The following is a 56,441-nucleotide window of genomic DNA, read 5'->3' on the forward strand; positions in this document are numbered from 1 at the left end:
TTGCATGCGGTGTTGATTTACTTTGCGTGCCAGTGGCGCAGGAGCTGGTCCTAAAGTGGTCACACCATTCATTAATAATTGTTCTTTTAGAGTATGTAGAAAATGCAATACTTTAGTAGCCGATTTATCTTGAGCGCGAATGAGCGCCAAAAAATGGTAAGGAGGGAATTCTGCTTGTTTCCTTAAGGTCAGTAAATTTTGCGCAAAAGAATCATAACCTTCTTGAATCAGCAAGTTAAGAAGGGGGTGATGGGGCAAATGAGTTTGAATCACTACTTGACCGGGGTGCTCTGCACGTCCTGCTCGTCCAGAAACCTGCGTTAATAGTTGTCCTAAACGCTCAAGAGCACGAAAATCTTGATTATAAAAACCAGCATCTGTATCAAGAACAACCACCAAGGTTAGCCTCGGAAAATGATGTCCTTTAGCTAACATTTGTGTGCCAACAATTAATTGTGCATCACCTCGGTTAATACTTTCCAAATGATTGGCAAGGGCATTTTTTTTCTGAACTTCATCACGGTCAATGCGCAAAAGCTTTGTATTAGGGAAATATTGGCTTAAATATTCATGAATGCGTTGTGTGCCTGCACCAATAGGTAGTAGTTCTGTATTTTGACAAGCTTTACATCGCGAAGGAATGCTTGTAGTACGGCCACAATGATGACAGATGAGGCGACCTAATTGGCGATGTAATGTAAGATGACTGTCACAGGCTGTACAGTCAGCCATCCAGCCACAATGGTGGCATAGTAGCACCGGCGCAAATCCACGGCGATTTATAAAAACCATCACCTGGTTATTCTGTTGCAGGTGTTCTGCAATAATTTTTAATGTCTGCGGGGCTAAACCCTGCTGTAAGGGCGTATTGCGAATATCAATGATTTGATAGTGCAAAGGAGAGGTTGTTAGTGCTCTTTGATTTAAGCGCAAAAGAGTATATTTGTTCTGTTCGCAGTTGTGCAAACTTTCAAGACTTGGGGTGGCTGAGCCTAAAATGATAGGGATTTTTATCATATGCGCGCGAATTAACGCTGTATCTCTCGCGGAGTAGCGCACTCCCTCCATTTGTTTCAGAGAGGCATCATGTTCTTCATCAATAACAATTAAACCAAGGGCAGGCATGGGAGTGAAGACAGCGGTTCGGGTACCAATCACTAATTTTACCCAATTATCTTTTGCCAATTGCCAGGCAAATTGCCGTTCAGTTTCATTCAGGTTGGAATGAATGACAACCATGGGTTCGGCAAATCGTGCAGTAAAACGAGAAAGTAATTGTGGGGTCAGGCCAATTTCAGGCACTAGTACAAGGACTTGTTTCCCTTGCGCTAAAACTTGTGCGATTACTTGCAGATAAACTTCGGTTTTTCCGCTTCCTGTGATGCCATGTAATAAAAAGCAATGATAGTCATTTAAATGATTCGCTATTGTTTGTACGGCAACTTCTTGTTCATGATTTAAAGCTAAGGGTGAGCTTATTGTTTTATTTTCCCGAGTGGGAAGCTCAATTTCCTGAGTTAGATTGAGAATGTTTAGCGCTAAAAGATTGGATAATTGCGAGTGGCTAAAGCCCTCTTGAGTTAAGATTTTTTTGCTAACAGGTTTGTTCTGTTGTTTGACAAAATCAATTAGAGCACGTTGCTTATGCGCTCTTGCACCAACTAATTGGTAAGCATCATCAACAGACATTATTAGATGGAAATAATCGCTCAGCGGTAATTGACAGGGATTACCTAAGCGATAGTTTTTGGGTAGGGCTAAGGGAATGACTTCTGACAAGGGTGTTTGATAATAGTGAGCTACCCACAGGCATAAATCCAGCATTGTTGACGTTAGTATAGGCTCTTCATCGACAATTGAGGTGATCATTTTAAGCTCATGGTGCATTGGCATCATTTGTTTGCCAATGACAAAGCCTAGTCGCGTTTGTTTGCGAAATGGCACCCATACTCGTGCACCAATGCATGGATGTTGAGAAGAAGTTTGGTAGTCAAAAAAATCACGGTAAGTATTGGGGATGCAAATTTTATAGATAGTATCCATTAGACTCCCACTAACCTGAGAAAATGTCTACTCATTATCGTCGTTGCCACTCATGGCTAGCAGATTGGCCAGGGGCTGAAAACACTTTTACGACCACTTTTTCAATACGGTGCTTGTCCAGCTCCTGCGTGTCTTTAATTAATTCCTGTACAAACCAACGTGACAATTCTTCGACGGTAATATTAGTCAAAGGCATGAGTGTTACATCTTCTTTCAGGAAAGGGATTTTCTTTTTATTAAAAGTAAAATAGTAATATTCATCGTCCTCTGCCATTTGTAGAAAAGGGGAGAATTGCGGCATAAGAAATGTCTGATTTAAATAACGACATAATTTATGAATCCGTTCTTTATAATAACGATAATCAAAGGTCATACCATTTTCTTCAACCCAGGTTGTTAGCGCTAAATAGACAGCATACATGTGGCCATGCAGTGGTTCACGCTCAGTGGCAGAAAAAATGGTAGTGTGGCCTGCGGAAAATTTCATGGATTCTTTTTGCAGTTCCACCGTCGTTAAATATTTTTTCATCATAAACTCGCTCGTTTATCCTGCAATTGAAAGCCAAGTAAGGGTATTTCCATATTCTTGCTTAAGGCAATGACTTTAAACAATTCGCCCATTTCGCTAGGTTGTAGCAGTTGTTTAGCGGCCTGTTGGGCTTTAATGCGAAGTGGTTCGTCATCATCCAGTTCTGCTAACAAGCTTAACAAACCATTCGCTAGCAAAAAAGAGGCTTGGTTGGTATAGCCTGCGATATGAAAGCCCGCATGATGTCCTGCTTCTGCGACATGAGTAAAGTCAACATGCGCAGTAATATCTTGTTCACCTGGATGAATTAAGGGATTCGTGTGGGCGCGGTGCTGATAATGACACATTAAAGTACCTGTGCCCCTGTCGGCATGATAATACTCATGTCTTGGGAAACCATAATCAATTAAAAACATGACCCCTTGTTCAAGCATGTCTGCGCATTGTTTAATCCAATCGTCAATAAACAGATTGGCTTCTGAGAGATAGGGAACAAGATCTTTAGGTAAAATTTCTTGTACATGTTTTAGTAGTCGCGGATTCGTGCAGGGTTTAAATGTTTCTTCTAACTCATTGTCAGAATTTAACGATACATAACTTTCCAGTAATCCTTGCTCTGTCTGCAAAAAACGATGCACGGGCATAGCGTCAAGGACTTCATTCGCAATAATGATTCCTTTAAATGGTTTTTGGGGCCAGCGGTCTAGCCATTTTATACGCGCATTTAGATGGGGAATTTTTTCTTGAATAAAGGCTTGTTGTCGCTGCCTTAGGTTACTGCTGACTTCCAAAATGTAATAAGCTTGGGGAAGACAATCTAGATGTTCAAGCTGCAGTAAGATATCGACACAAAGACGACCTGAACCGGCACCAAATTCAAAGAGAATAGGGGCTTCAATATGGGGCATTAACTGTTGGCACTGATTAGCAAGCGTTTTACCAAATAGGGGTGTTAATTCAGGAGCTGTAATAAAATCGCCATGCATACCGAATTTTTGTAGGCCAGCACTATAATAGCCAAAAAGAGGGTTATATAGGGCTTGTTGCATGAAATCAACGAAAGGCATATCACCTTGTTGTTGAATTTGTTCACGTATCAGAGAGAATAGATCCATAGCCGGCAAATTAATAAAAATGGGGAACATACCTTGAATCAAGCTAACAAACAAGCAGAAAAAGTAGCCTTAGTCACTGGCGCTGCAAGACGAATAGGGGCTGCTATTGTTAACCAACTGCACCAAGCTAATTTTAAAGTAGTTATCCATTGTCATCAATCTTTTATGGATGCAGAAGTACTTGCAAAAACATTAAATGCACAACGAAGAGGCAGTGTTCACATTGTGCGCCAAGACTTAACGAGACCAGAGGCTGCCAATGAGATTATTTCTGCCACGTTAAATTGGGCACAACAGTTAGATTTGTTAGTCAATAATGCCTCTATTTTTACTCGTACTGATTTGAGGATGATTGATGAAGCGGCTTGGGATGCTTTATTCAATATCAATGTTAAACTTCCTTTTTTCTTAAGCTTGGCAGCCCGGCCTTATTTAGCCATGCAGCAAGGTGCTATTATTAATCTTGTTGATATCCATGCCGAGAAGCCGCTAAAGGAATATTCAGCCTATTGCCAAACTAAGGCTGCTCTCGTGATGCAGACTAAGTCATTAGCTAGAGAATTTGCACCAGCAATTCGTGTGAATGCAATAGCTCCTGGAGCTATTGTTTGGCCTGAACATGACAATACTCTAAATTCAGAAATACAACAAAAAATCATTGCTAAAACACCACTAAAGCGTCACGGAAATCCCGGATTTATTGCGCAAGCAGTATTGGCTTTGGTACAAAATCCTTTTATCACTGGTCAAATTTTAAACGTGGATGGCGGGCGCAGCATTCTATGATTGGTAAGTACTTGAGCATTCAATTAGCACGCTTAATTTACACTAGGTTTGACAGCCTATGCACAATTTTATCCACAGATTTTGTGGATAAATAAGTTGGTATAAAATTGATTAATTTGGCTTTAAAGTCAGTTGGGTCAAGGGATGAGAAAATAAAAAAATGAGTGCCTAGAGAATGAGAAAGGGAAGAAGAAAAAATTATCCACAGGGTGTGTTATCGTAAAAAAACCTGTAGGGTCTGACATAATATCTAAATAAATTCTAAAAAAATAGTCTTGACATAACAATTTTTCAAATTAAATTTCATGTATAACGCAGAAGTCTATTGTAAAGTTAATTCCACCTATTTAGATGGATTTAACTTGTATTAGCTAATTTTTCAGCAAGGAGCTAAGTCTAATTTTTTTAAGCTGTGTTCAATATCTGCAAGGTTATCAAGGGCATAAAAAGTTTGTAATTGCCCCTCATTAATTCTGTTTTTAAAATAATAGCGAAACAGTGACTTACTCTGGAGCATTGCTTTGAAATCATTTTCCAGTTTTGCAAGGTCTGTTACATGATGCAAGAAGGTTGCTTTGAGTTTATCGTCCTCCATGTGTATTTCACTATTGCTTAATAGATTTTCATAAAGCCAAGGTTTCCCAGTCCCTGCCCGACTAATCATGTAGCCATCACAACCGGTTATCGCAATCGTTTGCATAAGACTTTGTCTATCACAGATGTCACCATTGGCAATGACAGGGATAGTGACCGCTCGTTTTATGTGCGCAATTTGTTGCAAATCACAGGGTTGGTCATAATCGACTGACCAATGTCTGCCATGCACAACAAGAGCATTAATCCCAGCCTCTTCCAACATCCTTACTAAACTTAGATCCGCATCATGACCGTGAATGCGAATTTTCACTGTGAGTGGAATGCTGATAGCTTGCCGAATGGCTGTAACAATCTTCATGAGACGTTGAGGTTCTTCAAGTAGGGCGCTTCCAGCCCCTTTTTTTCGAATTTTGGTTTTAGGACAGCCACAATTGACATCAATTAAATCAGCGCCAATGCTCTCAAGACGTGCGGCTGCTGTTGCCATGATTTGAGGATCAGCACCGGCTATCTGATAACAGAGAAACTTTTCTTCAGGCGAGCGAAAAAGATAACGTGAATTGTGGGTATGTTTGTATAATACATCGTGAGCAGAGGTCATTTCGCTGACACAGTAGGCAGGTGCGATGTGTTTTATAAATAATTTGCGAAAAGGAGCGCAACTAAAACCCGCTAAAGGACCTTGAATTAAGCGATTGGTTAAACGTAAGGAGCCAATGTTTAAAGGGCTGTTGAGGAAGCTCTGCATGATATGAAATGAATGATGAAACAGGCTTTAAATAGTTTGTTGTATTATACCCCAATATGATAACCATTTGGGAGCCGATAGTTGCTTTTTAACACAACTCGGTAAAACTAATTGAGTGAGTTTAAGAATAATGGATAAAAAAAATCTTTCCCCACTGGAGTTATTAAAAATAGCTACGGAGCATGCTTATTGCGCACAACACTTATTGCATAATAATGCCGAGGTTGCTGGAATGAGACATGAAATTAGTGATGCTTTAGCACCGATTACCTCATTAATGTATACGGCTTTTGAATTAACTTTGAAAGCTTATCTTCTTCATGAACACAAAAAAATAAATCAACCGCTAAGGCTAATGGAGTTAGTTGAACTCAATAGTGATTTAGAGATATCTAATCAAGATAGACAAATGATTAAAACATTAGCGAAGTCCCAAGCCTTTCGTAAAGGACTTGATTATGAGCTTTGGGAGGACAGACAGCATTTTCAAGTTTTTTGTTCTGAGATTCTCGCAGTTTATGAGCGCCTACAGCATTTAATGCCTATCGAATTACATCCTCACTATCAGTAAGTCTATTTATTGTTCACTGTTTTGTCGTCCTATGGGACGACACCTAATGATAATATTTGAGTCATGAGATTGAACTGTTTCTTGAAATTTGCTAGCTTAGCCGGGCGGAATTTTCTGTTAAAATATCAATCCGTAAATACGGTTTATTAATCTACTTAGAGTCAAAAAAAGTAAATATAGAAGTGATTATTGATAAACAGTCTCTAGTCAAGCTTGTAAATCGTGAACCAGGAAATCCTATTTATGTCGTTTAAAAATTATCCAGTATTGATTATTCCTGCTTACAATCCTGATCAAAGACTCATTCAGCTATTAAAAGAACATAAAGAGCTTTTTGGTGAGCAGGAATGTATCATTGTTAATGACGGGTCTCATGCAGAATCATTGACAATTTTTAAACAACTGGAAATGCAGGGCTATAAGGTTTTGCACCATGAGCAAAATCAAGGCAAGGGAGCGGCCCTTAAAACAGCAATGAATTACTACTTAGCTTTTTTTTCTGAGGCAACTCCTGGAGTAATTACTGCCGATGCGGATGGTCAGCATAGTGTACGCGATATTATTCATTTAAGTAAAAAGTTCCATGAGACACCTGAAAAGTTGTATTTGGGAGTTCGTCAAATTGCCAGGGGTGATATTCCTCTACGCAGTAGAGTTGGCAATGTGCTCACAAAATTTCTCTTTAATTTTCTCACTAGAAGTCGTATCAAAGATACACAAACCGGTCTTAGAGGCATTCCTACACAGCTAATAAGAGCGTTAGTCAAGACGTCAACAACGCGATATGAGTTTGAATTTGAAATGTTTTTTGTTGCTAAGAAACAGCATGTTCAGATTGAACAACTTGCAATTGAAACGATTTACATCGATAACAATAAGGGGTCTCATTTTAATCCCCTGCTGGATTCTTTAAGAATTTATTTTATCTTTTTGCGGTTTTGTTCGGTGGCAATTTTTTCTTTTCTGCTTGATTTTAGCTTATTTTCTATTTTCTTTTGGGGATGCAATCAGTTGGCCTTGGCGGTTTTGGGGGCCAGATTAATTTCTGCACCGGTAAATTTTATTCTCAACAAAAAGATATCGTTTAAATCTCAAAAGAAGGTTTTATTGTCTGCAATACAATACTTTATTTTGGTTGCAATAATGGGGATATCTTCTTTTTATGTGATGAACTTGATTCAGTATATCGGTGTTAATATCTATTTCAGTAAAGCGCTGGCTGAGTTGTTAATATTTTTAGCTAACTTTTTTATTCAGTATCTCATTATTTTTACCAAGCGCTCAAATTTTGTAGGCATCAATCCTTCGGCGTGAATTTTTGAGATTTATAGCGTCACCATACAAAAATTAGAGCATGTTTCTGTTAAGTTTTATGCTTGCTAAAACCCTAATGCGCTTCATCCCAATCATGACCGATACCAATTGAAACTTGTAGTGGCACGGATAATTTCACGGCATGTTCCATTAACTCACGGATAGTGTGAGTCGTTGCATCCACGTAATCTTGATGTACCTCAAAAACCAGTTCGTCGTGAACCTGCATGATCATTCTTGAATAGGGTATTTGTTGGGTTGTCTGCCATTTGGCAATGGCTAACATGGCTTTTTTGATAATATCGGCAGCAGTGCCTTGCATAGGAGCATTAATTGCCATTCTTTCCGCTGCTTTTTGGCGAACCATATTGCGTGTATTAATTTCGGGTAAGTGAAGACGACGGCCAAAAAGTGTTTCTACATAACCCTGCTGATGAGCTTGATGACGAGTGCGCTCCATGTATTCAAGAACCCCAGGGTAGCGTTTAAAATAAGAGTCCATATAATTCTGGGCGTCTTGTCGTTCGATTCCCAATTGTTTGGCTAATCCAAAAGCGGACATGCCATAAATCAAACCAAAATTAATCGCTTTGGAGCGACGGCGTTGTTCATGGCTGACCTTGTCTAGTGGAACCTGAAAAATTTCGCTCGCTGTGGCTGCATGAATATCCCATCCCATAGTAAACGCTTTAAGCAAATTTTCATCTTGAGAGAGGTGAGCCATAATACGAAGTTCAATCTGTGAATAATCTGCCGCTAAAAGTACATGTGCTGGTGGAGCAACAAAGGCTTTACGAATTAAACGACCCTCATCGTTGCGGATGGGAATATTTTGTAGATTAGGTTCACTCGAAGATAATCGACCAGTTGCTGCCACGGCTTGGTTATAACTGGTATGTACGCGATGAGTAATTGAATTAATGCATTTAGGTAGGGCATCAATGTAGGTGCTTACCAATTTACTTAAACTGCGGTACTCCAGAATGACTGCGGGTAAGCGATAATCAAAGGCTAACTCTTGTAAAACCGATTCAGCGGTTGACGGTTGGCCTGTAGGTGTTTTGCTAAACACAGGTAATTTTAAGTCATCAAAAAGAATTTCTTGCAGTTGTTTGGGTGAGTTTAAATTAAAAGTCTTCCCAGCTAGTTCAACTGCCTCTCGTTCAAGCTCAATCATTCGCGATTTCAATCGTTCCCCATGTTTTGCAAGCGTTTCTTCATCAATGAGAACTCCTTTAAATTCCATCTCTGCAAGAACAGGGAGCAAGGGCATTTCAATTTCCTGCAATACTTTTCTTACGCCTTCATCAAGCAAGGAGTAAAGTTTGTTATGCAATTTTAAGGAAACGTCGGCAGCCCCTGCTGCATAGGGGGCTGCCTGCTCTACGGTAATTCGGTCAAATGGTAACTGTTTTGCACCCTTACCAGCAATGTCTTCATAACCGATAACTTTATGGCCTAAATATTTTAAAGCGAGTGAATCTCTATCATGCTTGCTGGCATTACTGTTTAGCACATAAGACTCAAGCATAATATCAAAAGCAATTCCTTTTAAATTAATATCATGTTTCTTTAATACATTGTAATCGTATTTTAAATTGTGACCAATTTTGCTGATTTGCGGATTCTCTAGAATTGGTTTTAAAGCCGCCAATACTCCTTCGCGAGATAACTGCATGCTGTTATCCTTATGAGCAAAAGGAATATAAACAGGTTTGTCTTCCTCTATGGCAAGACCAATGCCAATGATTTCTGCATCGAGTGAAGCTCTATTATCCGTTTCAATATTCATGCAAAATGTAGCACAAGAATGCAATTGCGTCAGAAACTCGGTAAATTGGTTTTCTGAATTAATAATAGAAAAATTGCTTGAGGAGAGAAGAGATTGTGGCTGGTTCGCCATATCGTTTTCTTCTTCACCTAATAGTTCTTTTAGCCAGGTTTTAAATTCCATTTCGCGTGTTAAAGCAATAAGTCGTTCGCGGTTTGCTTTCTTGCTAGCTAAATCGGACAGGGTCAGCGGCAAACTCACGTCAGTTTTTATGGTTACCAAGCGTTTGGACAATGGTAAATGAGATAAACTTTCGCGTAAGTACTCGCCAATTTTGCCCCCGATATTGGTGGCATTATTGATTAAATTATCCAGCGTTTGATATTCCTGTAACCACTTGGCAGCAGTTTTAGGACCACATTTAGTGACACCAGGAATGTTATCCACACTGTCACCGACGAGCGTTAGGTAATCAATAATTTGAGCAGGACTTACCCCAAATTTATTCTTCACTCCCTCGACATCAAGCACCTGATTGGTCATGGTATTTACTAAGGTGACATGTTCGTTCACCAGTTGTGCCATGTCCTTGTCACTGGTAGAAATCAATACCGACTGTCCTTGTGTCGTGGCCCAGTGTGCCAGTGTGCCAATGACATCGTCTGCTTCAACACCTTTGATAATCAGGAGAGGTAATCCCATCGCTTCTAATAAAACCATTAATGGCTGAAATTGACAACTTAAGTCATCAGGCATGGGAGCTCGATGAGCTTTATATTCTGGATACCACTCATCTCTAAAGGTTTTTCCTTTAGCATCAAAGATTACCGCAATTTGCGTAGGGTTATAATCTTTGATCAATCGCTTAACCATGTTGGCTACTCCATATACGGCTCCTGTTGGCTGCCCCTTCGAAGTGGTTAGCGGAGGGAGCGCGTGAAAAGCGCGAAAGAAGTAGGAAGAACCATCAATTAGGATCAGCGGTGCGGTCATTAGTCGGTCTCTTGTTGTGCTAAGCGTTGACTGAGTTCGTCAACTTTTTCGCTTAAATTTTTCAAATTTTTACGCATCAAAGGAATACGTGTTACAGATAATTCCTGCTCAATAGCCTTGTCTCTGGGACGAGCAGGGCTACCTAAATAAACGTTACCTTGTTTCAGATGCTTTTTGGGTGGGACGCCAGCACGAGCAGCCAGGATAACTCCATCATCAATGCGAACATGATCACTAACTCCTACATTTGCTGCAAAAATGACGTTATCACCGCTAGTAGTACTTCCGGCAATGCCAGTAAATGCACAAAGAATATTGTGTTTACCCAGCTTTACGGCGTGAGCGATTTGCACCAAATTATCAATTTTTGTACCTTTACCGATTACCGTTGCCCCTAAAGTTGCTCTATCAATTGCAGAATTAGCACCAATTTCCACATCATCTTCAATAATTACATTTCCAACATGGGGAACTTTCAAATGATGATTATCTATAAAAGTATAGCCAAAACCATCTGAACCAATAACTGTTGAGGCATGAATAGAAACGCGCGAACCGATTTGACATTGTTCGTAAATAGTAACGTGAGGATGGATGATTGTATCTGTACCAATGGTGACGTTTTCGCCGATATAAACATGGCTTTTTAGCACGCAGTTATCACCAATCGTGGCTCCTGACTCGATGGTAACATAAGGGCCGATGGCAATGTTGTTACCTAACATAGCATCCTTAGCAATCACTGCAGTAGGATGAATACCCGCGGTGGCTTTTTTGTCTGGATAAAAATAATGCAGCAGTTGAATAAATGCTTTAAAAGGGTGCGTTACTTGGATAATAGGTTTTACTGTGCTCGTAACAGAATCACTTACCAGGATAGCCGCTGCTTGAGAGTTTTCTGCCAATTGCAAATTGTCGTTGCCATCGGCAAAAACTAGAGAGCCGGTAATAATTTTATCAATTGGGGCTAATGAAGAGACTTGAGTTGTTTCATCACCAATTACTACCCCGTTGACTATATTAGCTATCTCATACAGCGAAGCGTTCATTAATGTACCTTATAATCGTGCAAAATAGTGCGATTATAACGCGATGCTGCTTTAGTTGCGAATCTTTATACCCTTCGCAACAATAAAGCGGCATTCGCCCCACCAAAAGCGAAGTGATTGGATAAGGCGATATCAATTTGCTGTTTGCGAGCATGGTTGGCAACATAGTCTAGATCACAAGTAGGGTCAGGTTCATGGAGGTTAATGGTAGGGAGCAAACAGTCATGTTGTAAGCTTAAGGTTGTGGCAATAATTTCCATCGCGCCAGCGGCACCAATGGCATGTCCAGTCATTGCCTTTTGAGCTGTAATAGGTATTTCATAGGCTCGTTTACCAAAGACAGCCTTAATGGTTTCTGTTTCTGTGACATCGTTCAATTGGGTACCAGTACCATGAGCATTAATGTATTGGACATCGCCAATTGCAAGTCTTGCGTCATCTAATGCAGCATGAATGGCTCGAACTTGCCCTTGCATATTAGGGGCCGTGACATGATAGGCATCACAGCTGCCACCAAATCCGATAATTTCGGCATATATTTTAGCTCCGCGAGCTTTTGCATGTTGTAATTCTTCGAGGATTAAAATTCCTGCACCATCGGCCATGACTAGTCCATCGCGATTGATGTCAAAAGGACGGCTTGCCAGATGTGGATTTTCATTTTGTGTGGACATAACCCGTAGCTTACACCAGGCTGCCATAATAGTTTCCCAAAGTAAGGACTCTGTTCCACCACATAAGGCGAGTGGTAGTTGACCAAAAGCAATTTGTTGATAGGCATAACCAATCGCTTCTGCTGATGAAACACAAGCATTGGAAATCGTTGAGTTGGGTCCGCCAAGTCCGAAGGCAATGGCAATATGATTGGCAACGGAGTTGGGCATACCACGAATGACACTCAGAGGAGGTATTTTTTTCCAACTTTGGGTGTAAAAAACATTATAAGCTGCCTCAAGCTCTGGGGTGCCTCCTAAACTGGTGCCAATATAGGTACCCGCCTTACTGCGTTCAGTAGGTGTTAGACCTGACCTTTCAAGGGCATGATGCGCGCAATAAAGTGCATATTGAGCTACACGGGGGTAACGCTTTGATTTATCAAAATCAGGTAAATGAGCAAGGGACAGATTTTTAATTTCGCCGCCAATTTGTGTTGGATAGGGGGTGGGATCATAACTTTGAATACGTTCGATGCCGCATTGACCCTCAACGGCTGCTTCCCAAAAAGCTTCAAGCCCATGTCCGATGGAAGAAACTATTTCCATTCCAGTGATGACAACCCGTTTTTTCATTCCATCCCCTCAGGCTTGTTCCTTTTGCAGTAAAGAGCAAATACTAAATGTCCTTTAGAAAATCTGTCAAGCTGAATTCACATTACTTTGTTTTCCGGCATTATTTTTTCCACAGATAAGCATTTCATCTTCTTTAAGGAGATGGTTATAAAGTTTTAATACCAATTTACGGGAGTGATCATTTTCATGATTAGTAGCGCTATTAAATAAGGCGCTAATAATCATTTGGTTGCAAGGTACATAGATGTAAACAGCGCGATAACCTAAAGTTTCACCTTCATAAAACCAATAATGACCAATCTTTTCATCATAGCCCTGAGAAATACCAAGGCCAAATCCGTAATGGTCATCGGGGTTTGTTATTGGTAATGGCAAACCTGATGAGGTGGAAACTAATTGCTGCATTTTTCCTTGCTGGACTTTGGTCAGTAGTTTGTTCTCAATGAACAAATTCTCTATCCAGTGGACAACATCCTCACTATTGGCTACAACCGCACCGGCAGCTCCTGCCCAACTTAAATTATTCTCCGTGACATCTTGCCCTAACAATTCGGGATTTGCGTAAATATTATAGGAATAACCTCTGACTAACCTTGATAAGACATTGGGAGGGTAGTTCGGAACGGGATAAAACGTATTTTTTAAATTCAGAGGTTTTATAATTTTGTCGACGATTAAATTATGAAAAGACTTGTTATAGGCTTTAGTTAATATTTTATCCATTAACACATAACCCGTATTACTGTAAAAATAGCCGGGTTTACGAGGCGGATTATGCTTTTGGGGATAAACAAGTTTAATTAAATCATCTTGACTCCAGTATTGCTGCAAATTTTTACTAACGAGATAGTTAAAGGTTGGTGAATCAGAATAATTAGGGATGCCAGTGCTCATATTGAGTAATCTAGTAAGCGTTAAATCGCCCCAGTGGGGATAGTTGGATAAATAATTACTTAAAGTATCTGTCAACTTAAGTTTGTCTTCGCTTTCAGCAAGTAGCGTAATCGCTGCAGTAAATGATTTAGTAATGCTGCCTAGATTAAAGAGAGAGTTTTCATCGATGAGAGCACTCCCGGGAGTATTGTCCCTATGGCCAACGACATAGGTGTCTACTTTGTCTTTTGCCTTAATTGAAACCTGAATGGCAGAGATTAATTCCTCTTGGCTGTATTTGTTTAGATGCTCCTGCATGATCTGAGTTATGGCATTTTTTGCATTGTCTTTTGATGGATTAGAAGGTGCGGCAATAGCAATTGATGCAATAGCCCAAAAGGTGAACAGGATTTTTTTCATATCGATAGCCTAAGAATATTAATAATTAATCAATTAATACTCTTAAACTAACATGGGTAAAAGAAGAATCGCAATAAAGCTTGACTTATTAGGGGTTGTCTACATTTCGCTAGCTTTAGGCAAATGTAGACAGCCCCTATAGAGTTAAAATTTATCTACTCTTTTTAGGGGTAGGGGATGAGTCTATAAGCCGCGCGTGCTCGTTCTCTTCCTCTGGTGATTGGATCATTGAAGTCATTTCCTGTGCTCTAGTTGTAAGTGATTTACTGAAAAAGAAGGAGTCGCCTTTGGCAGCGCGAATACCACCTACTAATAACCCTAATCCAGCAAAGAGCACACTGATCATCATGATCACATCCGCTACTAGACGTCGTGTACTGTGGCGATGACTAAATTCATTTTGTGCAGCATCCACTAGTGCCTTAGCCTGTTCTTTTACTGGAGCATCCGATAAACGAATATTTAATGCTTGGTCATAAAAATTATTCACAGAAGTGCTATATTTTTCACCATGGTTGTGGTCTATACCAAGTTGTAATTTTTCATCGTGAAATTTTTTCAACTCAAGTAAGTCAGCGATTAATTCAGTAGTGAAATTTTTCTTATTAGTATGGGCAATAACATCCCAAAGAGCTTTATCGGAGAGCACGGCGTTTCTAAAAGCGGCTTTTAATCCCTCATCAATAGACTGGGGCTCAAGTAGAGTCGCCAATTTATTCAGTGCTTTATTGATATCAGAAATGGGTGTATCGCCTGGCAATATGTTGTTTATATAAAGAGCTGACAAGTCACTATTTATCGCTTTAACTTCTTCATAAAGCGTTATTGACTCTACGCCAAGTTTTGAAAAAGCCTCGCTTACTGTAGAGAAAGCATCAACTTTTGCAGATAGAGTTAACTTCCTATCGTAAATTTCCACTGCTTGGTAAAAATTATTTACTTTGCTTCTTTGCTCAAATGCAGTTTGAAATTCTGTGTTTAGAGTTTTAGGTAATTGACTATAGAAAGTCTGCAAAGTCTTAAACTGCTGTTGATTCTCAGCAAGTTGTGTCGAATGGATGTTATTAACTGCTACATCAAATTGAGCAAGATGAGATTGCCAAACAACCCTCTGAGCTGCAGTGAGCTCTTCCTGGTAATCAATTTGCAAGTTCATAGGTAGGGCACGGTAGGCTGTCTCAAAATTTGAGAAGGCAGAGATTTTGTTTGGAGCCCGCTGAAACTGATCACGTTGCGACTTATAGGTTTCATGACGAGTTTGTAGATCAGAAAATTCTTTTTCTCTTTGTTCAAATGCAGCTTGAGATTGCTTATTAGTTAAGGATTTAGACCATTTTGTATGGAAAGCCTCTAATGTTTTAAACTGCTGTGGCTTTTCAGAAAGTTGTGCTGCATCAAATTGGTCAAGATGGGCTTGCCAAACAAGTTCAAGAGCTGCAATGAATTCGTTTTGATAATCACTTTGCAAATCAAGCGGTAGCGCGTGATAAGCTTGCTCGAAAGTTGAGAAAGCGGGGATTTTATCTTGAGCTTGCTGGAACTTATCATATTGCGATTTATAGGTTTCACGACGCATCTGTAATTCTGAAAATTCTGTTTCAGCTTTTTCCATGTCACTGGCAAGTGCAGCTTTAAATGCCTTGGGTAACATCTCAGCACTTTCCTTAAAGGCTTTCAAGGCTACTTCTTTATCAGCGAAGAGAGGGGCACTTTGAAATGTCACTTGATGATTGCGAACATAAACTATTTGTTCATGCAATTTGGATAACAGGGGGATTTTTTCTAGGTGAGGTTTATCTTCCCGGGCACTGAAAGCACTTTCTTCTTTTGCAAGCGTTTCGACCATACGCCCCCATAAGGTGTTATTACCGATAATTCTAAATAGCAACGCACTTGGCTCTTTATCGGTTAATTCTTCCAGGCAGATAGTAGCTAGTTGAGCGCCAGTCATCTCTTTAAGTTCTTGCTCACTAATCGCATAGAAAAAATTACTTTCAAATTCTACTGGTGCACTTGGATTTGAACTTTGTAGCAAAACAGCTAATTTCTCATTCGCTAGTTTGAATGCCGCAATGGCATCTGCTAATCCAAGTATTAAGGGTTCCATTAGCTCGTTAGATTTAAGTTTGACATCCGTAAGAGCTACTGCCTGCTGTTTTTTTAGGGCTATAAGTTGTGCAATTAAAGTAAGGCCAGCAGTTGAAAGATTTTCTATCGCTGTCCAGAGTGGGGCTGGAGTGTTACTACGATAGGTGGTAACTGCGGTCTCATAGGGTCTAAAACGGTGAGTAATTACCCTACCATATCGATCTATATCCAAGGTAAACAAGCGACGCAAAATGACGCTTTCGCGATATTGGGGAACAAAAGCATGTCCTAACTGGATTTCCTTATCCCCTTTATAATGTGGAACTAGCAAATTATTGTTGGCTACAGGGTGAGGATAGAGTTGCCAAGAATTACTAGCGTCAATTTGATGGGTAATGAGATCGAGGTAATGATTAAATTTCTGGATTAACTCTTGAGGCTCTAAGGTAGTAAAATCAAGCAAATTCACGTTAACTCGAGGGAATTCCACTTCTAGATCTTCAACGAAATCAGGAAATGCGACTTCTTCGTTCACACTCAATGGAATCGCGCTTGTATAGATAGTGCTTTTAAAAAGGGAGCTTTCCTCTTGATGTGGAGCCAATTCTTCTTTAAGCTCCCTGATTTTCTTAAGTCTGTGGTTTAATGTGCCTGCAAAGGTCTGGGCAACCTTGTCATAATTTCCCTCCTCACCAAAAGTAACCTCAGCAAATTCAGGAATGGCAAGATAAGTAGCCAATTTTTTCTTTGTCTCTGTATCCAACAAATCCTTAGGAATTTTGCTTAATGCGTTCTTAACCATCGTAAGCATTAGATCGGCTGCGGTATGTATTGTGTCTTCTTTTTTAGCTACCTCATCCATTTTTTCCGTCAAAGTTATTCCCTTTTTGGCAATTTCTGTAAGTAGACCTACAATATTACGATAATTGGCAATATAGCCTTTTGTCCATTTTTTAATGTTTAAGACGCCCTCATATTCTGCTGGAGAAAGAATATCTTCATTATTACTAGGAGCTGCAAAGTAGCGGAAGGCATCACCCCAGTCGATGCGGGCAAATTGCTGAAGGGCTCGCTCTAAGGGATGAGCATGGGTGGGATTTAAACGCACCATATTGCCACTATGCACGCTATAAGCCCCTAAGAGCAATGAGAACAGCAGTGATATTGATAAACCAAAATATTGCCCACCTTGTGTTAGCAGTGGGTAAGCGTTAGGACCATTGAGCATTTCCCACAAAGGATCACGATCAGAACCATCTTTATAGCCTGTACCAATGATTTTCCATAGTTCGGTTAGAGCAACTTTAGGTTGAATTAAGCCATAAGAGCCATCCTCAAATTGGATAAGATCGGCAAAAATTAGTGACTTAGTGTAGTTTGGGGGAAGCTTGCCTTCCTTGATTAAAGGTTCTAAAAGAAGTTCTTTAAACTCATTTAATAAAAGACCCGCAAATAACTCGGTAAATAATTCTTTTTTATCTTTAGGGGCTTTAATAAAGAATTCTTCTTTGCTTTTTTCTCCCCTATAAAAACCACTTTTATTTTTGCCCCCTGTATCTGCAAATTTATGGAGCTCTTGTCCTTTATATTTAATTGGCATTACTTAACTCAAGATAAAAACTGATAATACTGTTATAATAGTGGACAAAGGTTAAGAGAATATTAAGATAGAAAATTGATTGTAGGCGATTGTTTGAATAACTCTCTTTCTATTATAAATTGCCAAAATAGGTATTGTATAAGCGTACGAAAGTACCGTCTTGGTCTGCAGCTTGAATTTGCTGATTAATCTGCTGAATTAATGCTTTATTTTGTGGCATTGCCATAATAGCCATCCCATCGCCAACTAAGCTTGCTTTCTCGAAGGTTTTAAATTGACCGCCGCCATTTTCCTCCCAATATTGGGCGGTTGACTCATGAATAAATGCTGCGGCAATAGTGTTTGTACTAAGTGCGGTAATCACATCTTCAATATCATTGAAAGCTAAAGTCTGAAATAGGCCAGGATAATTAGCATTTAAGTAAGCATAATAAACGCTACCATCTTGCCCTCCTCGCAAGACGCCAACTGTTTTTCCTGCTAAATCATTAAGGCTAGAGATATTGCTGCTTTGTAAAATTAAAAATTGTCCCTTGCTTAGCATATAGGGTAAGGAAAAAATATAATTTTTTTCTCTCACTGGCGAAATAACAATACCTCCAATGGCTATATCGATCTCACCGTCATCAAGTGCTGGGAATAATTTATTAAAATCCATCGGTACCAAAGTACATGTGGTATTCATTTTTTGACAAAGAAGATTAATAAAATCAATATCAAACCCTTCACTTAAAGACATCACAAATGGGGGGTATAAAAATACAGTTCCAACTTTAATATCAGCATGGGCTGAAAGAATATTAAACGAAAAGAATAAAGAAAATAATACTGCTTTGATTGATTTCATTATCTGTTATCCATATGTAATAAAACAATTTATACAGTGGCACTATTCGTTTAAACCCTACATTTTCTAGTTATAAGTGTAGTTGATGTCTCACAATTTTTTTCAAATTTAATTTTAGTCTACGAGTGTAAAGGGCTTGGCAAGATGTAGTAGCCAAATTAGGACGATTAGGAAAAAGACCTCTGCCAAGATGGGGGTTTGTTTTTTTTTCGTAAAAACACGATAAAGAAATTTTAAAAAGGCATTAAAAATAAACAATAAAACTGCGGTTAAAAATACAGTGACTAGCGCGATGTAGAGGCAGGGTGCATTAAAGTAAAACGGCACAAACTGCATATATAATCCTGCACCTTTACGATAGCAAAGAGAAAAAAAGTAATGTTTATCAAGACAAATTAAAATAATTAAGGCATAAAGTTGTAGGAAATAAGAATTATAAAAAAGTTTATTCATTTAGCGGACCTGTTATGTCGACCCCGTTTAGCTAAATTGCCCAATCATAAACAAGTTTTTGCAAAGGGATTACCCAGTAATCACTGACATTAACGGTTTTAAAACCATTGCGCAGATAAAGATTGAGTGCATTGCGATTTGACGTCTCAACATCAAGTGTGAGCATACTCTTCCCAAAGGCTAACGCTTGGTTAATGCAATGAGCCAACATTTCTCCGCCCCACCCTTGTCGTTGATGCTGGGGTAAAATGGCAATATCAGAAAAAATAGCACTCTTTGGCTGCCAATGTATGTGTGCTTTACCAACAATGATTTCCTTATAAAGTGCAAGTAACAAGATATAGTCGCTATCATTTAACAATAAATCAAAACGTCTAGTCATATTTTCTTGTGGCTCAGCAAAGCAAGCTGCATCAATAGCGCACAAGGTAGGAATATCCTCCAAAACAGCTTTGCGCATAGAAAGTTTTGGAGTAGGAATTAAAATAGGTTCATAGCTTATTCTGTGCATGTGATATTCGCTATTGCGATAAGTAAATCCAAGCTTTGTTAGCCAAGTTTCATTAATTGTGGCGGGATTAGAAAAGATAAGATTTTTCATGTCTTTAGCAATTAAGAGAGGGAGAATATTACGCAGTAACTGCCTGGCAATACCTTGCCTTCGATGGGCAGGAGCCACCAGAACGCTTACTTCACAAGCATCTTCATAGAAAAAATAAACACTTAAAAAACCGATTAATTGCCCTTCTTGAAAGTAAAGCACATTATTATCTGTTGGGCGTTTCTGAACTAATAAATGATCATAGAGGGTTGGAGTGCCGCCATCCTGTTCGCGGCATAACATAGTTAGATCATGTACAGCTTTTAATTGGTTATTATCAAGTTGGTTATTGCAAATGATCATGATTTTTTCTTCTTAAATAAATTAAAGTATTGCATAGATTTGATAAATTTTTTTACATTTTTCAGTTAATTGTTCAATGTCTTTATTGAATAGAGAAAAAGATCATAAATAACAAGCTTAAAATAAATAATAATGGGTTAATCGGTTGGCGCGTAACCAGTTTTAGTAGGGTGTAAAGAATGATGCCCCCACCGATACCATCAGCAATAGAGGAGGTGAAAGGAATTAACATGATGGTGACCATGCAGGGAGCAATTTCCGTAAAGTCAGTTAATTGCAAATCTACTAAATGTTTCATCATGCTGCATGCAACATACAGAAGTGCTGGACCTACCGCATAACTTGGGATCATTTGGGCAAGGGGGAAAAAGAACAACATTAGAATAAAGCCTGCCGCAACGACTAAAGCAGTTAAGCCACTGCGCCCTCCTGCCTCAATGCCTGCGGCTGATTCGATGTAGGGTGAAGTACTCGCAGAACCTAAAAGCCCGGCAAGTGCTGAGGCTGCTGCATCAGCAGTAAGGCTCCTGCTTAATCGCTGCTGATAGTCTTCTGCATCTTTAAAAACAGTGCGATTAAGTAAGCCAATCAGTGTACCGGTAGCATCAAAAACGGCAATTAGAAAAAAAGTAAAGGTCGCTTTAATGGCGGCAAGAGTATTAAGGCCTGAAAAATCAAGTTTAAGAAAAGTGGCATCCATTGACGGAGGGAGGGCGATGATACCACGCCATGGGGTTAATCCTAGCAACAGGCTAAGGATGCTAATAGTTAAAATGCCTAAAATAATGGCGGCGGGGACGCCGTAATAATCTAAAATTAAAATGACTAAAAAACCTAGAATAAATAAACCAATCTGTGGGGTGGCAAGATTGCCTAGTCCCATTAAAGTATAGGGATCACTCACGATTAGTTGATTGGTTTTTAATGCGATTAACGCGATAAGCAAACTGATTCCGATAAGTATGGCAATTTGCAGATTATGAGGAATGGATTCGATTAATAAGCGTCTTAAGCCAGTAAGGCTGAGTGCTAAAAATAAGATGCCGGAAATAAAAACCATGGCAAGTGCATGTTGCCAATTGATACCCATTCCCTGAACTACTCCGTAAGTAAAATAAATATTTAAGGCCATGCCAGGTGCAATACCAATGGGTGTATTAGCGAGTATCCCTGTGAGCGCGCAGGCAAACGCTGTTACTATGCATGTGGCGGTAAACACTGCACCTTGATCCATACCTGCCTGATGCAATAAAGAGGGGTTAACAAAGGCAATATAAGCCATTGTTAAAAAAGTGGTTACACCAGCTAGGATCTCCGTTTTTAAGGAAGATTGGCTCAGAAAACGGGATTGTAAGCGGTTCATAGAGTTGCTCAAAGGCAAAAGTTGATCCTACAAAAGTTAGAGGAAGCTTGCAATCTCTGGATATCCGAATAATTACGCCCCGCGTTTGAACCATCCCTCAAATCTTATTACGTATCCATTATAAATTTAGTAACTTGTATCCTTCTTTTTTCAACTCACTTTCAGCCAATTCAAATGCCTCTTTCCGCGAGATAGAAGGGGCTTGTTTTCGATATTCTCTTGCTTTTTTTGCAAGTGGATGATTAGGGTCACGATTGTATGCAGTATCAAACGCAATATTGGCCTCTCTCTCCTTTGCTCTATAAAATTTAGGGTTATACATATTCTCTCCTAAGTGACTAATAAAATACCATGTCGTTTCATTTACAGGCGACTGGGTCAAATTAATTGCATGCCCTCTCTCATAAATCCTATAATTTTTGTGGTAAAGAGCCACGGATTGAAAGTCTGTTTGAGCGAAAAACATCATATGTTATTTAAGTTGCGAATATTGTCAAACAATTTGCTGCTGAACAATCAGTGATTTATCGCTATCAAGAGCTGCTCTTTCAGTATTTGTGTGAAAAATCCCCAAGGCTTCCGGCATGAAGAATGCTTTATCTCGAACATCCAATCAAAGAGAGAGGATAAAATGGCAAAAAAACTTGAAGGAAAGGTTGCAGTTATCACTGGCGGCAGTAGTGGAATTGGCTTTGCAATTGCAAAGCTATTTGTGGAAGAAGGAGCCTATGTTTTTATCACAGGTCTTGAGAAACTTGAGTTAAAAAAAGCAAAAAAAGTCATTGGTAAACGTGTTTCAGTTATACAAGGTGATGTTATGAATCTTGCTGACATTGACGATTTATATAAAACCGTAATGAAGAAAAAAGGACAGTTAGATATTGTTATTGCTAATGCAGGTTTTGTGGAGCGTTGCCTTACGGAAAATGTAACGCAGGCTCACTTTGATAAAACGTTTAATACTAATGCGCGGGGTGTATTTTTTACTGTGCAAAAGGCAATCCCATGTATGAAAGATGGTGGAACCATTGTGCTTATCTCTTCAGGTTTACATATGAAAGGGGTTCCAGAGCATGCTACATATGCGGCCACTAAAGCTGCAATTCGTTCTTTTGCCAGAACCTGGGCTAATGAATTTAAAGATAAGGGCATTCGTGTAAACACACTAAGTCCTGGACTTATCGACACACCTATTATTTACAGTCAGTTTCCAAATAAGGATGATGCTGAAAATGCAAAAGCCGCTTTTGCCCAAATTACCCCACTTGGGCGCATTGGCCGACCAGAAGAAATTGCAGTGGCTGCTTTATTCTTAGCTTCTGATGACAGTAGTTTTAGTACAGGAATTGATCTCGTTGCAGACGGCGGAGCCACCCAAGTTTGAGTAACTTGCAGTAGCGGTATTTGCATTTTGCAAGATTCACTAATGCTTGGTATGTTTAAATTAGAAATGAATATTCAGCACGGCAAAAATAATTTCTATCGTAATTAATACAATAATAATGATTTCCAAACTATGGGAATGACGAGTTTCCAGGTAGCCATGGAACATGTCAAAGATTTCATTAAGTGTGTCCAAGCGATGATTAATGGCATTAACTCGTCGCTGAATATGTAAATAGCGTTCCATCATCGTATAGTATTCTTCAAGTGTTGGGTGCTGCCAGAAATATTTGGGATGATAAAGGAAATTACTGATCAAATTCATCTCACTCTTGGCGCCTAAAATTTCGCCAATCACCTGGCGTATTTGATTGCGGGTTACAGGCATTTCTCCCTTGTTAGAGAGACTTTGAATCATTGGATTGTACTTTTCGATAAGAGCTTCGATAATTGTTTCGAAATACTGCAATTTTACTGACTGTGAAAATCCATAAGAGAAGCTTAATTTTAATTCATCACTGTCGGCATCTATTGTTAAACAATCGACATCAAAAAAATCGTGTGGTTCTATTGCTATTTTATCGCCAATTTTATAACTGAACTCATCTCGAACTAAAAAAGTTATTAATTTGTCACCAAAAGGGCGAATGATATCGAGATAGGTGCTAATTTGATATCGTTTTATTCCCCAAGAGACCACAGTTCCATTTTTAAAAACAAAAACTAGCGTATTGCTTGCGTCACAATGACTTAATTTTAAGACGTCACGTGAGCGAACAGAACTATAGCCAATCAATGTATTTTTGAAGTGTGTATCAAGACGCGTTAAATCTATTGAGCTGGCAATGCAATAACTTAAGCATTCCATGATTTATAACCTTTGCTGTTTTATCACCCGTGATATTTTGCAAATATCACGAGCATTTATCGTAACTAAGATTATAACCCAACCCTTGCAAGACTACACGCTTTCTGTAGTTTCTCGTCCTGGATAAGCTTTTTTTCTATCCGTTGCGCCACTTAACCAATTGGGACAAACTTCTAGTACCTCTGCTATTTTATCCAGCTGCTCTGGGGATGGTAACAAATGACCAAAAATCATGGCATTTGCCAAATGGCGAGTAACACCGAACACCTTAGCTACAGCTTTAGTTTTCTCTGCCAGTTCTTCTGGGAAGCCCAACAAAGATAACTCCCGATTAAAGCGTTGTGAAAATACTTTACTGTTCACCTTTCACTCCATGAAAAAAAATCCTACTATCAGCAAATTAGCTGACCCCACTACCCGTCAATCCTTGATACAGGTAAATCTGTTATAACTTATTTTTTTATCGCCGCAAAGTATTTTCTATGATTTTAAAAACAATTAGTTACCGTTTGAGAATTTATTGTCTAAAGGTCTTCCATATCCTACTAAGCAAGAAGTATTTAAAGGATTGGAAGAGTTTCAAAAAGTAGGCGAAGAATTTTCTTCGCAACAGAAGAAATGCAAAATAAAAATTAGGAGAGGAAGCGGATTATGCTCCTCTCTTAATTTTCTCCACATGCTAGGCGGTATATTTAAATTCGACAAAAACCTGATTTGCTTTTAGGCGACCGGACCAAGGTGTTGAAGTCGCAAAACCGTCACTATTAGTATAGACGGTAGATGGGCCATTAAATTTACCTCCATCGTAATAACGATAACCGGCATCAACACTCAGATGGCTTTGCGAAGGTCGAAAGTTAAAACCTGCTGACGCTTGCCAGGCAAAACTATTTTTATCAGTTGGGCCGCCAATACTAGTTGTCGAACCAATCGGCACACCGGCAACATTGACTGTACCTACAGTATGAAAGTCTCGCACCTCGTTGTGTGCAAAACCGATACCACCGCCAATAAAAGGATTTAATGAAATACTGGCGAAATTAGCCCAGGCTTGTGCGGGATGCAAAAAACCATTGATTAGCAAAGCACGATTACTTAAGCTGAAAAAACGAGTCCTTTCGCTTCCCGTAAAGCCTGGCGTACCGGAAGTAGCAGGAGGTGAGCTTTGAAATTTTTGATAATCAAAAACCTCATGATTAAGATAACTTAAACTGATATCAATATACTGATGGACTTGCTTACCAAGAGCAAAAGTATAAAACCCCCTGTCACCAAGATCAGCATCATAACCTTGCGAAGAAAAATCCCAGAAGGCGGGATTTGGATTATCGATGCCTGGCTTTTCGGTCCAGGAATAGCCAGTACCAATGGAAGCAAACCAGGGATAAGTCGTAATCACTTCTCCCATTGTTCCTGCATGTAAAGAAAGTGATGAAATATATAAAGCAACTAAACCTAATTTTTTATTCATAATAATCTCCTTTTATGATTCTTACGATTAACAAATAGTTCATTTATCCTCTCGAGGATATTTTATGGAGTCTATCATACAAGTTCTTGTTAAATATTAAATTTTTTTAAATACTCATTCATCACTCTTTCGTTAGCTACTGATCCTGATTGTACCAATTCTTCAACTTTAGATTGAATATCGTTAGCAGGTTGTAAATAAGTTAATAAGAATTTTTCCTTAATCACAGGATGCATCCTATACCCTCGTGATCCGGTTTTAAACTCGTTAGGGTGCTTAAATCAAATAGGTCCCCATATTAGCGGGCTTCCTAAGCATTATTTCATAATACCCAGGATTCATTCCTTTATGCTAGTCGACATAAATTTATCTCGTAATGCTCCTTTTAACGAAGGAATTATGTTAGCAATTACTGTACTTAAGTAAATGCATATCTTTGTTTTTACTGTGATTATTTAATCTAAAGAAATAAATTGATTGGGGATAAAGCCGCTTTGAGTAGCTTTATCCCGGCGATAGCAATTAGCCCTTGTCGCTAAAATAATTCAAATTCAACTCTCGCGCTGCTTTAACATCATCTAAGCGTTTCACAGGTAAATTATGAGGGGCTTCTTTTAGTAAGTCAGGATTATTTTGTACTTCCGTTCGAATAGTTTGCATGGTGCTAATAAAACCATCCAACTCCTCTTTGCATTCAGTTTCAGTAGGTTCAATAAGCAAGCACTCAGGCACCAATAGTGGAAAATAAGTCGTTGGTGCATGAAAACCATAATCCAATAAACGTTTTGCTAAATCCATTGCAGTAATGCCATGGAGTTTTTTCTCCTGACTTAGAGTTAAAATGAATTCATGTGTTGCTCGTCTGTCAGGATAGGCAGCACTAAAACCAATTCGTTGTAGCTCCGCGAGCAAATAGTTTGCGTTTAGCGTAGCAAATTCAGAAACACGTAATAACCCTTCTTTCCCTAAAACACGAATATAGAAATAAGCACGTAATAAAATACCGGCATTACCCATGAAGCAAGACAAACGTCCAATGCTTTGCGGATAATCACTTCGCGTTGCCCAGCGATAATTATTTTCTTCTTTAATGACTGCGGGTAGTGGTAAATAAGGTTGCAAACGTTTGCTAACGGCCACAGGACCAGCTCCGGGACCACCTCCACCATGAGGTGTAGCAAAAGTTTTATGCAAGTTTAAATGCATCACATCAAAACCCATATCTCCGGGACGGACTCTACCTAAGATGGCATTTAAATTGGCACCATCGTAATAAAGTAGTCCTCCTGCTTGATGCACAATTTGAGCAATCTCTTTAATTTGGCGCATGAATAACCCTAAAGTTGATGGGTTTGTTAGCATGATACCGGCTGTTTTAGGGCCTACTTTACTGCGCAATTCTTCCAGATCAATGTCACCATCTTTTGCCGTTGTAAGCTCAATAACCTTAAATCCGCACATGACTGCAGATGCTGGATTCGTACCGTGTGCGGCATCTGGAATTAGCATTTCATCACGCAGCGTATCGCCTCGAGATTGATGATAAGCTTTTATCATCGCTACACCAGCAAACTCACCTTGTGAGCCTGCCATCGGTGTTAAAGAAACACCTGGCATGCCGGTTATCTCTGCTAAATAGCCTTGCAATTCATGAAGAATTTGCAAAAATCCCTGGCTTGCTTTTTCAGGTGCAAGAGGATGGCGTTGGAGGAATCCAGGCTTTGATGCAGCATTATGGATACCCCGTGGATTGTATTTCATAGTGCATGAACCCAAGGGGTAAAAATTAGTATCGATTGAAAAATTAAGCTGCGACAAACCTGTAAAATGACGAATGACTTGGAGTTCCGAACAAGCTGGCAGACGCGCAGCAGCTTTGCGTAAAAATTGAGAAGGAATCGCTAATTGCTCTGCTGCTTCTCCAGGCATCTGTGCGGTGGCTTTTCTGGTTATTTGTGAGCGTTCAAAGATCAACATAATTTGCCTTCCGTTTTTTGAATGAGGTCTTGAAGTTCGGCGCAATGCTTCACTGGCGTGAACTCAATGATCTGAAAGTCAGCAATTTCAGCGAGATAATAAGGATCGCGTTCAAGTACTGATTCCAAGTATGCTCTATCACTGGTAGCTGCTATGATAATACCGCCAGTCCTTGGTTTCATGGGACCAGAAGCTATCAGTAACCCTTGTTTATAGTAGTAATCAAGAAACTCACGATGAGCTTGTAAATATTTATCAACTTCACTTATCGGGGTTTTATAAGTTAACTGTACAATAAACATCAACTGCCTCGCTTAGCCATAATTGGTCTTAATGAGTTTGCGTAATGGTCAATTTCTTGAGCGGTACGCATCTCTGTCGCACAAATAAGAAGTGTATTTGTTAATTGCGGGTAATGAGACTGCACAGCATAGCCACCAATAATTCCTAATTCACGTAATTGTGCCAATACTTCATCAACCGGTTGATTTAGTTTTAACAAGGCCTCATGAAAATAGGGTGCTGAGAAAACAGTTTCCACACCATTAATTTGTGTTAGTTCGGTAACCAGTTTCTGGGTATTCAAATGACAAAGACGTGCGACTTGTTGCAAGCCTTCCGCGCCGAGTAGACTCATGTGAATGGTTGCTGCCGTGACTAAAAGACCTTGATTGGTACAGATATTAGACGTTGCTTTACCTCTCCTAATATGTTGTTCTCGAGCTTGCAAGGTTAATGTAAATCCAGTCTTTCCCTCTTTATCGATTGTACGTCCAATTAAACGACCTGGCATTTGTCGGACATGTTCCATCTTGGCACTAAAAAAGCCAAAATAGGGGCCGCCTGACGCCATTGGAGAGCCTAAGGGTTGTCCTTCTCCACAGGCGATATCAACCCCATGACTACCCCATTGACCAGGTGGTTTAAGAAGACCTAAGGAAATAGGATTCACGTTGGCGATGCTAATCGTATTATTTGCATGAGCCCAGTCGGTAAGTTCATCGACTAATTCCAGACATCCGAAGAAATTGGGTTGAGCTATTACTAAGGCAGTAATGTCTTCACCATGATATTGATTTAATGTTGCAAGAGAAGTAATGCCTAGCTTTTCATCAAAAGGTAAAGTAATAATTTCGATGTGCTGTGTACGGGCAATGGTTTCTAATGTTTCACGATAGAGTGGGTGAACTGTTCCTGCCACTAATACGCGATTACTTTTGCTGCGTTTATTCAACCGTACAGCCATTAATACTGCTTCTGCAAGTGCGGATGCACCATCGTACATTGATGCATTAGCAACATCCAGGCCGGTCAATTCTGCAATCATGGTTTGAAATTCATAGAGTAACTGCAAAGTGCCTTGGCTTGCTTCAGCTTGATAGGGAGTATAGGCAGTTAAAAATTCCCCCCGTGATGTAATATCCCACACAGCCGCTGGGATATGATGTTCATAACTTCCAGCCCCCATGAAGCATGTGCCATTATGGTTTTTGGCTGCTAGAGCGTTTGCTTCGCGCAACATTGCCATTTCTGAGAGACCTTCTGGAATATTCTTAAGCTCGCCATAAAGCAAAGAAGAAGGTATTTCATCAAATAAATCCTGGGTCTTCTTGATACCGATGCGTGTTAACATCGCTTCGATATCTTCTTGGGTGTGTGGAATATAAGGCATTGTTAATGATCCTCTTTAATTTCGTTTTGATATTGCTCAGCATTCAATAAGTCATTGATTTCAGAAGTATTGTGAGCCTTTATTTTTACTAGCCATCCCGCACCATAAGGATCTTTATTAACTAATGCGGGGTTTTCACTGACTTCCTGGTTAATAGCTACAATAACGCCACTAATCGGGGCATAAAAATCAGATGCTGCTTTGACAGATTCAACCACACCAATCTCATCGCCCACTCTGACTTCATCCCCTTCTTCAGGTAACTCAACAAACACCATATCCCCTAATAATTCCTGGGCATGCTCTGTAATCCCCACAGTGAAGTCATTGTCCTCAGCTCGTAACCATTCGTGAGTTTTTGTAAATTTTAAATCGGTCATTTTTATCTCTCTTTTTTATTTTGATTTAAACATTTTGTTAATAAACGGGATCAGATTATTCTAGGATCTTTCCTCGTTTAACAAATCTTGGTTTCACAACTTTTGCGGGGATTAATTTGCCGCGAATGTCAACCAATACTTCCTCGCCTATGGCTGTCGGAACACGAGCCAAGGCAATAGATTCACTACGGGTTGGTGAATAAGAACCACTGGTAATAATTCCTTCACCGTGACCTTCTATAACTACTCGTTGCCCGGTGCGCATAATACCTTTATCTTGTAAGATTAATCCCACTAGTTTTCGTTTGACGCCTTGTTGTTTCTGCGACAGGAGAGCTCCCATCCCAATAAAGTCTCTATCTTCAGGTTGCCATTTCACAGTCCACTCTAATCCTGATTCGAGGGGAGTGGTTGTTTCGTCCATATCTTGACCATAGAGCAACATACCTGCTTCCAAGCGTAAGGTATCCCGTGCCGCTAACCCACAGGGTTTTATTCCCGCTTGTAATAAGGAAGACCAAAAAGAAATAATTTCTTCTTTAGGGAGAATAATTTCAAAGCCGTCCTCACCCGTGTATCCTGTGCGAGCAAAGAACCAATGTTCAACATCGACACACTCAAAATAAGTTAGGGTGGATACTGCATCAATTTGCGCAGGGGTAAGTACTGTCATGGTATTGGGGATTGCTTCTGGGCCCTGTACTGCTAACATGGCGAGATCATTTCTTTCTTGTAAGCCTACAGAAAAACCTTCACTTTTGCTGCGAATCCATGCCAAATCCCGTTGACGAGTCGCTGAATTGAGTACCATACGATAATTATCTGGCGAGCGCTGATAAACAATCAAATCATCAATAATGCCACCATGCTCATTACACATGCAGCTATAGAGTGCTCTGCCGGTATGCTCTAGCTGGTCTACATCATTGGTTAATAGTTTGCGTAAAAATTGCCGTCCTCCTGCACCTAAAATATCAACAACAGTCATATGGGAGACATCAAACATCCCTGCATGTTGGCGCACTTGATTGTGTTCATCAAGTTGCGAGCCGTAATGCAGCGGCATATCCCAGCCATGGAAATCGACCATTTTGGCACCTAGAACTACATGAGTAGCATGTAATGGTGTTTTTGCAAGCATATTAATCCCTCATTTCGCGCGTTGGTTGCAGATGATTATACCGGTATGAGTCGCCGCGACAAGAGCGATGATGAGCTCTTATTTCTGATAAGCTGTTTTCTTTAGAACAACATGCTCTTTTCTCTCTGTGCCAACATCCTTCCCGCCCTAATTGTAAGTATAGAAGTGTAAATGCTAGAAAATACTCAAAGGAAAATTTTTTATGTTTAGCTTTCTTCTACCGATAGTAACTCTACCCACGAAATGCTATATGGTGATATCAACCGAGACATATTGTTGGAAAAGGGTTATCAATTGGCTAGCTGAGGGACCGATTTCTTGCGGGTTATGATGAACTAAATAGAGGGGATAAGTGCGTATATTATCATTATGCTTTAAGAGAATTGGTTTAATGGGCAAGTGACGGTCTACAAGCAATTGTTTTGGAAGCCATGAAAAACCAATACCATGAGCAACACATTGAATTTTCATCTCTAATGAGCTGACTTTCCAATGAAACTCCGAACCTAGCCAGCCTTCATTACGTTTATTTTTAATTCCTGAATCCTGAGCAATGATATAACGTTCGTCATGGAGATCATCAAGAGTCAGCTCTTTTGTATGTAATGGACTATCAATGTGAGCATAAGGCAGGGATTGAATATCTAACAATTTTTCTCCCAGATAGCCTTCCGGAATTTTCGATACAACAGCTAACTCGGCCTCGCCATTGATTAATGATTCGCTAGGGCCTGACAAAAGTCCATGGTTAATGATTAGACGGGTGTGTTTATTGCAAAGGCCAAATTGATGCAATATTTTCATTAGAATTTTGGGAGGAAAGATTTCATCGATTGCCAGGCGCAAGTTTTGTTCATAATTGAGCGTAAGATTATGAGCAGCATTATCAACATTTTTGGCAGCGCGAGTAATTTGACGGGAGAGATTTAAGATCTGTTGACCATGCTCTGTCAAAACTGCTTTTCGTCCGTCAATGTAAAGTAATGTTAAACCTAACATGTCCTGTAATTTAGCAATGGTGTAGCTAATGCTTGATTGGCTTTTATGAAGTTTTATTGCCGCTTTTGCGAAACTCCCTTCATCCACTACCGTCTGTAAAACTCGCCACTGTTCTAACGTTACTTTCGTCATGGGTGACTCGCTGAAATCATCGAAAAAATTGATGGTTTAGTTCAAAAAAATGCGCTTTTTTCTTTGATAAAGCTAATTACAATCAATTTCATTGAACTAAACAGGAGAATAAAATGAAAAGAGTAGCTTTATCAATCCTAGTTTCTGGATTTTTACTAGGAAGTAATGTGAGCTTTGCCAATGAAAGTTCACAGGCACTAAAAAAACAAGCTGTCACGGAGTTTTATCAAAAAGCAATTAATGAAAAAAATTTTACTGCTGCTGAGGGATACTTAGGACCTTGGTATATTCAACATAATCCTTTGGCTCAAGATGGTATCGATGGCTTTAAACAATATATCGATTATTTAAAAACGAACTATCCCCAATCTCATAGCGAGATTAAGCGAGTATTTGCTGAGGGAGACTATGTGATTTTACATGTTCATTCAATCAAAGAGCCTGGTACAAAAGGACAAGCCATTATTGATATTTTTCGCTTGGAAAATAATAAAATAGTGGAGCACTGGGACGTTATTCAAAACATCCCTACTGAATCTGCAAATGGCAATGGTATGTTTTAGAAATGAGTTACTTGCGCAATCTTTAAAGATTGCGCAAGCAATAGCTTTTGTGAAAAACTCCGGGTTTTCACGGATGGTAAAGAGCTAGGTAATCCATTATGCTTCTGCCCGCACTTACCTATTGAGTGTTGATAACAGGAGTAAAAAATGCAGTTTAAAAAAATAAGTCATATTTTAGCGATAAGTGGATTAATTGCGCTTAGTCAAGCTAGTTTTGCGGTGGATACAGCGAATGAAAAAATGGTTTTCAAGAATGAAAAAGGCTCGGTTTTGGAATTAACCAGTTCTAAAGACGGTTCTCTTTCAGGCTATTTTACTACGGCTGTAGCCTCTAAAGAATGCCAACAAGCTGTTGGTCAAAAAAGACCTGTTGTTGGTTTTTTAACCGGGAATGCGTTTACCATTAGCATTGATTATCCTGATTGTGGTTCAGCCTTAAGTATCATTGGAAACTTAAGCCAAGATAATAAATTCTTAGACACCACTTGGATGGTAGTACATCAAGCGCCTGCGTCAAAGAACAAAGATTTAGGTGCGCGTTTTATGGGAAATAATTCCTATAACCGAATTGGTTAAAGTACTCTAATTAATGGCTTTTCATAATGACTTAAGGCTTAGCCATTACATGAGAGATTTAAACTAAGCCTTTAGAAATTGGAATCTGAAGTCTTACTACAGGTCTTGGGAAAAGAAGGCTTGTAGTAAGTTAAATAATGCTATTTATTTTTGTCCAAACCCTTATATGTTTCGCTGGACTCAATATCTTTTTCAATAGTATCGATCGCTTGTTCTCTCTTAGTCTGGGCAAAAAATAAAATATCGCTTGCAGCTATTTTTCTATCGTCTTGGTAAGCTCTAACCGCACCGACTCCCGCTTTTATGCTTATAGCTAATAATCCTATTCCTAATGTTAAAAGACTAAATAGAATGTTGGCTACAATGGGTTTCAATATTTCCCGATGTTCTTTCATTATATTATCTTGACTGTGAAGTAATTTTTTGAAATCAGCTTGAAATCGTTTGATATCTTCAGGGCTTGGCGGTTCTTGTGATATTTGTTTACTAAATTCATCAACTTTCTGTTTTAATTCCTCAGCAAGTTTAGTAACAGCATCCCCTTTTGGTTTATCAACATGGGATAAAGTTTCTCCAAAATCCTGCATAAATTTTATCTTAAGGTATAGATTATTAAAGCTGGCAGGACTTTTAAGATTTTCATGACTCTCTGTTGTTGCTTGTTCTGGGGAAGATTTTGTTGTTTGTTCTGGGGGAGCCTTTGGTTTAAATTCTTTATTTTCTTCTTTTAATGCAATGAATTCATCAACCTTAAAAATAGTTTTAAAAAAGTCTTTTATTTGAGGATCTTTCACCTCTTTATCCAGAAACTCGCCCAGGTCAATAAAAATTTGTCCGCCTGAAAAAACAGCCACATCTTCTCGAATTCCAGCTTTAATTTCATCCTCAGTATGACCAGGAGACTCTTTCCATCCACCAATATCTGAAAGTCCTGATTTTGGCTTAACTGCAAAAGAGAAGACGTCCCATAAAGGGCGTTCTAGATTGCTGGCATCTCCCTCAGGACAAGTAACAGAGAGTACTTTACCGTATGCACCAGATTCAGAAGTTATTGTGATTCCCAGAAGGTGATGTTGGACTTTGAAACTGTCTAAAAACATACCTATATTGTCTGCTTTGAGATGTTCCCTCTCTCTTTTTTGACCATAACTTGCGCTGACAGTCATTTTTCCTGGAATCTTAGCTAAAAGACTTGCCAGATTGAATGCACCAATATGAAAATAGTGACATTTCCCTCCTCCTAAGGCATGCTCGTATTTGTGAATTTCAGTTGTTGATGGTGTAAAAAGGCTGACTTGCAAAAGTGGCCATCCAGTATTGCCATTCCGTGGAGCTAAGGGAATTTTTTCATTTCTACTTTTAGCCTCGTTATGAGTATTCAATATATTTTCTTGCTCGGCTTCTGAAAGAAAGGTAACTGGCATGATAATTCACCTGAATGTGTGTATTGTTTGCAAATATAGCAAACAAAACTTAACGCTAAATGAAGAAGAAATTTAATAGGTGAAGTACGAATTCTTTCCATTGCTTAAAAGTTGCCTGTCTTAGGCATGTTTTTTGCCTCATGAATTCAACATTTCGCAATGGTCTTTACCCCGCTGATTACTAAAGGAGTCGGTAATATGGTAGAGGAAATCGTCACCAAATCCTGGGGAAGTCGGATAAAGGATGCTTTTGTTGGTATTTTAGTCGGCATCGTGTTGATTGGCGGGGCAATCATTTTAGCGTTCTGGAATGAACGGCATGGACTTCATACAACCCAATCTCTTATAGAGGCACAACGTGTGTTGATTTCAGTTCCAAATTCTCCTGTTGATCCCAAAAACAATCTGCATGTTGTCTATTTAAGTGGCGTGGCAACAACAAAGGATATCCTAAAAGATCCACTATTAGGGATTGCTGAGAATGCAATTGGTTTAAATAGAAAAGTGGAAATGTATCAATGGAAACAAAATAAAGAGACACATACCGAATCTCAGATGGGTGGTTCAGAGAAGCAAGTGACTATCTATTCCTATAAAAAAGTTTGGTCAACCAACTTATACGATAGTAGTGGGTTTAAAGAGCAGACAGGACATCAAAATCCAGCAATGATGCCGATTGAGTCAATGCATCAATATGCTCAAACGGTTACCGTAGGTGATTTTTTATTGCCAGAAAGTTTAATCACGCAAATAAGTGAAACACAACCAGTGGATTTAGAAAAAGTTGATAAAGCGGCCTTGCAAAAAAAAATAGATAAACCAATTCGCTACGTCAATAACCAACTTTATGGTGGTCAAGACTATCAAAATCCACAGATTGGGGATATTCGTATCACGGTTGCGGCAACCCTGCCGCAAACAGTCAGTATTATTGGTCAGCAAACTGGGAATACTTTGCAAGAGTATATGGCCAAAGCAGGAGAGCCAGTTTTGTTGTTGACATCTGGTCAGCAATCGCCAGAGCAAATGATTCAGGATGCCCTGACTGAAAACAGGTTTATGACATGGATTTTGCGTGCCATTACTTTATTAATGATGATCTCAGGTTTTTCTTTAATATTAAGGCCAATTGTAGTTTTAGCCGATGTACTACCCATATTGGGTTCGATAGCTGGTTTTGGTACAGGTTTAGTGGCTTTTATTTGTGGTTTTGCTCTATGGGCGCTTATCACGGCGATCGCGTGGTTCGCTATTCGTCCCTGGTGGTCTGTTGGGTTGTTGGCGGTGTGTTTTGCGATTAGCTATTTTGTATATAAGAAAAGAAAGAACAATCAGCAAATGGCTATGAAACCTGAAGTGGGTGAAAACTAACTGGAGCTAAAAAAATGCTATGCCTCTGACAGCATAGCATTTTATCTTGTTTACTGCGTTTTTTGCATATTGGTACTAGACGAGGTGTTTCCTGACGATGCTCCTTTCTTGGGTACAATGGGTGCTTTATTGTTAGCTGGTGCTAATCCTTTAATTGTAATTTCCCCAGTACCTGGTCTTGCGGCGCTATTTGCCTTGCGACAACGTTGAGTATCGCATTTCATCTTACAAACACCATCAACACAGCCATAGCAGCCCCAATTAGCCCAACAGCAGGCCCAATTACCGCCCTCTGAACCGACCCAACGTCCACCTGATAATTCACAAACACCTTTAAGATCCTCACCACTACCACCCGATTGACGTGCTATGGCACTAGGTGCTAGTACATATCCAATTAGCATGACAAAGATAATAAAGAATTTAGACATGATCCTTCCTCCAATGAAGTTTTTTGTAATGTGGTTAAAAAATATCCATTTGCCACTCAAAAGAAGCATAGCTAGTGTTAGGGAACATAGCAAAAATAAATGGGTAAAAGCTGATTAATTTGATGTACTGCATAATTAATTCTTAGCAAGCCTTGTGAGAGTATAAATGTAAGGCCGAAGCTATTCGAAACCCGTTCACGTTATGCTTGGGGTGCCGTTCCAAGTTAAATTTATTTATATGAAGTTATGTGCTAAAGTCCCCCCGCAATTTTCGCGAACCATCTTTTTTGGTTAAGAATAAAACCAAGAAAAATGGCAGGTTAAATTTCTATGGAGATTTTGCAAAGGAATCATGCTCTTTATCTAATTAGGAACTGAGTAAACGATGTCTTATTTTTCTGCAAGTGAGTTGAATTCTTATAAGTTACAGATCCTGCAAAAAGATTTTTTATCTTTACTATCAGAAAAAGAAAACTTTATTTTTATTAAAAACAACTTGTCTGTCTATCAATATGCAAATCAACAATTTCTAGAGCTAATGGGGCTTAATACATTAACAAGTCTCTATAAAAAAACAGATTATGATCTTTGTAGAGATATCAAAAAGGCAAGAATCTACTTACAACATGATGCGGAAGTCCTCGAAACAGAGCAACCCCTGTCAGTCAATGAAGAAGTACTCCCACAAAAAAATAAATTATTAAGAAAACAAATGACTGGAACAATATATCCTATCTTCACTCAGGGAAGTAAACCTAAAGCAATAATGGGAGTTGTAAAATCGAAATACTTACCTTTCAAACTTACCCTGGAAACTGCTATTAGTATGAGCAAAGAGGAAATGGATAATAATTTCATCAGACGCTCATATCCCGTCATTGTTTATGATAAAAAAATCACGCTCTCAAAACGTGAAATTCAATGCATTATTGAACTTCTGAAAGGAAAAAATGCTAAAGAGATAGCCGAAATCTTTGAACTTAAGCAAACGACTATCGAATTTTATCTCGAAAATATAAAAGAGAAATTAGGGGCTATTAGCAAAAGTAGCTTGATAATGACAGTTTTTAACCAAAAAGTTATCCAACAAATTATACTCTGATGTTTAGCATATTTTCTCATTCTGTTCAGCAGGAAGCCGACTCAATTGCGATCATTTTGAGTAACAAGGAAAAGTTAAGTTATGCAAAAGTTAATGAACTGGTCGAACTATGGGCGAAGTATTTTATTTTTGTGGGTGTACAACAAGGAAATAGAGTAGCTGTCCTCACAAAAAATGAAGATCTTCATCCTTTGCTACATCTTGCCTTGGATAAAATTAATGCAACCGTTGTGCCACTGGATACTGATACTCCGTCAGCACAACTAGCAACTGATATAAGAAAACTCAATCTAAACAAAATAGTTATTGATGAAAAACTCTGCCAAGACTATGAGATACCTGAACCAATTAGATTGCATTTATATACTCAAGGCATAGCCCCTAAAAACAGTGATGAATTAACGCCTGTTTGTTTGCCGCCAATTGAACGCAACCCTACTCTTCCTAACTATATCGTTGCTTCATCAGGAGTATCAGATAATAAAAAATGGATTCCTATTAATTCATCAGGACTTACTTATTGGGCAGAGGTGGAGAAATCGTTACTTAAATTATCCAATAAAGATAAGATATTATGCACACGCAGCCCAGCTTACGATGCTAGAATTTCTGAATATGTTCGTAGTTTTGCCGCAGCTAGCACCTTAGTCCTCATGCCACAAGCCGCACGTAGAGATTTTAATGCCGTTATTGAACAATGCGAGCAAGAAAAAATAACTTGTCTGATATTGATTGCATCACAATTAGCGATGCCTAATCAGGATGAGCTCATTCAACGTCTTGCTAAGACGGGTTTAACTCATTTAATGGTTACAGGCGACGCCTGTAGTATGAGCTTAAAGAGACTCTGTGAAAAATACGGTATTAATTTATGGAATTGCTATGGCCCAACCGAAGCAACATTTGGGATGAGCATATTGTGTGTAAATCAGGAGGAAATTCAGGATGAAAACGGACATCATATCGTTCCGATAGGATTTCCCCATGGAGAGGAAGTAAAGTTTCATCTTATTGATGAATGTCTTTATATAGAATCACCTTTTTTGTCGCCTGGATATATTGATAATCCTGAGCTTACCCAAAAAAATTTTCCCACCTTATTTCTCGATCATCGTTGGGTGCGTGTTTTTAATACAGAAAATAAATTTCTAGTCAAAGACAATCGACTTATTTTTAAGGGAAGAATTGATAATGATGCACACATCAAAATATCCGGGGTTAAAGTTGCCCCCTACGCCATTCAACAATGTATTGAAAAGTACAATGATGAAATTGGACAAGATGTATTACAAGTTTATGTAGTAGTTAAGCCATGGCTAAATAACAATAAGCCATTTGCTTATCTGGTGGTACAACACGAATTCTCCAAACCTCATTTCATGGCTTATTTGAAAAAATGGCTGCGTAAAGAAGAATTGCCTATTATTGTCACACTATCTGATTTCCCTCGTTTAATTCCCAGTGAAAAAATAGATCGTCGAGCCCTGATTGCCAGAACTGATCATCCAGATGAGCTTTTCTTTAATGAGGGAAAACAAAATAAAGAGAAGTTCTCTGCAGGTGGCTTGGGATTAGAGCCGTCAGTCTTGAGAGAAATGGATGAGTTTGTTGAGAAAATTAAAAATAATCAAGTTGAGTTCATCACCCCAGAAATCTTCTTCATGCAAATGGATAGATTAGTTCTTGCAGCAAACCATTTGGATCAGACTTTAAACTTAAACGCTTCTAATAAAGAAAAAGTTTTGCAATGGCTAGATGCAGCTTATCAATTAGTCACCAAGTATTTTCCCCAATATCTCGAGCTTTTGGACGAAAATGCAAAGCGGACTATTGTGGAGAGCGCTGCAATTACTCATTTAGCAAGTGTTGCTCAATTATTGCATTATTATGGTAAGGCTTTACGTTATGGCGAAACAAATGAAAAACGAATTAAATTTCTAAAGGCAGCAGTCACCATTGCTTCTTATCTAGAAGAAAGGTCAGAATTAGAGGATCCTCATGCCTTTAGAGGTCGATTATTGACCTACAATCTCGCCTTGATGCTTTGCTTGCGGGATGGCGGTGACGTAAAAGGAGCACTTGAGTTAGCAAACCAACAAGTTGCTTTCGCAATAGAAAAACAAGAGATTTTTCACATTGTGCAATACAAATCCTATATTGCAGGGATGTTACTATCCTTTAAACAACCAGAGGAAGCATTGCAATGTTCTAGTGAAGCTCTTGCCTTATCAAGGCAATTTTACAGGTATCAGGTGGTATTCTGTAACGCAGCGATTGCCTACATCAAGTGCTGTATCCAAAATAAGGAAGAAAATAAAGCTTGTGAGTTAGCCAGAGAAATCCTTGCCGCGTATAAATCCAATCCACTTTGCGGTGTGAAGGCACACCACTTGCAGGAAGCAAGAGAAACATTACAGCGTTATGATCAGTTAGCACATAGCTGGTGTAATGTTCTTGGACTCACTGAAAGTGATGAAGACCAAGAGTTTATTTTTTTAGGGGGAGACTCAACTCAATTAAGTCAATTGGTGTTTCAAATTCAACAAAGAATTGACCCAACCTTTAGTTATCAAAAAATACTTAACTTACCTTCCTTAACACTCAAACACATACGAGAATCCCTACATAACAAGCAACAAATTAAGCAAACTAGTGCTATAGTCCGCAGCCTATTCTCGCCAACTAGCGATAGAGCAAATTACTTCTTTCTCCCCCCTTTGCTAGGTGAGGGTTATTTTACTTATAAAGAATTAGCGCAGATCTTTTCCTCCCATTATCAATTTAATATTTATGGTTTATCAGATCCTAGTATTTATGACCCAACCTTACTGCCTAAAACACTGGAAGAAGCGGCGAGCAGATATGTAGAGGCAATAAAAACAGTCCAACCCCAAGGCCCTTATAACTTATTAGGTTTTTCCTATGGGGGGACTCTGGCTTATTACGTCGCCAAACAATTGTTAGCACAAGGAGATCGTATCAAAGCATTACATCTTGTTGATGGTTTCCCACCTCAAATGTATCAAAAATTATCTGCTAAGGATCATGCGGAATTACTAGAGGAATTGGTTAACTTTGTAATTCAAACGTTAAATAACCGCTTCTATGATGAAAAACTTAAACGCATTAAATTAAGCAATTTTGATAAATTATCACCAGTAAATCAAATCAATAAAAGTTTTAACGAATTAATTATTAAAGTCAAAAAACAAGAATCAAAAGCTTTGTTAATGTTGGCGCGTCAGCATTTATTATTAATGCTCGAAACGAAAGAAATTAATAAATTACCAGTATGGGCAAACCTTTATCTGTCAACGCCTAATCAAACCTATTTGGACGTGATTAATCGTATTCATAAAATTGTGAAAAAATCTGCCCATTGCCAATCTTATTTTTGGAACCATTATTTTGAGGAAGTAAATCTTGCTGGAAAGCGTGTGGGAGTACAACATCTGCAGTTGCTCAAACCTCAAAAAACAAATTTCGGGAATTCTGCACATATTTTTTGGGAAAGAGCACATGACCCGCTCTTTAATCTTCCTTATGATTATTTTGGGCCTAAACCTTTTTTTTATCTAGAAAAGGTTGATGAAATCTCTTCTATCTGCCATCTATATTCGCTTGATTGGCGGCAATTAGCCTTTTTTAAACAACAGTTAGCCCAAACACCACAAGTAACTAACCTACATGCCTATCCTATCTATGACAGAATCGCGGAAAAATATGAGCGGAAAGATAGAATTTATGTTACTAAATATTGTCTTTCATTCAGAATACCCAAAGAGGAAATAGCAAAACTTCAGGATTTTTTTCGTGAGAAACAGATAAGTCATTTTCATCTTAAAGGTGATCGTAAATTGTCCTTACCGTATATAGAGGGTCAACAACCTGATGAGCTCTTTTGTATTAATCTTGATATCCATTGGAATGGACAATATTTAATGAGTCTCTATTTTAATTGTCATGGCAAGTCTCAAATAGTACTTGAGAAAATTTTTGCAGTAATGAAAATGAATATCGATCGATTCTCCGAGCGTAACAATAATCTATATAATTACTCTCATTATACTTATGATATTGACGATCCTTCTATCTTTAATGCAGTGGAGCACATATCTTCTTGGTTAAACTGTTTTATCACCTTATTGCTTCCACATGTAGAACCGCCTATAGAGAATAAGCACCTACAAATGATGAATGCATAATGAAAGGCAGCAAATAGGTGCAGGCAAAATTATACTTTTACCTGCATAATGTTTTTTATTGTAATGTGAAGGATTTATGGGCATTTATAATTTTTTCTGCAGCTTCACGATGGATTGGTTTAGCACCACATTCAATATTCTTATCCATCTCCTCGATAATAGCGGTGGCTATAGATTGGGCTTCGTCTATTTCCTTGGCCGCTTCTAAAATGTTCATCAAGCAAACTCGAGCGTTATAATTTACTAAATTGCTGCTTTCTGGCTTAAGACTCTCTTGAACAGCACATAGCGCATATTGTTTTGCAATATCTAGCCCAACCCCAAAATCATGATGTTTTTTGACATAGATATTGGCTAATTGAATAGAGGCTTGCGCTCGATGAAAAGCACTGGGCAATTCTAATTGAGGTTTAATTAATTCAGCTGCTTTATCGTACTGCTTCATATCTTGTAGGCAATAATTCACTGGCAATTCATAAGTAGCAATGCGATTTTCATAATTATGGGGATCCTCTTTTTCATCACAACTTAAGCTACTCAAAAACTGAGCGATTTTTAAGGCATTTAAAAGTAAAGGCAACCGTTCTTCAGCAGAAATTCCTGCATAACGGCGCGCCTTACCCAAATAATGGAGTAGCTGGGCATGGCTAGATAAGTCTCGTACGCTGTATTTTTCTAAATGCTCATAATCGTAATTTTTATCAAGAGCATACGCCGCCTCAAGATAATTTAACACCAATCTTTCTTTTTCTTTAGGTTCAGGTTTTTCATTAAACCGTTGTTGATCGAGGTGATTAGAAGACAAGGTTAATATGTCGATATAACTTAAGGTGTCCTCAGGAACAAATCTTTTTTCTCTAATTGCAGTCGCTATAGCATCCAGTTTCATTCTTAAAGGCAAAGTAACCCCTTTACCTTCATTAGAAAATTTTTTGAAGCAAGCATCTCCTTGCTCCATGCTGTTATCTTTTCTTGGTTTAAATAATGCTTTATCTAAATAAAGATAAGTCTTCAATAAATCATCAACATCCAATGTAAATTCAATAGATGCATTGGGTTGAAACATTTTTGGTTTATACATTAGTGCCAGACTCCAATTGTTTATAAAAATTGGAGTGTAAAAAAAAAGTATGATTTTGATTACCTGACCGAGTAAGGTAATCAAAATCCTAAAAGTGTGTCTGTAATTTAAAAATCGAAGTGGCAAGAATGATTTTTTTTGTTGAGCAACAAATGATTTATGAAAGCAGGTTGAAATAATTGCTGCAATCTTCCAGTTGCTCTAGGATAGAAGAATAATTTGTGGCAGGAATACCCGTGACTCACTGGACGACATCTTGGCGTTGGTTGCTTGACTTACTTTGGCTACTCTTCTTAATAATTTTATTGTGGCACTTTTGGCGGGAGAGGAAGCGTCTTAAAAAAGCTCAGTCCTGGTTTTTAACCAAGGGACGCATCATGCAATTTATATGGACTCAAGAAGGGGATCGATTATGGCCAAAGATTGAATACAGTTATCATGTTTTGGATGAGGATTTTCAGGGCGAGCGTCTTTTTCTAGATACGTCCCATATTAATCAAAATAGCAAATATGCACGAACGGTAGCCTATCGGGCAGCAGTGGCTTATGAAAAAGATGAGGACATTGATGTTTACTACAACCCCAATAATCCCCATGATGCTGTTCTTGATATCACCATGCCTCGCAAGCTAAACATTATTATTGGCTTGATTTTGGTATTGATTACTTTCCATCTGGTGATTGTGTCTTATCGTTTGTTGTAGTTTGCTCTTCGTCTATTTCTGTCTGACATTGGCAAGGAGGCTGCGTCACTTTTGATTGCAAACTGGCTATTGCAAGACCTCGTACGCCTTGTCCTGCTGGAGCCTGAATGAAATTAATAGTCACAAGTAAATTTTGTTTTTGTTGGTATTGTGGGTTTTTATAGGTAACGAGTAAAGGCATGGTTGCTTCCCATTGTGTTGGGCTAATCGATTTAACTTCAGGAGGCAAGGTGGCTACAGCATTGACGGAATATAAATTTTTCTTCACTGCATCTGGAAGCTTCGACGCATTCAATGCTGTACTGTATGCAGTCCAACCTGCAGCAGTAAAGTATTTAGCGATTTCTTTTTGCCTTGCTAAAAAATTTTTATAATCAAAAGTGTAAGTTGCCACGATGGCTTCATTGGTCCAAACGGCAAGTTGCGTATTGTCAGGTGCTGTAAATCCCGGTGTTGAGAGAAGGATGAGCGTTAATAGGCAATAAAATTTGATTTGACGCATCTGAAGCAGCTCCCTTTGAATTTTAATAAGACGAATGAATCTCGTTTCCGGAGATTATTTTACTAGAAATTAACTTTTATTTCATTTTAAACAGGTTTTGCGAACAAAAAAACCCCGGCATACGCCGGGGAAATTGTTGTGCCCAATACCCGAAGGATGGGCACTGACTTCGCATAAAGAGGGAAAATGCGAAGTTTAGAGCAACTTTAAGCGTTCAATATTTAGACAATATAAAGGTTAAAAAGTTCTCGTCATTTAGGGAAAAATGCTTTTTTTTGCGATATTTAAAAATTAATTGATATTAATCAATAGGTTAAAAATTTATGAAAGCTTGGTATTTATCCTAAAAGACAGCAACATGAAGTTACAGCAACTCAGTGTTGATTAGCACGGTCAAGAAATTTACTAGGATGCTGTCACTGTTATATCGATAAGCCCGTATTTATGGTATTTTATAGGGTTTTGGGGTCTTACTACTCAAACAGGGTGCTTTTAAATCCCCGCCCTTTATACCAATCACGTTGATTGAGTATAAGTTTCAATCGGTTCAATAAAAACAAAAAGGGGAGGGTTGTAGTGCGCAACAGCCGATTTTACTTTGCTAATCGTGAAAATGTCAGCCGTTATATTAATCGCTGGGATCTGTTGCTGCTAATCCTTATTTTTTCCGTTGTTTTTTTTCTTGGTTGGGCTGGCAAACAAATGGCGAGTCCCTATCAGCTTGGTGAACCGCTCCCTATTTCGTTAGATCCTGCCAAACTGCCGTTTTATGCATTGCGTACAGTTTTACGGATGTTCATTGCTTTAGCGTTATCAATTTTATTTACTTTCACAGTAGGAGCTTTGGCAGCCAAACACCGACGAGCTGAGCAGGTCATTATTCCTGCCATTGATATTTTGCAATCCGTCCCTGTTTTAAGTTTCTTATCGATTACCGTGACAGGTTTTATTCACCTGTTCCCGGGAAGTTTATTAGGCCCTGAGTGTGCATCAATTTTTGCGATTTTTACTGCGCAAGTGTGGAATATTACTTTTGGTTTTTACCAGTCATTAAAAACGCTGCCCCATGATCTTAAAGAGGCAGCTGCCATGTTCCAGTTGTCTGCCTGGCAACGTTTCTGGAAAGTTGAAGTGCCTTTTTCTATGTCTGGCTTACTATGGAATATGATGATGTCCATGTCTGCGAGTTGGTTCTTTGTGGTTTTGTCTGAAGCAATTGCTGTTTCTCATCAAGATATTCGTTTACCAGGTGTGGGGTCTTACATTGCCTTAGCCATAGAGAGACATGATTTACATGCAGTAGGCTATGCTATTCTTACTATGGTTATTGTAATTTTCCTCTATGATCAAATTCTATTTAGACCACTCATCGCCTGGTCCGAAAAATTTAAAATGGAGCCATCTCCAGATGAGGAAGAATATCAATCTTGGTTAATTGATTTGATACGGGGTAGCCGCTTAATAAAACGTTTCAGTAACCGCCTAGCGATTTTAAAAGATTGTTTTGTAAATATGCATTGGCTAGGACGAAGGAGTTCGAAATCAATTAAGGAAATCGATTATCGTCACCAAAAGCATATGGATTGGATATGGAACATTTTCGTGCTATTGGCAATCATTGGCGGAGGTTGGCTTTTATTGAATTTTATTCTTGCCCAGCTAAAGGTTAGTGAAGTTGTTCATGTATTTTTCTTAGGCGCCGCAACAGGGGCGCGTGTTATTGTATTGATTATTGTCAGTTCACTCATCTGGATTCCTGTGGGGGTCTGGATTGGATTAAGACCGCGGTTGGCGCAAAAAATTCAACCGGTAATCCAATTTGTCGCGGCGTTTCCGGCAAACTTGTTTTATCCTTTATTTGTAATCGCCATTGTGCGATTCCACTTAAGTGTGGAAATTTGGGTGACACCACTCATGATTCTTGGTACTCAATGGTACATTTTATTTAATATCATCGCGGGAGCTTCAAACATCCCACGCGACCTTTATTTAGCGGCTGATAATTTTGGCGTCAAGGGTTGGCAGTGGTGGAAGCGCTTAGCCTTGCCGGGTATTTTTCCATTTTATATTACAGGCGCAATCACTGCTGCAGGTGGTGCATGGAACGCCAGTATCGTTGCAGAGTGGGTCAGTTGGGGCAATACCACTTTAAGGGCTACGGGTTTAGGGGAATATATTCAGGCGAGTACAATAGCAGGTGATTTCCCTAAAATAGCTTTAGGCACGGCAATGATGTGTAGCTATGTATTAGCATTTAATCATTTAATTTGGCGTCCGCTCTACCGCTTGGCAGAAGAGCGCTTTCATTTCAATTGAGTCAGAGGCATGTATGTCAGAAACAATAATTGCCATTGAAAATTGCCGTAAATCATTTAAGAAGGCTTCGGAACAGGATTTATTGGTACTTGAAGATGTTAATTTTCAATTAAAAGAAGGCGAGATTGTTGCCATGCTGGGAAAATCAGGTTCGGGTAAGTCAACGCTATTGCGAATTATTGCCGGATTGGTACCGCCTTCTGCAGGTAAAGTTAGTTATCGTGGGCAGCTCGTCACGGGACCCGTTCCGGGTATTGCTATGGTTTTCCAATCGTTTGCTTTAATGCCATGGTTGACTGTACTTGAAAATGTTGAGCTGGGCCTCGAGGCTCAGGGAGTGAGTCGTGAGGAGCGTAGGCGTCGGGCTATTGAAGCAATCGATACCATTGGCCTTGATGGTTTTGAGTCAGCTTTCCCTAAAGAGTTATCGGGAGGAATGCGACAGCGCGTAGGATTTGCCCGCGCTTTGGTTATCAATCCTGATGTCTTATTGATGGATGAACCTTTTTCGGCACTCGATGTACTAACCGCTGAAAATTTAAAGTCAGACTTGTTGGAGCTATGGAAAGAAAAGAAAACAAATACAAATGGCATTTTATTGGTAACCCACAATATTGAGGAAGCCGCAACACTTGCCGATCGCATCGTAATTTTTGGTAGTGATCCAGGTTACATTCGTGCGGAATTACAAGTAGCACTTCCCCAACCACGTAACCCAGAGACCCCTGAATTTCGTGATTTGGTAGACAAAATCTATAAGTTAATGACTACCGGGCCTAAGGAGAAAGCAAAACGTGCCCAGCGCGAGCGACAAATAGGTTTAGGATATCGCTTGCCTGATGTTGAGCCCTCAGAGTTATCAGGTTTAATTGAAACAATGAAATCTTTTGAAGAACGTATTGATTTACCAGAATTGGCTGATGAGCTCATGATGAATATCGATGACTTATTCCCCATTCTTGAGACATTGGAAATTTTAGGGTTTGCTAAAGTTTCTGATGGTGATATTCAGCTTAGCGATTTAGGCAAGCAGTTTTCTGAAGCTGATTTGCAAGCGCGTAAGCAAGTATTTGCTCGATGCTTATTGGAGAAAGTTCCTTTAGCGCGTTATATCCGGCGTGTCTTGGATGAAAAAATTGGTCATCGCGTTTCAGAGGAGCGCTTCTTAAGTAAACTTGAAGATTATTTGAGTGAAAAAGAGGCGGATCGTGTTTTACGAACGATGATCGATTGGGGCCGCTATGCAGAAATTTTTGCCTATGATTTTAATACAGGTATTCTAAGTTTAGAGAATCCCGGCATTTCCGACTTCAATCATGAGTAAATATTTTTATAAGAGAATACCTACCCCTCTTGTAAGAAGGGGTAGGTAAGTCAGAAGAGTTAGCCTTTACTAGCCTTATTGACTAGGAAATCAAGAATTTGAAAAAAGCGTTCCTGGTTTTGTGCCATTTGCAAATCTGTTTTATATTGATTGTTAACAATAACAGCAGGAACGCCGTTGACGTGGAAATTCGACATCATCGCTGCGCCCTGTGCTATCTGTACATCAATCATCGTTGAGTTTTCAAAAGCGCTTTTTGCAGTAGCGTTATCGACACCTTCAGCGATAAAGAAATTCACCATTGCTTCATTGTTTGCTAGGGGGCGCTTTTCAGTTTGAATCGCTTTAAATAAAGCGGGATTCATTTTGGCTTCTAAGCCTAGAAGATGCGCAGTGTAATAAGCTTTGGCATAAAATTTCCAATCTTTATTAAAAATGACAGGTACTCGTGAAAATTGAACTTTATTGCCTTGTTGCTGTACCCAGGTCATTAGGGCGGGTTCAATGCGGTAACACCAAGGACAACCATAGCTGAAAAACTCAGTAACGATCACTTTATTAGAGTCTTGGGCTGTGGTCGGTGTTCCTGTAACAATCTCATAGTCCTTACCGGCAATAAAATCATTGGCAAAAGCAAGCGCTGGCACAAATAATACAATCAATAGCAAACGTTTTAACATTTCTTGTCTCTCTAAAATTAATGTAATCCCTGCATATAATAGGCGACCGCTTCCATATCTTCCTGACTCATCCGTGAGCTTATATCCCTCATGATAGAATTTAAATCATTCGAACGTTTTTTGTCCTTAAAGGCTTGTAGTTGCTGTATAGTATAAGGTGCGTGTTGCCCTGACAATACCGGAAACCCTGCCTGACTATTTCCTGTCCCTTTTGGACCATGGCAGGCAATGCAAGCGGTTATGTGTTTATCAAAATCACCGCCGCGGTAGAGTTGCTCACCTCGTTTTAAGTATTTCTCAGGAGTTATCCCTTCAGGCAGAGGTTGCTTGGAATAAAAAGCCGCTAAATCAGCCATATCAGTTTCGTTTAAACTAGCAACAATCGCGGTCATCTCTGGGGCGTTGCGAGTAGTGCCTTTTTTATAATCCTGCAATTGCTTAAGGAGATAGCTTGCATGTTGGCCGGCAAGGTTGGGCCATATAGGATTTAAGCTAACGCCTTTCTGACCATGACAAGCAGCACAAACGCCAGCTTTCTCAAGCGATGCATTAGGCTGTTCTGCGCCATTGCTCGTAAAGGTGCAGAACACGATAAGAGCAAATACGATTTTTTTCATTCTTTTTCCGAGGGTTCTATCTTTTTTAATGGTACACTGCTTAGCCAAAATCCCAAAATGAAATTGAAGATAATGTTAATGAATCCTTATGCACGCGCAAGCTTTTTAAAAAGCGCGGCACGTGTGAATCAATTACCCGATGATCAAGGGGTGGAAGTGGCTTTTGCTGGGCGTTCGAATGCTGGTAAATCGAGTGCTTTAAATTGTTTAACGGGCATTAGACAACTCGCTCGCACAAGTAAGACGCCAGGCCGCACTCAATTAATTAATTTATTTAGTCTTGATGAGTCTCGTCGCTTGGTTGATTTGCCGGGCTACGGTTATGCCAAAGTAGCTCAGGAGATTAAACAAGAGTGGCAGCAACATTTAGCGCATTATTTAGAAGTGCGTCAATGCTTACGGGGTTTAGTATTATTAATGGATAGTCGTCATCCTCTCAAAGAGCTTGATCAGATGATGGTTGAATGGTCGTTGTCGCGGCAGTTACCCGTACATATTCTATTGACTAAAGCTGACAAATTAAGTCGAAGTGACGTTAAAAATGCTGTGTCAAAAGTACGGAAACATTATCAAGCTGTATCTGATTTAATCAGCGTACAAGCATTTTCTTCCCTTAAAAAAGAAGGTTTAGATGAGTTGATTTTAAAGTTAAATGAATGGTTTGGTTGGTAAAGTGCCAACCAACTGCAGCTCGCCTCCTGTCACAAATTTTCGCAACAGATTAAAGATTAGCCTCGCCTCGCGAAGCTCATAATAGTCTTGGAAGAAAAATTAGAATCTTATTCTGTTTGCAGGAATGATAGCTTCTTTTTCATCCTGCCTACAATCAATGTAGCCGAAATGCAAAATTTTGATCACATTACCTAAGACAAAAGAAATATTCCCATTGTCTCTCTTTATTAAAGAGGTAATAGGACTTTGGTAACCATCCAATTTTCGGATGCACTTTCCGGTATTTATATTCCAAAGTCGCATTGTTTTATCATTTGAACTACTAATAATGAGGTTTTCTCCAAGCTCAATTATTGCATTAATTGAGTTCTTGTGCCTTTTAAGTACTTTAATACATGTCCTGCTTGCAATGTCCCAAATACGAATGGTTGCATCATCAGCCCCAGTAATCAAACGCTTGTCATCAAATGCAGTTATGACGCGAATTGCTTTTGTATGACCATGGGCTAGAGTATGTGTATTAGAGTCCTTATCAAAAAAGCAGAGCGAACCATTTCGCCCACCACTTACAATAAGACCGCTTTTAAGTACAGCTAAAGAGCTAACCCCAGTTTGGTTCCAATCAAATTGTTTTTCGCTTTTACCGGAAGTTTTGTCCCAAATATGGATATCCCCACGAATAGAAGCACTAATAACGCTTTTTTGATCAAGTTCATGTATCGCACTAATGGCGCCATAATGGCCGGTAAAAGTTAGTTTACATTGTTCGGAGTTCGCATCAAAAACACGAATAGTTCGGTCTTCGGCTCCGCTAATAATGTCACCACTTGAGTGCTCAATAATAGCTCTTATGGGATTTGTTATTTCACCATATGCCTTGGTATTAAGCCCTAAAAGTGAAAGTTGCGCTAAAATTGTAGTGCGAGTGTTAATCCGCTCTAAATGAGCTGTTAATGTTTGTTTGTATTCACCAGAAACTGCATCTAATACATAAATTTTACCATTATTCAATCCACAGACGAGATTGTTGTTCTTCAATTTTAAAAGGAAAGTCATTTGAACTTCGCTCTTAAAGAATTCTTGTGTGAAATACTGAGAATAATCAGGTAATGGAAAAGGTGCATTTTTTATTAAATGGGTATTTTCTTTAATTAATTTATTAAATAATGAGCAAACCATGGTCAGATAGATAAGATCAAGTTTATCTAAGATATTCAGACTAAATATGAACACCCAAATTTCATTAGGTAGTAATATATTTGACTTTTTAACTGAAACTTGCATAGTTACTTCCTTCAAAAACCAAATTCGTTTACATACAACTTGTGATTAAAACGAGTTTGAAAAAAAACAAAGGAGTATATCACAGGGTCACAGTGATTAATATTTTGTCAAAAATAAATAAAAGCAGCTGGCGATTTGAGATAGCATTTTTTAGCTGTAACGATCACTAATTTTCCTTTTTTGGAGCGTGAATCAGCAAGAAAAACAGATTTTCCGAATACTTCAACAGCCATGAAATATTTTGTGTTGTTTAGGGATAGCCCCTTCATAAGCGATGCTCAACATAAATATATTAATTTTTTGTTTCTCACAATACCAAATTGTCCTATCTAAAGTGAGGTATATTTTTGGGTGTCTGAAAAAATAATCGAAAGATAACTGAACAATCTCTGTGCAATTGCGTAAGGTTTACTTAATAATTGGCTGTTATGATGCGCGGTTTTTACTTTGAAGGTTGATAGGTATGCCTAAAAGAAAAACCGCTAAAACTAGCTCTAATACAGCAAAAAAATCCTACTTTGTGGATGCAGAGGCTGCGAATAATTTTCTGTTATCCAATGGCGTAAACATAGAAGATGTTGATTTAAATTTATTAAATGACATGGCTCATGAACTCAAGATTCATTCTCTCAAACAATCGGTTGATGCCTATTTAGCATTAAATAAACAAGCTAAGAAAGTAAAAATTGAATCTATAGTTGCCGAGATTAATCAGTGTTATGAGGGTTTGCAAAAATTCTTGTTGGAAGTCCTCGATGAAAAAGACTCTATCACTCGAAGCCACCGGGGCTACATTCTCTATGCTTTTATAACGGAATTAAACAATACTTATCAAAAATTTTATGGCAGTGATGTTGATGTGATTGCCATATTAACCAAGGATCCTGGTAGTTCCTTGTTATTTCCAACATTCCAACAAGCTAAAATGATATTTTTAGGGATTCTTGGCACACGACTCTATTTATTGAATTTTCTTGATTTAGTTATGGAAGATGGTTTGCCGAATCCTGTCTTTGGTGAAGACTTTAATGGCTTGCTAGCCGAATTGAATCTTAAAGATAAAACCCGGTTTAGTGTTCATCAGGCAGCCCTTATTGATGGTACGCTAAGTGGTTTTTTATCTATCCCTAAAAAATTTATAGCTCCGGATGATATCGATTATTTTAATGACAAGTTATATAAGTACATAGGTTATGCGGCTGGCAATAAAAGGATCTATCCTAAATTATATCTGGTTTATTCGCTGCTCTCTTTTGGCAACGTGGATAGTCTCGATAAGATTAAAAAACATGACTATTCATCCTTATTAAAATTATTTATTTTTAGAGATTACCCCGAAAAATTTCCTCCTGATACAGATTGGGAAAAGCTTGTTATTTCGGCAATAACTGACTTATATGGTTTTTATGACAGTAATTTTCTCTTTACAAGAATAGTGTCTGCACAAGCCTTGGAAATCTGTTTTAATTTACTAGCTAAACGGACGCCAACGAGTCATTTAGTTAGCAGCTTAAACCAATGCTTGGAGCGTTTTTCCCAATTGTTCACAGCAGAAGATATAGACAAATACAAGGCAGTATTAGCTACTGCTGCTCAGGCGCTAGAAGCCAACAAACCTGTCAAAGAGGAGCTTGATGAAAATCAATTAGATAACAAAAATGAAGCTCCAAAGCATAAAAAAGCTACAAAAACTAAGATTGACAAGCCCAAACCTCAAAAGGTGGAAAAACAAGAGGTAAAGCCCAAAAAAGCTGACCAGAAAAAAGTGGTAGCTCATGAAGAGCCCAAGTCGCTAAGTGAGCAAAGTATAGAAATTTATGGATTCGATATTGAGAATTGGAGTTCTCTACTAAATAAAGAAAAAACATTTGTACACGCTTACAAAAAATATAACCTTGCGTTAACTATCGCCAAAAATAACAAAAACCCTCTGCATCAAATTACGATTTGCCTCGCTTTAATTGAAATGATTGAGCATCATGGCAAGATATCTGATTATCAGCATAAGTTAATTGATTTAACCACATTGGCTTGGCTCTTGAGTCAGGAGCACAACTCTGATGAAGCAATAGTTAGATTTACCGGATTTTTAAAAGATTATGTACAAATTTATGCTCCGAGGCTGTTGCGTGCGGATCTGCCCCCCGATACTTCTTCTCAATTAAAGTCTCATAAAGGGAAAAAAGAGTCTGATACTCAAGTAGCTGTGCAAGCGGATAAAAAGTCAGAGGCCAACCAAGAGGATGCGCAAAATCCAGATGGAAAAAAGAAGAAAAAGAAGACGCATGATAGAAGGTCAATGCAAGCGCCGGCGCAAAATAATCCATATCCATCCTTGGTGACGCAGCAAATATCGGTTACATTGCCAAAAACAGCCAGCGTTATTTATGATCTTTTGCAAAAAAATGGGGCAAAGATTTCCATTTTTGGCGGTTTTGTGAGGGATAATCTACTCGGCATTTCTTATGACGATATTGATTTTAAAGTTGCCTGGGATCCTGCTTATCTTATTAAGTTCTTCAGTGAAAATAATTATTTTTCTGAGTTAGCTAACAAAGACAATTATCCTTTTGTTCGTGTTTACATTGAAGATACTTATTTTGACATTTCAACTTATAGAAAAAAAATCGCGGACGACAAAGCTTTTCGTCACTATGATAAAAATGGTTTGTTGTTAAGAGACATGGCCTATTGTGATCCACGTGATGAGCAGATAGCTTTAATGTGTCATGATGCAACCACCCTAGATTTGACTCAAAATAGTTTCTATTTATCTAGGGAAGACAAAGGGGATAGCCAAAAATGGAGAGTGATAGCGCCATTTGGTATTCAATTTAAGGCTGCTGAATTTGTAGGTGATCTGCATGCAAATATCCATGCAGATCCGGTTCGCATACTGCGATGCATTAAATTCTATGCAAAAGGATTGGCTAGCAATAAGCCAATTGCTCTTCCTTGTGATTTTAAAGAGTTTTCGCATTTACTTAAGAATCCAGATGTAAAAGGCAAAGCAATTTTTTACCTAGGAAAAATAATTACTTCAGGGCTGCTTTTCTATGCCTTGCCAACTCTATTATCTTCGAACGTGCTTAGCGATTTATTCCCTCAACAACGTGCTTGTTTTAATGATGAACATGTTCACGCTAATTTACGTGCGATTGCATTACACACGGCGGAGTTAAAGCAACAAAAAGTCGCATTTTATGGCACGCCTTGGCATGTTTGTGTACTGTGGCATAAATTATCAAGCGAGCAAGGAAAGAAAGCCTATAAGCAGCTTGGTTTTGATTTTTATCTGCAGCAGGTTATCGAAGAGTATGCATCGCTTCCGAAACCATTAAAATTAAGTATAAAGAATGCTCTTACCTTCGTTGCAGCGTTGCAAGACAGTAACATTTTGCATGATCTAAATGATCCGTTTGTCAAGGCGTTAGTTAAACAGTACAAGGCAGCAAACCAACGAAATTCCACTTATGTCAATGAGCCCATAGATATAGTCCAGGCCATTAAGTTTTGGCATTATCATGACCTATTAGGTCAATATAAAAAGAAGATAAACCCAACTGAATCAGAATTAGAGGTGCTTATTTATCTTGAAAGACAAGTAGGTCATCGAATGAATTCAAATACTACTCAAGTTTCTGCCAATCCGTCTTCTTGGTGGAATGAAAAAAATGCCAAGAAGGAGAACTCCCAGTTCACTGCGGTGCCTCATACACCTTCCGAGGACGACTCCTTACTTAAAACTGAGTCTAGTTATTGAACCTTTATTTAGCGTCCTTCACCTTAGAAAGGAGCTAGGACGCTATTTTAATAGTTTCTTTCATGAGGCAGAGTGATCTTTCATTAAGTCATTAACGACTTGAGGATTTGCCAAGGTTGACAAGTCACCTAGCTCAGAAAGATCCTGTACATCCTTAGAGGCAATTTGTCGTAAAATGCGTCGCATAATTTTGCCTGAACGTGTTTTTGGTAAATCGTTAACCCAGCTTATGGCATCTGGCTTGGCAATGGCACCTATATCTGTTTTGATGGTGTCAATTAACTCTTCATAAAGTTGCTGGGATGGTTGTTCCCCTGTTTTTAAACTGACAAAAGCATGAATCCCTTGTCCTTTTATCTCGTGTGGGATGCCAACAACGGCAGCTTCTGCAACTTTAGGATGGGCAACGAGGGCACTCTCGATTTCTGCGGTTCCCAGGCGATGGCCGGACACGTTTAAAACATCATCAATACGCCCAGTTATCCAATAGTCACCATCCGTATCACGTTTTGCTCCGTCACCCGTAATGTAATAGCCATTGTTAAAATAAGTCTCACAATAACGTTCGTGATCCCCCGCAATTGTTCTTGCGATGGAAGGCCAAGGGTATTTAATTGGCAAGCTACCTTCGCCTTCACCTTTAATTTCTTTACCCTGTTCATCAAGAAGAACGGGAAAGATTCCCGGAAGAGGTTGACTTGCGGCCCCCGGTTTAGCTGCATTCAAATCTTCTTGCGGACATATCATGATAGCGCCTGTTTCGGTTTGCCACCATGTATCAACGATGGGGCATCGATCTTGCCCCACTTGGTCATGATACCATTGCCAAACTTCGGGATTGATAGGCTCACCCACAGTTCCAAGCATGCGCAAGGATTTGCGATTAGTTGTTGTGAGCCATTGATCGCCAGCACGCTTTAATGCACGAATAGCGGTGGGAGCAGTATAAAATACATTAACTTGATGTTTATCAATAATATTCCAAAAACGAGCAGGATCTGGCCATGAGGGTATTCCGGCAAAAATTAAAGAAGTAATGCCGTTGCATAAAGGTCCATAGACAACATAACTATGTCCTGTTATCCAGCCTACGTCAGCTGTACACCAAAATACTTCATTAGTAGAGCATTTAAAAATATGATTATGGCTATAAGCCACTTGGACGAGATAACCACCAGTTGTGTGGACCACCCCTTTAGGTTTACCAGTGCTGCCGGAAGTATAAAGAATAAAAAGGGGGGCTTCCGCATCCATGGGTTCCGGGGGGCAATCTGCATTGACTCGTGATTTTAAATCATGCCACCAGTGATCGGTTTTAGCATGAAAAGGAACTGACTCGCGACTATGTTGAATAACCAGAGTTTGCAAAGAAAGTCCTTTTGTAGCTTCATCAGCTTGCTGTTTCAAAGCAAAGTGTTTGCCGCCGCGATTATAGCCATCTGTGGTAATCAATAGCTTACAGGCAGCAGCTTCAAGGCGTTGCCGTAAAGCAGTTGGTGAAAACCCTGCAAATACCACAGTATGTACAGCCCCGATTCTTGCACAAGCAAGCATAGCAATAGCTGCCTCTGGAATCATGGGTAAGTAAATACCTACCCGGTCTCCTTTGCTAATTCCCAAGGATTTCAAAGCGTTGGCCATCAGGCAGACTTCTTGATGTAATTCGCCAAAGCTTAGTTTTCGTTGTTGTTGCTCATCATCGCTTTCCCAAATAATAGCAGTCTGCTCTGCTTTATTCGGCAGATGTTTGTCAAGGCAGTTTGCGCTAATATTAAGTTTGCCACCACTAAACCATTGAATATCCCCATTGGTGAAATTGCCTTGCAAAGTCTTGTCCCAGGGTTTAATCCAACTTACATAGCGATGGGCTATATCTGCCCAGAAATTTTCTAAGGAGTCCTTGCCAGAAATGGCTTGCTGACTAGTCATGAGTGACCTGCTCTTTAGTAATCGCTTTGATAATGGCTGAGAAATCGAGTTGACCTAAGCCTGCATCATTAAATTGTTGGTAAAGTGCCGTGGCTTGGGCTGCGACAGGCGTTTCTAAACCCACGGCCGCAGCAGAGTTCTGACTCAAGTTAAGATCTTTAAGCATCATTGCTGCGGTAAATCCTGGTTGATAATTATTATTTGCCGGCGTATTGGGTAAAACATCAGGAACGGGAGCATATTGACTCATTGCCCAACATTGACCCGATGAATTAGTAACAACATCAAACAATTTTTGGTCAGACAGACCAAGATGTTTTGCCAAAACAAAGGCTTCTGAAATGGCTATCATGGATACGCCCAATATCATGTTATTGCAGATTTTTGCGGCTTGACCGCTGCCTGCTGTACCTGCATGGATGATTTTTTTTCCCATGGCTGCTAAAACAGGCTTTGCTTTTTCAAATGCTTCTTCAAGACCACCAACCATAAAGGTTAAAGTGCCCGCAGTTGCTCCTGCC

At 39.1% G+C, this 56,441-nt stretch carries 47 protein-coding genes (1 of these 47 cut by a window edge); 14 read left to right on the forward strand and 33 right to left on the reverse strand.

Features of this window, described 5'->3' with window-relative positions; translation table 11 throughout:
- The 3 genes in view from Lbru_RS00920 to Lbru_RS00930 are tightly spaced (at most 34 nt apart) and all read right to left on the reverse strand, a layout consistent with a single transcriptional unit that may run on beyond the window.
- Positions 1-2,043, reverse strand: the 5' portion of a protein-coding gene (locus tag Lbru_RS00920) for a primosomal protein N' (RefSeq protein ID WP_058440300.1). Its footprint begins 132 nt before the window's first position; only the first 2,043 of its 2,175 coding nucleotides appear in the window; the start codon lies at positions 2,041-2,043; the stop codon falls past the left edge of the window.
- 34 nt (positions 2,044-2,077) lie between these two features.
- Entirely contained in the window at positions 2,078-2,572 is a 495-nt protein-coding gene (locus Lbru_RS00925) for a 6-pyruvoyl trahydropterin synthase family protein (RefSeq protein WP_058440301.1), read from the reverse strand.
- Positions 2,572-3,687, reverse strand: coding sequence for a class I SAM-dependent methyltransferase (locus Lbru_RS00930; RefSeq protein ID WP_058440436.1), 1,116 nt, complete (start codon positions 3,685-3,687; stop codon positions 2,572-2,574). The genes Lbru_RS00925 and Lbru_RS00930 overlap by 1 nt, the downstream gene beginning before the upstream one ends.
- 33 nt (positions 3,688-3,720) lie before the next feature.
- Between Lbru_RS00930 and Lbru_RS00935 the strand changes: the two genes are divergently transcribed.
- The gene (locus tag Lbru_RS00935; RefSeq protein WP_058440302.1) at positions 3,721-4,473 is read left to right on the forward strand and encodes a pteridine reductase; all 753 of its coding nucleotides are present in this window, start codon (positions 3,721-3,723) and stop codon (positions 4,471-4,473) included.
- A gap of 379 nt (positions 4,474-4,852) precedes the next feature.
- Here Lbru_RS00935 and Lbru_RS00940 read toward each other — a convergent pair whose 3' ends face one another.
- Positions 4,853-5,818: a tRNA dihydrouridine synthase gene (locus Lbru_RS00940; protein WP_058440303.1), complete on the reverse strand. Its 966-nt coding sequence runs from the start codon at positions 5,816-5,818 to the stop codon at positions 4,853-4,855.
- 130 nt (positions 5,819-5,948) lie between these two features.
- Between Lbru_RS00940 and Lbru_RS00945 the strand changes: the two genes are divergently transcribed.
- Both Lbru_RS00945 and Lbru_RS00950 read left to right on the forward strand, forming a co-directional pair.
- On the forward strand, positions 5,949-6,389 hold the full coding sequence (locus tag Lbru_RS00945; RefSeq protein ID WP_058440304.1) for a hypothetical protein: 441 nt from the start codon (positions 5,949-5,951) through the stop codon (positions 6,387-6,389).
- A gap of 243 nt (positions 6,390-6,632) precedes the next feature.
- Complete coding sequence (locus Lbru_RS00950; protein WP_058440305.1) at positions 6,633-7,703, forward strand: bifunctional glycosyltransferase family 2/GtrA family protein; 1,071 nt, start codon at positions 6,633-6,635, stop codon at positions 7,701-7,703.
- A 73-nt stretch (positions 7,704-7,776) separates the two neighbouring features.
- On the opposite strand, the gene polA is transcribed toward Lbru_RS00950, so the two are convergent.
- The 10 genes from polA to Lbru_RS01000 form a co-directional block, all read right to left on the reverse strand.
- A complete protein-coding gene (gene polA, locus Lbru_RS00955; RefSeq protein WP_058440306.1) occupies positions 7,777-10,467 on the reverse strand; it encodes a DNA polymerase I in 2,691 nt (896 codons plus the stop codon).
- The gene (lpxD, locus tag Lbru_RS00960; RefSeq protein WP_058440307.1) at positions 10,467-11,516 is read right to left on the reverse strand and encodes a UDP-3-O-(3-hydroxymyristoyl)glucosamine N-acyltransferase; all 1,050 of its coding nucleotides are present in this window, start codon (positions 11,514-11,516) and stop codon (positions 10,467-10,469) included. Before lpxD ends, polA begins: the two co-directional genes overlap by 1 nt.
- Positions 11,517-11,581: 65 nt before the next feature.
- A complete protein-coding gene (locus tag Lbru_RS00965; protein WP_058440308.1) occupies positions 11,582-12,805 on the reverse strand; it encodes a beta-ketoacyl-[acyl-carrier-protein] synthase family protein in 1,224 nt (407 codons plus the stop codon).
- 66 nt (positions 12,806-12,871) lie between these two features.
- The gene (locus tag Lbru_RS00970; RefSeq protein ID WP_083500781.1) at positions 12,872-14,098 is read right to left on the reverse strand and encodes a serine hydrolase domain-containing protein; all 1,227 of its coding nucleotides are present in this window, start codon (positions 14,096-14,098) and stop codon (positions 12,872-12,874) included.
- A 151-nt stretch (positions 14,099-14,249) separates the two neighbouring features.
- Positions 14,250-17,786, reverse strand: coding sequence for a LepB GTPase-activating domain-containing protein (locus tag Lbru_RS00975; protein ID WP_058440309.1), 3,537 nt, complete (start codon positions 17,784-17,786; stop codon positions 14,250-14,252).
- 112 nt (positions 17,787-17,898) lie between these two features.
- Complete coding sequence (locus Lbru_RS00980) at positions 17,899-18,633, reverse strand: transporter substrate-binding domain-containing protein (protein ID WP_058440310.1); 735 nt, start codon at positions 18,631-18,633, stop codon at positions 17,899-17,901.
- A gap of 114 nt (positions 18,634-18,747) precedes the next feature.
- The gene (locus Lbru_RS00985) at positions 18,748-19,086 is read right to left on the reverse strand and encodes a hypothetical protein (protein ID WP_058440311.1); all 339 of its coding nucleotides are present in this window, start codon (positions 19,084-19,086) and stop codon (positions 18,748-18,750) included.
- 31 nt (positions 19,087-19,117) lie between these two features.
- Entirely contained in the window at positions 19,118-19,990 is an 873-nt protein-coding gene (locus tag Lbru_RS00990) for a GNAT family N-acetyltransferase (RefSeq protein ID WP_058440312.1), read from the reverse strand.
- An 82-nt stretch (positions 19,991-20,072) separates the two neighbouring features.
- A complete protein-coding gene (locus tag Lbru_RS00995; protein ID WP_058440313.1) occupies positions 20,073-21,353 on the reverse strand; it encodes an NCS2 family permease in 1,281 nt (426 codons plus the stop codon).
- 118 nt (positions 21,354-21,471) lie between these two features.
- Positions 21,472-21,675 carry a hypothetical protein gene (locus Lbru_RS01000; RefSeq protein WP_058440314.1) on the reverse strand — a complete coding sequence of 68 codons (204 nt, stop codon included), beginning with the start codon at positions 21,673-21,675 and terminating at the stop codon, positions 21,472-21,474.
- Between the two features lie 309 nt (positions 21,676-21,984).
- Here Lbru_RS01000 and Lbru_RS01005 point away from each other — a divergent pair, with 309 nt between their 5' ends.
- Entirely contained in the window at positions 21,985-22,737 is a 753-nt protein-coding gene (locus Lbru_RS01005) for an SDR family NAD(P)-dependent oxidoreductase (RefSeq protein ID WP_058440315.1), read from the forward strand.
- A 60-nt stretch (positions 22,738-22,797) separates the two neighbouring features.
- Here the strand turns inward: Lbru_RS01005 and Lbru_RS01010 are convergent, their stop codons facing one another.
- From Lbru_RS01010 to Lbru_RS01050, 10 genes are all read right to left on the reverse strand, one after another.
- Entirely contained in the window at positions 22,798-23,604 is an 807-nt protein-coding gene (locus tag Lbru_RS01010; RefSeq protein WP_058440316.1) for an RMD1 family protein, read from the reverse strand.
- A 93-nt stretch (positions 23,605-23,697) separates the two neighbouring features.
- Positions 23,698-23,967: a hypothetical protein gene (locus Lbru_RS01015; protein WP_058440317.1), complete on the reverse strand. Its 270-nt coding sequence runs from the start codon at positions 23,965-23,967 to the stop codon at positions 23,698-23,700.
- A gap of 316 nt (positions 23,968-24,283) precedes the next feature.
- A complete protein-coding gene (locus Lbru_RS01020; RefSeq protein ID WP_058440318.1) occupies positions 24,284-25,075 on the reverse strand; it encodes an outer membrane protein in 792 nt (263 codons plus the stop codon).
- A gap of 89 nt (positions 25,076-25,164) precedes the next feature.
- Positions 25,165-25,302 (reverse strand): hypothetical protein, encoded by a 138-nt coding sequence (locus tag Lbru_RS17020; RefSeq protein ID WP_238583798.1) that lies wholly within the window; start codon positions 25,300-25,302, stop codon positions 25,165-25,167.
- A 295-nt stretch (positions 25,303-25,597) separates the two neighbouring features.
- Positions 25,598-27,052 carry an aminomethyl-transferring glycine dehydrogenase subunit GcvPB gene (gene gcvPB / locus Lbru_RS01025; RefSeq protein WP_058440319.1) on the reverse strand — a complete coding sequence of 485 codons (1,455 nt, stop codon included), beginning with the start codon at positions 27,050-27,052 and terminating at the stop codon, positions 25,598-25,600.
- Complete coding sequence (locus Lbru_RS01030; RefSeq protein WP_058440320.1) at positions 27,046-27,354, reverse strand: YciI family protein; 309 nt, start codon at positions 27,352-27,354, stop codon at positions 27,046-27,048. The genes gcvPB and Lbru_RS01030 overlap by 7 nt, the downstream gene beginning before the upstream one ends.
- The gene (gene gcvPA, locus Lbru_RS01035) at positions 27,354-28,724 is read right to left on the reverse strand and encodes an aminomethyl-transferring glycine dehydrogenase subunit GcvPA (RefSeq protein WP_058440321.1); all 1,371 of its coding nucleotides are present in this window, start codon (positions 28,722-28,724) and stop codon (positions 27,354-27,356) included. Before gcvPA ends, Lbru_RS01030 begins: the two co-directional genes overlap by 1 nt.
- A gap of 2 nt (positions 28,725-28,726) precedes the next feature.
- Positions 28,727-29,104, reverse strand: a complete 378-nt coding sequence (gene gcvH, locus Lbru_RS01040; RefSeq protein ID WP_058440322.1) for a glycine cleavage system protein GcvH — start codon at positions 29,102-29,104, stop codon at positions 28,727-28,729.
- Between the two features lie 55 nt (positions 29,105-29,159).
- Complete coding sequence (gcvT, locus tag Lbru_RS01045) at positions 29,160-30,245, reverse strand: glycine cleavage system aminomethyltransferase GcvT (RefSeq protein WP_058440323.1); 1,086 nt, start codon at positions 30,243-30,245, stop codon at positions 29,160-29,162.
- 246 nt (positions 30,246-30,491) lie between these two features.
- Entirely contained in the window at positions 30,492-31,376 is an 885-nt protein-coding gene (locus Lbru_RS01050; protein ID WP_058440324.1) for a LysR family transcriptional regulator, read from the reverse strand.
- A 113-nt stretch (positions 31,377-31,489) separates the two neighbouring features.
- Here Lbru_RS01050 and Lbru_RS01055 point away from each other — a divergent pair, with 113 nt between their 5' ends.
- Together Lbru_RS01055 and Lbru_RS01060 are read left to right on the forward strand one after the other, a co-directional pair.
- Positions 31,490-31,939: a nuclear transport factor 2 family protein gene (locus Lbru_RS01055; protein WP_058440325.1), complete on the forward strand. Its 450-nt coding sequence runs from the start codon at positions 31,490-31,492 to the stop codon at positions 31,937-31,939.
- A gap of 147 nt (positions 31,940-32,086) precedes the next feature.
- Positions 32,087-32,515, forward strand: coding sequence for an avidin/streptavidin family protein (locus Lbru_RS01060; protein ID WP_058440326.1), 429 nt, complete (start codon positions 32,087-32,089; stop codon positions 32,513-32,515).
- 140 nt (positions 32,516-32,655) lie between these two features.
- Here the strand turns inward: Lbru_RS01060 and Lbru_RS01065 are convergent, their stop codons facing one another.
- Positions 32,656-33,816, reverse strand: a complete 1,161-nt coding sequence (locus Lbru_RS01065; RefSeq protein ID WP_131793423.1) for a hypothetical protein — start codon at positions 33,814-33,816, stop codon at positions 32,656-32,658.
- Between the two features lie 321 nt (positions 33,817-34,137).
- On the opposite strand from Lbru_RS01065, the gene Lbru_RS01070 reads away from it, so the two are divergent.
- Positions 34,138-35,310: a TMEM43 family protein gene (locus tag Lbru_RS01070; RefSeq protein ID WP_058440328.1), complete on the forward strand. Its 1,173-nt coding sequence runs from the start codon at positions 34,138-34,140 to the stop codon at positions 35,308-35,310.
- Positions 35,311-35,360: 50 nt separating this feature from the next.
- Here Lbru_RS01070 and Lbru_RS01075 read toward each other — a convergent pair whose 3' ends face one another.
- Positions 35,361-35,741, reverse strand: a complete 381-nt coding sequence (locus tag Lbru_RS01075) for a hypothetical protein (protein ID WP_058440329.1) — start codon at positions 35,739-35,741, stop codon at positions 35,361-35,363.
- Between the two features lie 385 nt (positions 35,742-36,126).
- Between Lbru_RS01075 and Lbru_RS01080 the strand changes: the two genes are divergently transcribed.
- Together Lbru_RS01080 and Lbru_RS01085 are read left to right on the forward strand one after the other, a co-directional pair.
- Entirely contained in the window at positions 36,127-36,843 is a 717-nt protein-coding gene (locus Lbru_RS01080) for a LuxR C-terminal-related transcriptional regulator (RefSeq protein WP_058440330.1), read from the forward strand.
- A complete protein-coding gene (locus tag Lbru_RS01085) occupies positions 36,843-41,048 on the forward strand; it encodes a non-ribosomal peptide synthetase (RefSeq protein ID WP_058440331.1) in 4,206 nt (1,401 codons plus the stop codon). Before Lbru_RS01080 ends, Lbru_RS01085 begins: the two co-directional genes overlap by 1 nt.
- A gap of 55 nt (positions 41,049-41,103) precedes the next feature.
- On the opposite strand, the gene Lbru_RS01090 is transcribed toward Lbru_RS01085, so the two are convergent.
- On the reverse strand, positions 41,104-42,129 hold the full coding sequence (locus Lbru_RS01090; RefSeq protein ID WP_058440332.1) for a hypothetical protein: 1,026 nt from the start codon (positions 42,127-42,129) through the stop codon (positions 41,104-41,106).
- Between the two features lie 377 nt (positions 42,130-42,506).
- Here Lbru_RS01090 and Lbru_RS01095 point away from each other — a divergent pair, with 377 nt between their 5' ends.
- The gene (locus tag Lbru_RS01095) at positions 42,507-42,833 is read left to right on the forward strand and encodes a DUF3592 domain-containing protein (RefSeq protein WP_420795295.1); all 327 of its coding nucleotides are present in this window, start codon (positions 42,507-42,509) and stop codon (positions 42,831-42,833) included.
- On the opposite strand, the gene Lbru_RS01100 is transcribed toward Lbru_RS01095, so the two are convergent.
- The gene (locus Lbru_RS01100; protein ID WP_058440334.1) at positions 42,793-43,335 is read right to left on the reverse strand and encodes a DotI/IcmL family type IV secretion protein; all 543 of its coding nucleotides are present in this window, start codon (positions 43,333-43,335) and stop codon (positions 42,793-42,795) included. The two genes, Lbru_RS01095 and Lbru_RS01100, sit on opposite strands and share 41 nt — an antisense overlap.
- Before the next feature lie 576 nt (positions 43,336-43,911).
- Between Lbru_RS01100 and Lbru_RS01105 the strand changes: the two genes are divergently transcribed.
- Together Lbru_RS01105 and Lbru_RS01110 are read left to right on the forward strand one after the other, a co-directional pair.
- Entirely contained in the window at positions 43,912-45,651 is a 1,740-nt protein-coding gene (locus tag Lbru_RS01105) for an ABC transporter permease (protein ID WP_058440335.1), read from the forward strand.
- A 13-nt stretch (positions 45,652-45,664) separates the two neighbouring features.
- A complete protein-coding gene (locus tag Lbru_RS01110) occupies positions 45,665-46,975 on the forward strand; it encodes an ABC transporter ATP-binding protein (protein ID WP_058440336.1) in 1,311 nt (436 codons plus the stop codon).
- A gap of 59 nt (positions 46,976-47,034) precedes the next feature.
- Here the strand turns inward: Lbru_RS01110 and Lbru_RS01115 are convergent, their stop codons facing one another.
- Positions 47,035-47,655 (reverse strand): thiol:disulfide interchange protein DsbA/DsbL, encoded by a 621-nt coding sequence (locus Lbru_RS01115; RefSeq protein WP_058440337.1) that lies wholly within the window; start codon positions 47,653-47,655, stop codon positions 47,035-47,037.
- Between the two features lie 17 nt (positions 47,656-47,672).
- Entirely contained in the window at positions 47,673-48,272 is a 600-nt protein-coding gene (locus tag Lbru_RS01120; protein ID WP_058440338.1) for a c-type cytochrome, read from the reverse strand.
- Between the two features lie 72 nt (positions 48,273-48,344).
- Between Lbru_RS01120 and yihA the strand changes: the two genes are divergently transcribed.
- On the forward strand, positions 48,345-48,944 hold the full coding sequence (yihA, locus tag Lbru_RS01125; RefSeq protein WP_058440339.1) for a ribosome biogenesis GTP-binding protein YihA/YsxC: 600 nt from the start codon (positions 48,345-48,347) through the stop codon (positions 48,942-48,944).
- A 99-nt stretch (positions 48,945-49,043) separates the two neighbouring features.
- Here yihA and Lbru_RS01130 read toward each other — a convergent pair whose 3' ends face one another.
- On the reverse strand, positions 49,044-50,228 hold the full coding sequence (locus Lbru_RS01130) for an F-box/WD repeat-containing protein (protein ID WP_058440340.1): 1,185 nt from the start codon (positions 50,226-50,228) through the stop codon (positions 49,044-49,046).
- 463 nt (positions 50,229-50,691) lie between these two features.
- Here Lbru_RS01130 and Lbru_RS01135 point away from each other — a divergent pair, with 463 nt between their 5' ends.
- Entirely contained in the window at positions 50,692-53,991 is a 3,300-nt protein-coding gene (locus Lbru_RS01135) for a nucleotidyltransferase family protein (RefSeq protein WP_058440341.1), read from the forward strand.
- Between the two features lie 60 nt (positions 53,992-54,051).
- On the opposite strand, the gene acs is transcribed toward Lbru_RS01135, so the two are convergent.
- Positions 54,052-55,920, reverse strand: a complete 1,869-nt coding sequence (gene acs / locus Lbru_RS01140; protein WP_058440342.1) for an acetate--CoA ligase — start codon at positions 55,918-55,920, stop codon at positions 54,052-54,054.
- Positions 55,913-56,441, reverse strand: a 529-nt coding sequence (locus Lbru_RS17670; protein ID WP_238583799.1) for an NAD-binding protein, incomplete at its 5' end; no start/stop codon positions are given. The genes Lbru_RS17670 and acs, both read right to left, overlap by 8 nt.

It is taken from the genome of Legionella brunensis, from assembly GCF_001467025.1.
GTDB classification, from domain to species: Bacteria; Pseudomonadota; Gammaproteobacteria; order Legionellales; family Legionellaceae; genus Tatlockia; species Tatlockia brunensis.

Excerpts from the sequence above, each read along its gene's own strand:
- Lbru_RS00950 (WP_058440305.1), top strand. The coding sequence starts at position 6,633 with ATGTCGTTTAAAAATTATCCAGTATTGATTATTCCTGCTTACAATCCT.
- Lbru_RS01095 (WP_420795295.1), top strand. The coding sequence starts at position 42,507 with ATGCAATTTATATGGACTCAAGAAGGGGATCGATTATGGCCAAAGATT.
- Lbru_RS01090 (WP_058440332.1), bottom strand. The coding sequence starts at position 42,129 with ATGTATAAACCAAAAATGTTTCAACCCAATGCATCTATTGAATTTACA.
- Lbru_RS01100 (WP_058440334.1), bottom strand. The coding sequence starts at position 43,335 with ATGCGTCAAATCAAATTTTATTGCCTATTAACGCTCATCCTTCTCTCA.
- Lbru_RS00990 (WP_058440312.1), bottom strand. The coding sequence starts at position 19,990 with ATGATCATTTGCAATAACCAACTTGATAATAACCAATTAAAAGCTGTA.
- Lbru_RS00965 (WP_058440308.1), bottom strand. The coding sequence starts at position 12,805 with ATGAAAAAACGGGTTGTCATCACTGGAATGGAAATAGTTTCTTCCATC.
- Lbru_RS00930 (WP_058440436.1), bottom strand. The coding sequence starts at position 3,687 with ATGGATCTATTCTCTCTGATACGTGAACAAATTCAACAACAAGGTGAT.
- Lbru_RS01020 (WP_058440318.1), bottom strand. The coding sequence starts at position 25,075 with ATGAATAAAAAATTAGGTTTAGTTGCTTTATATATTTCATCACTTTCT.
- Lbru_RS01085 (WP_058440331.1), top strand. The coding sequence starts at position 36,843 with ATGTTTAGCATATTTTCTCATTCTGTTCAGCAGGAAGCCGACTCAATT.
- Lbru_RS01130 (WP_058440340.1), bottom strand. The coding sequence starts at position 50,228 with ATGCAAGTTTCAGTTAAAAAGTCAAATATATTACTACCTAATGAAATT.
- Lbru_RS00980 (WP_058440310.1), bottom strand. The coding sequence starts at position 18,633 with ATGAAATCAATCAAAGCAGTATTATTTTCTTTATTCTTTTCGTTTAAT.
- yihA (WP_058440339.1), top strand. The coding sequence starts at position 48,345 with ATGTTAATGAATCCTTATGCACGCGCAAGCTTTTTAAAAAGCGCGGCA.
- Lbru_RS01005 (WP_058440315.1), top strand. The coding sequence starts at position 21,985 with ATGGCAAAAAAACTTGAAGGAAAGGTTGCAGTTATCACTGGCGGCAGT.
- gcvPA (WP_058440321.1), bottom strand. The coding sequence starts at position 28,724 with ATGCCTTATATTCCACACACCCAAGAAGATATCGAAGCGATGTTAACA.
- Lbru_RS01115 (WP_058440337.1), bottom strand. The coding sequence starts at position 47,655 with ATGTTAAAACGTTTGCTATTGATTGTATTATTTGTGCCAGCGCTTGCT.
- Lbru_RS01050 (WP_058440324.1), bottom strand. The coding sequence starts at position 31,376 with ATGACGAAAGTAACGTTAGAACAGTGGCGAGTTTTACAGACGGTAGTG.
- acs (WP_058440342.1), bottom strand. The coding sequence starts at position 55,920 with ATGACTAGTCAGCAAGCCATTTCTGGCAAGGACTCCTTAGAAAATTTC.
- Lbru_RS01010 (WP_058440316.1), bottom strand. The coding sequence starts at position 23,604 with ATGGAATGCTTAAGTTATTGCATTGCCAGCTCAATAGATTTAACGCGT.
- Lbru_RS01060 (WP_058440326.1), top strand. The coding sequence starts at position 32,087 with ATGCAGTTTAAAAAAATAAGTCATATTTTAGCGATAAGTGGATTAATT.
- Lbru_RS00945 (WP_058440304.1), top strand. The coding sequence starts at position 5,949 with ATGGATAAAAAAAATCTTTCCCCACTGGAGTTATTAAAAATAGCTACG.
- Lbru_RS01110 (WP_058440336.1), top strand. The coding sequence starts at position 45,665 with ATGTCAGAAACAATAATTGCCATTGAAAATTGCCGTAAATCATTTAAG.
- gcvT (WP_058440323.1), bottom strand. The coding sequence starts at position 30,245 with ATGCTTGCAAAAACACCATTACATGCTACTCATGTAGTTCTAGGTGCC.
- polA (WP_058440306.1), bottom strand. The coding sequence starts at position 10,467 with ATGACCGCACCGCTGATCCTAATTGATGGTTCTTCCTACTTCTTTCGC.
- Lbru_RS00970 (WP_083500781.1), bottom strand. The coding sequence starts at position 14,098 with ATGAAAAAAATCCTGTTCACCTTTTGGGCTATTGCATCAATTGCTATT.
- Lbru_RS01030 (WP_058440320.1), bottom strand. The coding sequence starts at position 27,354 with ATGTTTATTGTACAGTTAACTTATAAAACCCCGATAAGTGAAGTTGAT.
- Lbru_RS01055 (WP_058440325.1), top strand. The coding sequence starts at position 31,490 with ATGAAAAGAGTAGCTTTATCAATCCTAGTTTCTGGATTTTTACTAGGA.
- Lbru_RS01135 (WP_058440341.1), top strand. The coding sequence starts at position 50,692 with ATGCCTAAAAGAAAAACCGCTAAAACTAGCTCTAATACAGCAAAAAAA.
- gcvPB (WP_058440319.1), bottom strand. The coding sequence starts at position 27,052 with ATGTTGATCTTTGAACGCTCACAAATAACCAGAAAAGCCACCGCACAG.
- Lbru_RS01120 (WP_058440338.1), bottom strand. The coding sequence starts at position 48,272 with ATGAAAAAAATCGTATTTGCTCTTATCGTGTTCTGCACCTTTACGAGC.
- Lbru_RS01080 (WP_058440330.1), top strand. The coding sequence starts at position 36,127 with ATGTCTTATTTTTCTGCAAGTGAGTTGAATTCTTATAAGTTACAGATC.
- lpxD (WP_058440307.1), bottom strand. The coding sequence starts at position 11,516 with ATGAACGCTTCGCTGTATGAGATAGCTAATATAGTCAACGGGGTAGTA.
- Lbru_RS01000 (WP_058440314.1), bottom strand. The coding sequence starts at position 21,675 with ATGTATAACCCTAAATTTTATAGAGCAAAGGAGAGAGAGGCCAATATT.
- Lbru_RS00985 (WP_058440311.1), bottom strand. The coding sequence starts at position 19,086 with ATGAATAAACTTTTTTATAATTCTTATTTCCTACAACTTTATGCCTTA.
- Lbru_RS00940 (WP_058440303.1), bottom strand. The coding sequence starts at position 5,818 with ATGCAGAGCTTCCTCAACAGCCCTTTAAACATTGGCTCCTTACGTTTA.
- gcvH (WP_058440322.1), bottom strand. The coding sequence starts at position 29,104 with ATGACCGATTTAAAATTTACAAAAACTCACGAATGGTTACGAGCTGAG.
- Lbru_RS00975 (WP_058440309.1), bottom strand. The coding sequence starts at position 17,786 with ATGCCAATTAAATATAAAGGACAAGAGCTCCATAAATTTGCAGATACA.
- Lbru_RS00995 (WP_058440313.1), bottom strand. The coding sequence starts at position 21,353 with ATGAACCGCTTACAATCCCGTTTTCTGAGCCAATCTTCCTTAAAAACG.
- Lbru_RS01075 (WP_058440329.1), bottom strand. The coding sequence starts at position 35,741 with ATGTCTAAATTCTTTATTATCTTTGTCATGCTAATTGGATATGTACTA.
- Lbru_RS01070 (WP_058440328.1), top strand. The coding sequence starts at position 34,138 with ATGGTAGAGGAAATCGTCACCAAATCCTGGGGAAGTCGGATAAAGGAT.
- Lbru_RS00925 (WP_058440301.1), bottom strand. The coding sequence starts at position 2,572 with ATGAAAAAATATTTAACGACGGTGGAACTGCAAAAAGAATCCATGAAA.